We start from the raw sequence: 57,671 nt of genomic DNA, 5'->3' as shown, positions 1-57,671 counted from the left end.
TAATCATGCGGATTATTGTAGGCGATAATCGGCAGCCCCACCTCGTTGAGCGCCTCATAATGGGCGATGACCTCATGCTCCAGCGGCCGGTAGTTGATCGGCGGCAGCGCCATCACGCCGGCAGCCCCCGCTTCCTTCGCATGCTTCACCCACTCGACGGCCTGCCGCGTAGAAGGCGCGGCGGACCCAGGCACCACCGGCACCCGCCCGGCCGCGGCCGCGATCACGGTTTCCACAACCTTGGCCCGCTCTTCGCCGGTCATGGTCGCGTATTCCCCCAGTGAGCCGGCTGGAACCAGACCGTTCACCCCTTGTGAAATCAGCCAGTCGCAAAGCTCGGCCAAACGCTTGTAGTCCACCTCGCAGCTGGCGGTAAACGGCGTGACGATGGCCACGTAAACTCCTTCAAATCTAGGCATAACGCGCTTTCTCCCCTCGCTTTTCATTTATTCATGTAATGAAATATTAATCTAATTAAGGATGAAACCTTCAGGCAGCGGATCGGCCGGATCCAGCAAAAAATTCATAAAACCTAAGACATGGGCGGTTCCCGTAAACCGCGGGATAACGGCCCTGCGGCCGGAAGCCGCCGTTTCCCCGGCAATGCTCCCGACCGCTTGGGCGCCGGTGATCCCCTCGTAGACGACCTGCTGGCCCCGCGCCAGCAATCCGCGGGAATAGAGTACCGCCAAATGAGCGCAAACCCCGGCTCCGCCCGGCGACCGGTCCAGCTGTTCTCCGGCGAATACAGCCGCGCTCCGGTAGACGATCCCGGACGAATCACGGTCATCGGGCCGATCATCAGCCCTGGCTTTAAGACGGGACTCAAGACGGGTTTCAACGTGGGTTTCAACGTGGGTTTCACAGCGGCCATCGTACTCAGCTTCCCTCCGATAAAAAAACACGCCGTAAATCTTCCCATTCCAGTCCGCCAGCGGATGTTCGACTTGCAGCCGCCCTTCCGCCGCCTCGCGGATCAGCCGCGCCCATTCCCGCAGCTTGGGCAGCGGATATCCCCCGCTTACGCCGGCGAGCAAGGAAGAAGCATCGGCAACGGCGTACATCTCGCCGCTGAAGGCGATATCGACCCTTACCTCCGCGCCTTCAACATTCACCCGAAAGGGCGCGGCCCAAACGAAGCTCGGAACCGATTCGACCATAACCAAGCGGACTTCTCCGCCTTCGCAATCGGCAACCGCACGAACCGTTCCCGCCGGGCAATCGATCAGAATACCCGCGGCGGCCTTGGAAGGCTCCAACTGCCCTGTGGCGGTCCAGGCCGCAACCGCGGCGATAATCCCGTGGCCGCTGATGGCCGTAAGGCCCTCCTGATCCAGGAACAGCAGGCCGAACCGCGCTTCCTTCGTCACCGGCGCCGTAACGACCGCCCCGGTCATCGCCCCGTGCCCCCGCGGCTCAGCCAGCAGCAGCTTCCTTACGGCATCGAAGTTCCGCCGGAAAAACTCCGCCCTCTCCCGCAGCGATGCTCCTTCCAGCGGCGGCAAGCCGCCGGTGACGATCCTAAGCGGCTCGCCGCCGGAATGCGTGTCGATCGCCGCATACCAATTTTTCATTCTCATGTACACCGGCCCCCGAACCCATTAGAGAGTAGTTCAAAAAATCTGACATCCTGACTTTTTGAACTCGAACTATCAAAGCAGAAAAAATCCCCGATTCAGCTCATCCCGAGCTTGTAAAACAAACTGGTGAAAGCCGGTCACCCAAGCCGCCCCGGAGATTTGCGGTATAACCGCCGGCAGGCCGCCTACCATCGTTTCTTCCACAATCTTGGCTCGGAACAGCGAGCCCACGATGCTCTCGTGGACAAATTCCTCCCCTTTCGCCAGTTCTCCCTTGGCGTGAAGCACGGCGACCTTGGCCGAAGTTCCCGTCCCGCACGGTGAACGGTCGATCCCCCCGGGAGGCACAACCACGGTATTCCGGCAGTGGGCCGACGGCGATACCGGATCGCCGTAGAACTCGATATGGGTAAGCCCGCGAATGACCGGGATTTCCGGATGCACCACCTCAACCTGGCGATTCACGGCCTCGCGGATCTTGACGGCCAACCCTATGATTTCCGAGCCCTGGCCGGGAACCAGGGGAAGGCGAAGCGGCCGCGCGTCGACCAGTCCGTAAAAATTGCCGCCATACGCAATGTCCATGGAGATTTCGCCTAGCCCTTCGACATCTACCAACACATCCCTTTTGTACAAAAAAGAGGCGATATTCGTGAACGTTACCTGCTTCACCTTCCCGTCCTCGATCTCCAGCCTCGCTTCCACAAGACCCGCCGGGGTGTCGAGCCGGATGACGTCTTGACTGTCAGGATAAATTCCCCCCTCAATCAGCGCGGTGCAAAGGCCGATCGTATCATGTCCGCACATCGGCAAGTATCCGCCGGTTTCCATAAACACCACCCCGATGTCGGCCCGCTCGTCGCAAGGCGGGGTCAAAATACAGCCGGACATCACCTCATGTCCCCGCGGCTCAAACATCAGCGCGGTGCGGAAATCGTCGTAATGCTCGGACATGTAAACCATCTTTTCCGTCATCGTCCTTCCGATCAGCTCCGGCGCTCCGCCGGTCACGGTGCGGGTCGGATTCCCGCCCGTATGGGTATCGATCGTGCTCACCAGCTTGGAAAATCCCATACTCATAACACCACCTCCTAATGGCGGGCAACAGAGCGGCGAAAACGGTCATAACGGAGCGGCTCGACCGGGATGCACGTCTCGGCGCCGCTTAACATTTCGCTCATCACCTTCCCCGTAACCGCGGCCAGGCTGATGCCGTCCCCTTCATGTCCTGCCGCCACATAAAATCCGGGGACTTCGTCGACGGCGGAAACGATCGGCAAATGATCGGCCGTCCAGGGACGCAAGCCCGCGTACGTCCGCAGCAGCGGGATCCGCTCCAGCACGGGAAAGAAGCGGATCGCCCGTTCCGCAATCAGCCGGATCACCTCCTGGTCGACGCGGCTGTCTTCCCCCGCGAATTGGCGGCTGGAGCCGATCAGGAAGTTTTGCGAAGCGGTCGGTTCGAACACGAGCGCGATGCCGTACTGTTCGAACCTCGGGTCCACCTTGCGCGTTCCGCCGAATTTGCTGATCAAATAGCCGAATTCCATCACTTTCCGCTTCCCGATGCTCTCCCAGCGGGAGGCGACGAGAATGTGGCCCTTGCGGGGTTCGATCGGAATATCTATCCCGGCCATTAGCCCGATCCGCTTCGCCCATACCCCGGCGGCGTTAATGACAAATTTCGCGCGGATCGTCCCGTCGGAGGTTTCCACCCCGCGAATTCCGCGCTTCTCATCCAGCAGCAGCGCCGTCACGGGCGTATGGGTTCGCAGCCTTGCTCCATGGCGGCGGGCGGTGGAAGCAAGCGAATAGGTTAAGAGGACCGGGTTCACCGTAGAATCCGTGGCGCATTCCAACCCGCCCGGCAAATCGTCCGCCAGAAAGGGCCACTCCTCCCGCAGGTCCTGCCGGTCCAGCATGCGAAAAGGAAGGCCCGCTTCCCGCTGGCGCGCAACCCAGCTCTCGGCGGCCTGTATCTCTTCATCGGTCTCGCACACGAGGATGCTGCCGGGGGCCCGGTATTCGAATTCTTCATCAAGCTCCCGGGCCCACTCCGCCACTAACTGCTGCGATTTCAGGGACATTTGGCTGTCAAAGCCGGGGTCCTTGTCGATCGCCAAAATATTGCCGTCGCATTTGGACGAGGTGCCCCCGGCGATTTCGCCGCGCTCGACCACGATCACGTCCATGCCGGCTTTCGCCGCATAATAGGCGATGGACATGCCGATGATCCCGCCGCCGATGACAACGACTTCCGCAGCCACCGAATTCATGAACGCAGTCCTCCTTCTTTTACAGAGGTTGTTGAACCCGCATTATAAGACGATCAGTTCTTTGCTTGATTTCGTCAGCACTTCAATGCCGGTCTCCGTCACGAGAATGTCATCCTCAATGCGGACGCCGCCGAAATCGGGGATATAAATCCCGGGCTCCACCGTCAGGATCGCCCCCGGCTCGAGCACGTCCTCCGTTTTTTGCGAAAACCGCATCGGCTCGTGGATTTCCAAACCAAAGGCGTGACCGAGGCCATGGCCGAAATAGTCGCCGTACCCGTAGCCGGCGATACAATCCCTGGCCAGCGCATCGCCTTCCTTCCCCGTCATCCCCGGTTTGAGCCCCTCCAGGGCGGTCCGGTTGGCCTCCAGCACGATCCGGTAGATCTCCTGATGGCGCTCCGTAGGCTCGCCGATAAAGACAGTCCGCGTTAAATCGGAACAATATCCTTCGTAGTTCGCCCCGAAATCGAGGGTTACGAACTCATTGACGCCAAGCGGCTTGTCGCTGGCCAATCCGTGCGGCAGCGCGGAGCGCACGCCGGAAGCGACGATCGTGGGATACGCCGACGAAATCGCCCCGTTTTTGCGCATGAAGTATTCCAGCTCCGCAGCCGCCTCCCGTTCGGTAACGCCCGGCTTCATAAAGCCCAAAATATAGTCGAAAGCCTTTTCCGTAATCTCGATCGCCCGCCGGATATGCGCCTGCTCCCGCTCGTCTTTGATGCCGCGTTGCTGTTCGACGATATTGTCCGTCGGCACCAACTCGAATCCCTGAAAACACTTTTCATATGCCTCATATCCCGCGTAGGTCACGTGATTTTTCTCGAACCCTAATTTCGCAACGCCGGCCCCGGCCAGTTTCTCCCGGATCAGTTCAAGCGGGTCGCCCGCCGCCTGTACAACTTCGTATTCACGAGCCTGCTGGGACGCCTGGCTGGTATAACGAAAATCGGTCACCAGCAAGGCCCGGTCCTGCGTAATCACCACCGTGCCGGCGGTGCCGGTGAAGCCGGTAACATATCTGCGGTTATAGGGGCTTGCGATCAATAGTCCGTCGATCCCCTGCCGCTTGAGCGCTGCCCGTACCTTTTCAAGACGCTGTGCTTCCATGGATTGCACCCTCCCTCTCATCTTTTCAGACCGAACCTCATACGCATGCATCCTGCGTTCAGCCTTTCATCCCGGTCAACGTAATGCCTTCGATAAAATAACGCTGCCCAATAAAAAACACGATGATCACCGGCAAAATCACCACGGTCGAAGCAGCCATCAGCAAGTGCCACTGCGCGCTGTGCAGCGATTGAAACATTTGCAGTCCCAGCGCCATCGTAAATTTGCTTTCCTCATTTAAGTACACCAGCGGACCCATAAAATCGTTCCACGAATTCATGAAGGAAAACAAACCGATGACGATCAGCGGCGGCTTCGACAAAGGAATGATGATCCGGGAAAAAACCGTCCACGGACCGGCCCCGTCCATAAAAGCGGCTTCGTCCAAATCCCGCGGGATGCCGGCATAAAACTGCCTTAACAGAAAAATGTCGAAGGCCGAGCCGAACCACACCGGCAGGATGAGCGGGACGTAAGTGTTAATCAGATCGGCCAGCTTCCAGCCGATAAAGGTCGGAATCAGCGTGACCGCACTGGGCAGCATCATGCTCGACAGCAGCAGCCCGAAGAAGAACTTTTTGCCCGGCCAGCTTAACCTGGCGTAGCTGTAAGCCCCAAGCGAACTGCTGATCAGCGCTCCGGCCAAGCAGCCGATGGTGATGGTTAACGTGTTGCGGAAAAAACGGAAGAAATCGATCGTCGTCAAGGCTTCCACATAGTTCTGCAAGCGAAAGGGCGAAGGTATCCACCTTGGCGGCATTTCAAAAATTTGCAGCGAACTCATCATCGAACTGCGGACCAGCCAAAATAACGGCAATAGACAAAAGCAGGCTCCTAAAATGAGGATCGTGTAAACGGTCAGCTGCGAGATTCTGCGGCTTCTACGCATAGGCGCTACACCTCGCTTTCATAGAACACCCAGGATTTGGATGTGCGGAAGAAGATGACCGTGACCAGCAGGATGATCATAAAGAGAATCCAGGCAATCGCCGACGCCTGCCCCATTTCCCCGAATTGAAACGCCTGCCGGTAAATGTAGTAGTTATAGAACAGACTGGCATTGTTGGGCCCGCCCTGGGTCATAATCAGCGCCTCGGTAAACACCTGAAAAGCTCCGATCGAGCCCATGATCAGATTGAAGAATATAATCGGCGTCATCATCGGAATCGTGATATGCCGGAACTTCCGGAGCGGACCGGCGCCATCGACGATGGCCGCTTCGTACAAGGACCTCGGCACGCCCTGCAGGCCCGCCAGGAAAATAATGATCGTGCTCCCCATCCCCCACGGGCTCATCAGCACGATGGAAGGAACCACGGTGGTTTCGGAATACAGCCAATCGAGCGTCGGTAGGTTCAAGGCTTCCAGGAAGCTGTTGAACAGGCCCAGATCCGGGCTAAACAGCCAAATCCAAATCATCGAGGACGCCACCGCGGGCACGATGGCCGGCAAATAATAGATCGTGCGGAACACGGATTTGCCGCGGATAAACTCCATGTTCAGCAGAAACGCAACGATAAACGAAAAGACCAGTCCGAGCGGAACGCGGAGCGCGACATATTTGAAGGTGACCCATAGCGAGTTGTAAAAATATTGATCCGTGCCGTCGAACAGCCGCGTATAATTCGCCAGCCCGATGAATTTGGGCGCATTTACGATCCGGTAATCCGTAAAGCTGAGCAAAAGACTGGCGAGCATCGGCAAAATGACGAACAGCATCAGCCCGCAGATACTGGGCAGGGCGAACAGGATGCCTGCTAAAGCGATACGGCGTTTATGAAGAATAGCAATCCCCCCAATCCGGATGAATGAACAAGCCTGGATATTACTTGCCGTAATATCCTTGAATCAGCGGCTGCACCTTGGGCTCCACCCCCTTCAGCGCTTCTTCGGCCGTCATTTTGCCCGTCCAGACCAAGTCGAGAGCCGGCGTTACTAAGGCATTGATTTTGTCCAGGTTCTTCACTTCAAAGCCAGGGGTGCGGATGCCGTTTTCAATCGTCTGCTTCATATAGGCCTCGGTGTATCCTTCCGGATGCGCCTTGTTCCCGGCGGCCCATTTGTTAATCAGGTCCGGATTCGTGTACCATTCTTTTTTCAGCGGCATCCATAATCCGCCTTCGATCAGCGGCAGCACCGATTCGGGGTCGGCCATATATTTGTACAGCAGCCACGCTTCCTCCGGGTGCTTGGTCGATTTAAAAATGACCGTCGGCGCCCCGTCCAACAGGGTATTGCTGACTTTAAGCTTCGGCAGCACCCCGACTCCCAAATTAAAATCCTGTTCCGCAAACGCTTGCAAAGCCCAGTTCCCGGAGACCGTCATAGCGACTTTTTTCGTCTGCAGCGCCGTATCGGGCAGGTTTTTGGTTTGCATCGGGGTGGGCGAAACATGGTGAACATACATCAGATCCGCCAGCTTTTGAATCGCCTCGATCGCCTCCGGCCGGGCCAGCCCAAACCCTTTTCCATCCTCCGTCAAAAAGTTGCCGCCATTAGATACCACCGCCGCCATCATGTTGTAAGGATCGTACTGAAGTCCGTACTGCCTGATTTTGTCCGGGTTAAAGTTGGGATCAAGCGCATTTCTCCCCTGGTCGTCCAGCGTTAATTTTTTGGCGTATTCCACAAACGTATCCCAATCCCAGGCTTTATCCGCGTCGGTCGGGGGTAGCGGTGCGCCCGCTTCCAGCAGCAGATCCTTGTTGTACATAAGCCCGTATCCTTCGACCGCGGTGCTCATCCCGATGATGTTGCCGGGGGCGATTTCGTACCAGACCTGGTCGAGATAATCCTCCTTTTTAAAATCCGGGTCCTTGTCGATCAGCGGGGAGAGATTAAGCAGCTTCCCGTCCGCCCCCCAACTTAAAGCGGCCCCGGACGACAAGTAACCGAGATCCGGCGCGACATTCCCCGCCACCATCGTCGTCAGCTTGGTTAAATAATCGGCTGGGACGTGCATCGGCTCCACGCCAATTCCGGTCGCCTGCTCAAAACGTTCGAGCGCTTCCGTCACCGTTTTTTTCTCGATCGTATCTCCCCAGAAGGAGAATTTCAGCGTAACCTGCTCTTTACCGCCGTCCTGGCCGCCGCCCCGGCTTTCTTCGGAGGTTCCCCCGCTATTCGAACAGGCCGGCAACACGACGGCAACGGCAAGAGCCGCCGCTAACATCCTGCCCGCGAAACGCCTAGCTCTCTTCATCCTCTAACCCTCCATTCAGCAAAAATGATTTGTATATTTATTGTAAAAAAGCACGGTTCTAAAAAGAATTCGAACATTTTTGGATTGGTGGAGGATTTTCATTTGTTGGATAAAGGAAGACGGAGGTGAACGGTGGTCCCTTTCCCTTCTTGCGAAGTCAGGGTTACGCCATAGGCCTCTCCGTAAATAAGCTTGATTCTTTTGTCCACGTTTTGTATGCCGATGGAGCCGCTCTCCATTTGGGTTAATTGCTCCAATCTGTGAGCGGGAATGCCGATGCCGTTGTCTTCCACCGTGAACACGCGCTCCCCCTCCTCCACCCGCCCCCGGATCAGAATCCTTCCCCCGGTGTGCAGGCGGGAAAAGCCGTGGACAATCGCGTTTTCGACGAACGGCTGCAGAAACAGCTTGGGAACTTGATACGAATAAAGCTCGGGGGAGATGTCATAGGTGACGGTAAACTTGCCCTCAAAACGTTCGTTCGTGAGAAAGAGATAATGCCGGAGCCAATTTAAATCCTCCGCCAAATCGCCGATATCGCGGCTGTTTTCGGAGGTGTACTGCAGCATGGCGGACAAGCTGACGATCATCCGGCTCAGCTCTTTTTGCTCGTTCTCCAACGCCGTCCAATTCATGATGTTCAGAGTGTTGTACAAAAAATGCGGATTCAATCATGCTGTATTCGTCCCCCGGATTCGCGTGCAAATATTGCTCGTACAATACCTGTTCCGCGATCAGGGCGAGGCTGCTTTCCTCCACCCGGGCAAGCTCGGCGTCGATGATTTCGTTGTTTTGCTTGACGATGGAGTAAAGGTTTTGCCGGGCGAATTCGGAGACGGACTCTCTGCTGGAGAAATAATATTTAGAGCTGAGGATGCCAAGCGGAATCGTGATGATGAGGGCATAGGTTAAAAAAAGTTTGGTCCTGTAGCGGAGATCCTTGAATCGCGGCAAACCGTAACGTCCTCTCAAATGACATCCCTTCCTTATTTAGCGAATGGCGGACAGGCGGCGGTATTCTTCCGGACTTGCGCCGAATTCCTTGCGGAACAGGCGAATAAAATACTTTACATCTTTATAACCTACGTTTTCGGCAATTTGGTAAACCTTTTGCGAGGTATGCAGCAGCAGTCTTGCCGCCGCCTTCATGCGGGTTTGGGTAATGTATTGGTGGATGGTCATACGCGTATGCGTTTTGAAAAGGTTGCAAAAATACGAAGGATTGAAATAAAACTTCACGGCCAGCGTGCTTAGCGACAAATCTTCTTCATGGTAATGCGTGTCAATATAGGTTTTGCAGCTTTCGATAATCGGCTCGGCTTTACATTGCTTCGGATTATTCGGGCGGTCGTCAAACTCGAAGAGCCATTCCCGGGCCGCCTTCGAGGCGGCGGGACGCACGGCGCTTGCTTGTTGCTCCGCTTTCGCCAACAGCGGCGCGATTTTATGCTCTTCCACCGGCTTGAGCAAATAATCGCAGGCCCCAAGTTGCAGCGCGCGCTGCGCATAGGCAAACTCCGAATACGCGCTCATAATAATGACGCTTTCGTTCCCGCCGCGCCGGGCCAAATGCTCCATGAATTCGAGCCCGCCCATCACCGGCATTTGAATGTCCGTAAAGACCAGGTCAACGGGATGAACGCTGATGCTTTCAAGCGCCTCCGCACCGTCCCTGGCATGAAAAATGTTGCACTTCGGGTTCAGCCCCTGAAGCATCCGCGACAGCCCTTTCCGGTGCTTCGGTTCGTCGTCCACGACCAAAATGTTCAGCATTTTCCATCCCCTCTTTTTTGCCGTCAGGCTTTGGAATCGGAGCAAAACACCGACAAATACTTGACTTCATCCGTCAGCGGCGTATATTTATGATTTTCAAAAGAGTCGAAATACAAGCTGTCGCCGGCGTTTAGCGTATACGCTTCGTTGCCTACGTAATAAATCATGGTGCCTTCCAGCACATAAATAAATTCCTGTCCGACATGAGACAGCGTCCGGTTCCCGGCCTTTCCTTTCCTGGCCACGAAATAAAACGGCTGCATCAATTTCTCCGGCCGTTCCGCCGCAATCGCGGAAAAGGAATACCCTTTGTCGGTGCGGACCATTTTATCCATACTCGCCGCTTTCGTGGTGTGCACGGTACCATGCAGATCGCTGTCGTCGAGCAGCACGGAGACTTTGGTTCCCAGCGCTTCGGCAATCTTGATGAGCGTGCCGATCGGGGGCACCGTTTTCCCGTTTTCGATTTTGGACAACAGGCTTTTCGTAAACCCGCAGGCCTTGGCGATGTCGTCCAGACTCCGGTTTTGTGATTTACGGATCTTTCGGATTTTACTGCCCAGTTCCACGTAAGTTATCCCCTAAATAAAAATCAATTCAACTTGGTTTAATCAAATGAAACAACATTTAATTGGAATTGTCAATAAATTTTAACAAATAGACTTGGATAATTTAACATATCTGTGATAAAAATCGTTTCTGGGTATTACTTAGATTAGTTTTAGTTTCCTAAAAAGATTGTTACAGTCGTCGCTCAATAAAATCCAATGTCCGCTCTACTCCCATCTCTTTATGAATCTTAGCCGACAGCGAAAGTACATTGTTCTTAAGTTTAGAGCTGCTGGTCAGAGCGAGCATTCGATCAGCCAAACTGTCTACCGACATTGTATTCTCATGCAGCGGCTGAGTGGACACGCCTAACTCATGCATTCGTCTCGCCCAGAAGGGCTGATCCCCCGTAAAAGGACAGATCGTCATCGGCTTTCCCGCCTTCAGGGCAGCTGCTGTTGTTCCAGCTCCGCCATGATGGATAACACCGGCGGACAGCGGGAACAGCCACGAATGCGGGGCTTCTTGAATGCATAAGATGTTCTCGTCCGTATCGCAGCTGTAACTTAAGCCGCTCGAGCCGGTCATAATAATCCCCCGCTGTCCGGTTCGTTTTAAGGCCTGCTTGATCATTTCCAACACTTTATCCGGCTTTTTTAAAGGCATACTGCTAAAACTTATAACTATGGGCGGGGAACCTGCCGCGATAAAAGACTCTAATATCTTCGGAGGGTGCCAATCGTCCGCATCCTGCAGAAACCAGAAACCCTCCATGCTCACCTGGTCCTTCCATTTCCGGTCATAAGGAATGACTGACGGACTGCAGCCATACAGCACCGGGATAGCGCGTCCATCAATACGCAGATCATTCGTGAACACGCTGCGTGCAGGCAAGTTTAACGTCTCTCGTCTCCACTTGTTAATCATACTCATGAAGGAGGAAAGAAATAGTCGGTTCAACTGATAGCTTTTCTGGTTTAACCATCGATTCTTTAACGAGAAGGGCAGGCTTGGATGGGTAAAGTTTCCTGTAGGCGCAATAATGGGAATTGGATGAGCCGCAAAAACGGGGATTCCCTGTTTTTGCGCGATATCATACCCGCCGAATGCTTTGGGATGATAGATAAGCACATCCGCGTCGCGCGATACCGTCCAAAGATCTTCAAGCATTTGCTGCATCATAGGATAGATTAGCTTTTTCATTTGCTTTATGATTTCCAAGGGATTGCTGCCGAGCATGCGTTTGCCTTCCACGGATTGAGTTAATTTCATGAAGTCGGCCCGTATCGGGGCGAAGCCGACTCCAAACGTACGAACAAAGTCCTCAAATTCCCGGGATGTACACACGACAACATCATGCCCGCGCCTCTGAAGGCCGTTCCCCAAAGCAATAAAAGGCTGCACATCTCCCCGTGTTCCGATCGTCAGCAGCTTTATTCTCATTCAGTTCTCCTCCTTTCGATAGATGCCGTACCTCAACATATCTAAATAAGGACTCGTGTCCATAACTACGGCAATTTCATTTCCATTCAACTTTTCTTCGCGCAGCTTGGACAATCGCTTGGTAATCAACGCTTCCAAGGACAACAATACAAATTCGATGGCTTCCTCCGGCTTGATTCCGCTTCGAAAGCGGCTCCGATCGATCCTGCTTGCAAGTAGAGGAACGGAATCAGTTTGCATTCGCCGTTGCTTAAGCTCAAGCTCAGACTTTAGTTCTTCCGGCATAGCCATAAACGCATGGGAAATAAACCCATACATCATAGGATCGCTCTTGAATAAGTTTATCTTTATTTTGGATAGCTGTTCTAAGGCTTCAAAAAGATCGTCGGAGAGATCCGTCAGATTTGAGTTCAGGGTGCGATAGTAATGGTTCATGCACTCATCAACCAGAGTTAAATACAATGTCCTTTTATCTGAAAAATAATGAAAAAGGATTCCCTTAGAAACCCCGGCCTCCTTGGTGATCCGATTCGTAGAAGCGCCTTCATAACCCTTTTGATAAAACTCTTCTAAAGCTGCCTGCAAAATGGCTTGTTTTTTGTCTATCTTCATGATTATGTACACCATCTCCCTCAAAAAAATGACCATATGGTCAATAAATAATATATAATATATTGACCGATCGGTCAATTTCATATTAAAAAAATGAGTGGCGCTAACCTGTTCTTTTTGGTATAATTACACTCGTTGATTAAAATTTAAAATTCTTCACCTGGAGGAGCCTGTCACCAAGGGAGTAGTATGTCGTTTTCGGCATAACATTCCCTTGGTTGCAGGCTCTTTTTGTGTTTTTTTTTAATTTTTTTCACATCATATACTTCAATGGAGGATGATTGACATGCTGATTTTAGAACTGGCCATTATCCTGGTAGCATCCAAATTGGCCGGGGACCTGAGCGTAAGGCTGCGGCAGCCAGCGGTTTTGGGGAAACTGCTTATAGGCATTTTGCTTGGCCCTGCGGTGTTGGGCTTGATCCATGAAACCGATATTCTTGAAGAAATAAGTCAGATCGGCGTCATATTACTCATGTTTATTGCGGGTCTGGAAACGGATGTGGATGAATTCAAGAAATCCGGCAAAGCATCCGCTTACGTAGGTTTGGCCGGCATCGCCCTCCCTTTCGGATTAGGATATCTATCGGGTATTCTAATCGGCATGCCCGTATTTGAAGCTATTTTCCTCGGCTTGCTGCTTTCCGCGACGAGCGTTAGTATTTCCGTCCAGGCGCTGAAAGAAATGGGCAGGCTCAAATCCAGAGAGGGTGCTACGATCCTGGGGGCTGCCGTGATTGACGATGTTCTCGTCATTATCCTGCTGGCCTTTGTCATGAGCTTCGCCGGCGGCGACGTAAACTTGGGCATGATTATATTGAAGAAGTTCGCGTTTTTTGCGATCGCGATCGTTTTGAGTTGGAAAGTCGTCCCTTGGGTACTGCGCAAGTTCTCTCCGCTCCGCGTGTCGGAGTCGGTCATCTCCGCAGCATTGATCATTTGCTTCCTGTTTGCTTACATGGCTGAATATGCCGGCGTGGCCGCTATTATCGGGGCGTATATTGCGGGGGTGGCAATCAGCCTTACCATGTATAAGCGCGAGGTTACCGAAAAAATCGAAACGATAGGATACGCTGTGTTTGTCCCCGTGTTTTTTACGACGATTGGCGTAAAGGTCGATTTTTCCGCCGTCTCCTCCCAGCTCGGCCTGATTGCCGGATTAAGCGTGCTGGCCATAGCCACCAAACTATTGGGATCGGCCTTTGGGGCCAAAGCCGCCGGCTTCGGTTGGCGCAGCGCCCTAGGGATCGGCTCGGCGATGGTGTCCCGGGGCGAGGTCGCGCTGATCATTGCCGCCATCGGTCAAGAAGCCGGGCTGCTGAACGAAGGGATGTTCGCCGTCATTGTGCTTGTTGTACTGATCACGACGATCGTCACCCCTCCGATGATGAAGCTGTTTTTTAACGAAAAGGAAAAAAAGCCCGGCACGTTATAGCTTGCATGAGCTTTTGCTTGAAACTGGCGACTCAAGGAGATGATTCCAGAATCTCCTTGAGTCATTTTTCTCTGCTTAATTGCAAAGGGATTTAAGTTTCTTGATTGCGGAGTGAACGGTAAGTCTATGGAACGTAACTAATCGCCCGCGATAAGTAACCCCAAAAATACCGTACGGCGTCGGGGATAACGCCATCAATTCTTCTCTGTTTTTCATATCAATGACTTTGGCTTCAAGCCCGAGCTTTCGGGCCCCTTCTAACATATTTTCGGTAGCGACATCCACAAACGGACATTGGTTGGTGCGGAAAATGGTTAGTTCATCGGAAGTTTTCAATCTTTCCTCCCAATTGTTTGGAAAAAAAGGAAGCGGACCATCCTTGAGCGGATGTACTAACAGTTCAAATCCGTAGGGCGCTTCTTGAATCAGAGTAAACCCATTTTTCAAGAAAATGTCTTTGCTCGGAGTCCAAGAAGTGTCCGAATTGGTGATTACCGCAACACCGCATTTATTTTGCTGCCTTGCATCTTCAATGCATTTATGGATAAGTCTGGTTCCGTGGCCTTTTCCGGAAATGTTGACCCATAAGCAATGGATGATCATATAATCGTTGGCGTGGACGACTCTGGACGAATATTCCGCAGCCGTATACTCTATAAATCCTGCTTGTTTTCCATTTTCCATCAGCTTTATGTATTTTAATCCTGCTGCCAGCTCGTCCTTTAACCAGTTGTTTTTGTTCTGATATCCGGTTGATAGAGGTTTGCTTCGTAAGCAATATCCTCCTTCTTCTTCAAGGTTTTGCTGATTTAATTCAATCATCTGAATAGCTTGCATCGGATTCGGGACCTTCCTTTCACGGATGAATTACAGTATGACTTCTAAATCGCTTAATGATTCTATGACATAGTCCGGTTCAATTTCGTGATTCCAAACGCGCTTATTCCGGTTCAACCAGCATGCTTTTATGCCTTCCCGCTTTGCCCCTACGACATCGGAAACCGAATCTCCGATATGAATAACTTTGTCCGGATCCGTATCATAAATTTGAAGCAATTCTTTAAACATCGTATTGTTTTCGTCATTTTTATAAGACCGATAATGTTCGGAAGTCAGAATCCGCATCCCGTATTCCTTATAAAATTCCGGGATCATCGCCTCGTCCGCATCACTAACGATACAAACCTTATAGTTTGGCGAAATTTTATTTAAGAAACTGGACGTGTCTTCATATAATTCCGAGCGTGTGTGTTCCTCAAATAATATTTTAAGGGCTGCCGCTGCCTCGTACGTCATGTTCATTTGCCGGAATAAGCTTCCGAAACTGCGTTCATATACTTCGCTCATTAAGAAAAATAGTTTCGTTTCTTTCATCTGTTCCCAATGCTCGAAAAAATAATTTAATAATAAACGCCCGCACTCGTCTGCAGCTTCATGCGTATAGGTATTCACTAATATCGGCTTCCATATCTGCTCGATTCTGGAATCCACATTCACTAAAGTTTGGAACATATCCAGACTAACGACTTCAAACGGTTTCACATTTTATCATTCCTTAGAAAAAAAGTATCGTCTGCGACACTATCATTACGTGTAACAAACAGAAATTGCACTTGGACCGAACGAAAGGCTCCGGCGAAAAACATAAGAACAAAAAATGTCTTTATTCCGGCGGTAACCTTCCATTTGAGAGTTTTAGGGGCAATTTATGTCGCTATTTTCCCGGATCACGTGAAACTGCCCCCATTCTGGACCATTCATAGGAAAATAAGTACATAAAATGCCGCTATTATGAAGGCCACTTGGTCATACCTAGCCGACGGTCGGTCATTCCAGTAGCGTGCTGTTGAACACTGGTTTCTAGACTTCAGCCCTTTTTCAGGCCGACGATATGAGCATAATGGTGGCGGCTATGATCGGCGATATGCCAAATGCCCCAGCGAACGGTTGCTGTATTGCCGTTTTCATAAGGAACTTCTTTCAATAGTTCATCATCATCCAGTTTTAAACATACTTCTTTTAGCATTTCCTGAATCTGCTCGTAATCTTCCAGAAGAGTTTGCAAGGGAACGTTTTTGACCATAGGCAGCTTACCGTCCGCATCATACATCGGCCCAAACTTCGCAGTATATTCTGCCGGAACTTCCGCCTTTTGCAGACGATACACCCAATGAAGATCAACGACCGTCAAATGCCTGATTAATTGCGCTATGCTGTTTTGTTCCCCTTTTGGCCCCTTGTAATCGATTTTTTTCTGCGTCAACCCTTCTACCGCTTGCTTCAAGCGCAAAAAATTAAACCTCACCATCGCATGCAATAAACCGATAACAGGCGACATTCCCGTTACAGGTTGCAAATCTATCTGCTTCAAACTGCATCCCCCGCTATAAAAAGTTAATCAAAAAAACGGCTAAGCACGCCTATAACCGTTACAATTTGCCGTGTTCGCCCTCACCCCTGTATTCATTATCATAATTATGATAATATTAATAACAATAAAATGATTGAGGTGAAAAAAATGCCCACGATTCGTCCCATCTCTGATTTAAGAAATAATTTCAACTTGATTTCCGAATTAGCACATCAGGATGGAGAACCTATTTTTATTACAAAAAATGGACAAAGTGATCTTGTCGTCATGAGTCATGCTGCATTTGAGAAACAACAAGCTTTAATCGAACTATACCAAAAGCTCGCCTTGGCTGAAAAGCAAAGTAATGACGGAGCTCCCAAAAAGAGTCACGCTGAAGTGATGAAAAACCTTAGGAGTCAAATCCGTGGACAAGAAATATAAAATCGAATACTTGCCCATTGCTGAAGAAGACTTATCTGAAATCATCCAATACATCATGCTTGATAATCCTGACGCCGCATTCTTAATGGCCAATAAGCTTGACCAAACCATCTCTATTCTGGAAATATTCCCCAACAACAAATCTATTCCAAATGACCTTCGTCTTCAGGCACTGAATTACAGAATGCTGATAGTTGACCCATATATTGTATTTTGTGTAGTTAATGATGAAACTGTGGAAATCCGCAGAATCCTTCACGGAAAGCGAAAATACAATTTCTTGTTTTAATATAAATCCCTACTTCCATCAAAAAGTAGGGATTTGCTGTTCCGAAATCTATAAAGACGTAAACGCCGCCTTAAACTCCTCATAACTGCCGTAGCGCTTCTCCGCAAGCCATGATTTTTCCGCCATGGCCCGCAACGGTTCGGCGATGCCGGCGCTCACCTCGGCTTCGGTCTGCGCCGACGGTTTGTCGCTCCAAATGGCAAAAGAGCAGCCGATCAATGCGTCGGGGTATGGCCGCGCGTACTCTTGCCCTTCCGCCTCGCTCACTCTGGGGAACACACCGGGATGCCAGCTGTCGTAGATCTTTTCTCCCTTTGGATATTTGTAGCCGGCATTTTCCCCCAGCACATAGTAGAAATACGAATCGTTATAATTCAATAAGTCATGGCCTTTGTCCATAAAAGCTTCCACCCTAGCCATATTGCGATGCCATTTGGTCCAATAGGCGATTTGAATGGTAGACTTGAGCGCGGCGCGTTCCGTCTGATCGGCGCGGTATAATCCGTCGTTCCACGCCCGCACGACAAAGCCCTTCCGCTCCAGATGATCGGCGATGTCGTTAATATAGTCGATATACGCATCAACGCCTGTTCCGCCTTCGATCCCCAACGTCTCCCGGGCATACTCTTCTAACTGGGGATACGCGTCAAACTTTTCAAAATCGATAAATTCGTCGCCGCCAATATGGAAATAAGGGCTGGCCTGAAACAGCTCCGCATACTCGTCAATCAAATCCAGCACAAACGCTCTGGCGTGCGGATTCGTAATATCCAGCGCTCCCTTGGCCGGAACACCGTTCGTATCTTTCAACAGCCAGTCCGGATGATTCCGCAGCGCGTAACCCAGGTGGCCCGGCGAATCCAGGGAAGGGATTAGCGTAACGTGATAACGTTCCGCCACCCGGGCGATCTCCCGCACTTGCTCTTTCGTTAAATATTCCGGCGACATGACTTCCGGATGGCGGTCGCTCCGCAGCGTAAAACCTTCGTTTTCCGAAAAATGCAGCTGCAGCGCGTTTAGCTTCAGCCAGGACATTTCCTTAATTCTTGCCATGATCCATTCGGCCGTAAAAAACTTTCTCCCCATATCCACATGCAGCGCCCGTTCTTGCACCGCCGGGTAGTCGACGGCCTTGCCGCAAGGCAGATAGCCCTTCCGCAGCAGCTGCTGCAGCACGGTTCTGACGCCGTACATGACCGCTCGCTCGCCAGGCGCCGTGATTTTAACAAAACTGCCAATGTCGATCGTGTAGCCCTCCGGATTGCTTGTTTCCCGCGGTTCGGCAAGCTCGATGACCAAATCGCCGGGGGCGGCGTCGCCGATGGCTCCGTATTGAAGCGGCAGCTTGTTTTCGGTCGGCAGCCGTTTAGCCGCAAACTCCGACTGAAGCAGCGACACCGTGTCGTCAAGCCGCGGATTGCCGGAGGATTTTGCAGTGGAAATAATGAGAATTTTGGAGGCAGCGGCCGGCTTCCACCGTTCTTCGGACGCTGTTGTAAACTGCTGCACGCTCGGAAAAAGAGTTCCCATTCCATGCTGAGTTTCCATTAGCTCACCTCATCATTGGTTTTATTCCGAAATGGCACTTAAACCTCTCTCCATATTAACACAGCTGCTGCCCGCAGGCCTGCCGATTTTCTCAAAGAATTACAGCGACCAGCTTGTCTTCTTTAACTCTTCCGTACTGAAAAGAATGTCATAAGCCTCAACCGGTTCTTCTTCAACAAACTCCCTGACAACGCGCTGCACTTCCGCTTCCTCGGAGGCGTGAATCATCGCATATAAATTGTACGGCCAATCCGGATAGGAACGGCGCTGATAGCAATGGCTGACCTGTTTGAAGCCAGCCAATCTTTGGCCGGACTCGCAGATTTTTTCCCGCGGCAGAACCGCAACAAACAAACCATTGGCGGAAAAACCAGCCACCCTGTGCCGCAAAACGGCGGCAACCCGCTTCAGAACCCCCGTGGCCTGCAGCCTTTCCAGCCGGATCAATACGTCTTCTCTGCCGCAGCCAGCCCGGTCCGCCACCTCGGCAAAAGGGTCTGGCAACAGCGGCATATCGCCCTGCAGCTCGCGAATGATCCGCAGATCCAGTTCATCGGTCTCGCAAGCCCGCCGCGGCGAAAGGCTCACGCGCTCCTGGCTTCTGGGCAGCGGAGGGCTGCCCTTTTCGGCGTTCCCTTCCATATTCAAAAACACGTTCAGCTTGAACACCTGCTCGGACGGAAATTCGTACAGCCGCGCATAACCCGCTGCTTTACGAATCGGCCCGAGAATCGCCTCGCGCTCTTCCTCCGACCGTGCCGATAAAGTAAACCACATATTCAGCCGATGCCGCCTGCGGTAATTGTGGGTTACCCCTTTAAAGCCGTTGACGACGGCGGCGGCCTGATAAAAGCGGCTCTCCTCCACCTCCATGGCATAAAGCCTTCCCGCGTACCCCAGACCCGCCGGGTTAAAAACGCCGCCAATCCGCCGAATAACTCCCTGCTCCTTGAGCCCCTTTAGCCGTTCCAGCACTTCTCCCGGCTTCAGCCCCAGCTCTTCGCCAAGCGCTTGCCAAGGCTCGGCCGTCAGAGGAATACGGGCTTGCAGCCGGTTCAGGAGAGACCGATCCTGCGCATCCAGCTCCATTTAAACTTCCCTCCCGCCCGCCGCTCTTGCAGCCGGTCTTTTATGACACCATGGCTCCTCCGCCAAATAATTGCCGCCGCTGTAATAATACGATCTGGCCCGGCAGCCTCCGCAAATCCCGACATTCCGGCACGACCCGCAAGATCCTTCATATTTCTCGAAATTCCTTAAGTCCTGAAACGCCGGGCTGGTTTCCCAAATTTCGTGAAACGGCCGCTCGCGCACATCGCCGACCTTGACCGGCAGGTACGGGCAAATATGCACCTCGCCGTTCGGCAGGATGGAGCAATAGGCGACGCCGGCCAGGCAGCCGCGCGTGTAGCGCAGGTTAAACCCCATGCTTTTGGCCAAAGGCATAAATTGCGGGGCGCAGGTCGGCTTGATTTCAACCGAGGTCGCCTTTCGCTTCGCCAGGACGTTTTTTAATGCGGTGAAATATTGTTCGCGCTTTAACGCATTTTCTTCGATGTAAATGCCGCGGCCGGTCGGGACGAGAAAAAACGGATGCAGGGAGGAAACGTCCAACTCCTCCGCCAATGCGGCCACCCGTTCGAAATCGTCCATATTTTCGGAGGTCAGCGTCATATTGATCTGAACCTTGAGTCCGGCTTCACGCGCGTAACGTATCCCCAGCACCGCCCGCTCCCACCCGTCGGACGCCTTTCGGAAGCGGTTGTGGTAGGCGGGAGAAGCGCTGTCAATGCTGATGGCGATGCCCGCCAGACCGGCTTCTTTCAGCTCGGCGGCTTTGGCGCTGTCAAGAAGCGTGCCATTGCTGCCCAGCGCGGCGCGCAGCCCACGCCCCGCTGCGTAAGCGATCAGCTCGCAAAGATCGCCGCGGGTCAGCGGTTCGCCGCCGCTGAAAATAAGCATCCGGAATCCCGCCTCCTTGATCTGATCTATCAGCCGGCGCCCTTCCTCCGTCGTCAGTTCGCCTTCCGTCGGCGACTCCGGTCCGGAATCGCGATAGCAATGTTCACAATAAAGATTGCATCTTCTGGTCACATTCCAGGATACGAGCATGGCGTTATCTCCTTTTTATACGTTGGCTTTATACGATCCCGATTTCACGATCGCTTAAATAACAGGAAGGATCGGCCGCCCAGAAATCGCCGGTGGCCGACGCTCTTGCCCGGAAGTTGCCGTTGCACAAATCCAGCCAAGCACACGCCGTGCACCGCCCTTTCAGCAGCGGTTTCCGGTCCCGCAGTCCGGCCATGACGGGGTGGGCCGCTTCCCGCCAAACTTCGCTGAACTTCTGTGTGCGAAGGTTGCCAATCTCCAGGTGCCGGGTGAATTGGTCCGGATAAATACGCCCATGCCAATCGACGCAGCCGATGGCCACCCCGGAACGGTTGCCGCCGTTTCGCCGCAGCAGCCCGAGCAAAAGCGGAGCCCGCTCCGGGTCATGCTCCCTCATCCATTGATACAAATAAACCCCGTCCGCATGGTTGTCCACGGTGAGCAGCTCCGTCTTTTTCCCTTTCCGGTGCAAATCCAGCGTTTTGGCGATGATCTTGTCCAGCGCCCGCCGCGACTCCTCGCGGGTGACATCCTCCGTCTGCAGCGTGCTTCCTCTACCGGAATATACGAGATGATAGAAGCAGGCGCGCGGGATGTTCTCCCGGTCGATCAAATCGAGCACCCCATCCAAATCGGGATATGTATGCTTGCTGATCGTAAACCGCACGCCCACCTTTTGCCCGACGGACAGGCAGGTGCGCAAACCGGCCAACGACTGGGCAAAAGCACCCTTCCGGCCGCGGAACAAATCATGGCGCTCCTCCAGGCCATCGAGGCTGATGCCCACATATTTGACCCCGGACTCCTTCAGCAGCCTCGCTTTCTCGTGAGTAATCAGCGTGCCGTTCGTGGATACGACCGGACGCAGTCCTTTGCCGGCCGCATAAGAAATCAGCTCCAAAATATCTTTGCGGACCAAGGGTTCTCCCCCGGAAAAAAGCAGCACAGGCACCTGAAACGAAGCCAAGTCGTCGATAAACGCTTTGGCTTCGGCCGTGGAAAGCTCATCCGGTTCCTTGGACGCCCGGGCATCCGCGTAGCAATGCTTGCAGCTTAAATTGCAGGAGCGCGTCGCGTTCCAGACCACAACCGGCCCTTTGCCGGCCGAAACGCCATACGGTTTGTCTCCCGGCGTGATGTCATAGCGGAGATGATCCCCCTCGCTCTGCATGCCGGTGAGCAGTTTCGTCACATTGATCATTTCATTCCTCTCTTTCTCTGGGATAGTAAATTTATCCATCCAAAATTATTATAAACAAAGTATGTGAAAATTTACACAATATAATTCATGGGCCGGCCGCCAGGCCATAGCCTAGCGATCCCTGCCCACGATGAAATGCAGTAAGTGTCTCAAAAAAACGGTGCCCCGCGGCAGCTCCTTCAAAGCTTCCTCGGCTAGGCAGTAATGTTCCCACATTTGCTTTCTGGCGCCTTCCAAGCCGAGGATCGCCACAAACGTAGAATTTTCGTTATCTTTGTCCTGCCCGGTCGGCTTGCCCAGCTGCTTTAGGTCGCCCTCCCAATCCAGCAGGTCGTCTTTTATTTGAAACGCGATCCCCGCGTGATAGGAGTAAGTTTTCAGAACGTTTATATCCGCCTCGTCCGCACCGGCCAAAATGGCCGGTGCCGCCAGCGATACCTCAAAAGCGATCCCGGTTTTGTAAAAACAAATTTGATTCAGTTCATCCAAGGTCAGCGCCTTGCCTCTGGAACTAAGGTCCATTGCCTGCCCCATGCAAATTTCTCCGGCCTTTTGCGACATATACTTCAGCAAAGCAAGTACGGCGCCGCCGGGGAAGCCTTCGAGAGAAGATACCTCTTCGATTGCCTTCTGAATCAGGAAAATCCCCGTCAATTCCGCGATCGCGCTGTTGTGAACCCGGTGCAGGGTAGGCCTCCCTCGGCGTATGGACGAGTTGTCCTGGGACGGCAGATCGTCGAAAATTAAAGAAGCGGTGTGCATATATTCGAGCGCTCTAAGCAGCGGTGTAAGCCCCGCGTCCGGCAACCCGAACTCATTGACGCCCATCACCCAGGCGAGGATCGGCCGCAGCCGTTTGCCGCTGCCTTCCAGGCAATAGTTGGCCGTTTCGATCAGCAGCTCCTGCATCGGCGGAGCGGCGGCTCCCGGTTTGGAGAGCGGCAACCGTTTATTAATGGCCAGGCGGGCCGTATGGATGATTTCGGCAAATTGCTCCTGTTCGCTGCGATGGCGATTCATGACGGCGAGCAGTTGGTCCCGCAGCAATTTATCCAAGAAATCCACGTCTTCCGCTTTGTGCACCATGCGCTCTATGAACCGGTTCAATTCCGGACTGCCCGTGGAAAAAATCTCCATCACTTCTTCGTACTTCGCTTGACCGGCGCGTTTCCGATACCGCTTAAGCCCATTGATGGCCCGGTCGAGCAGGATTTCGCGCACTGCCGCATCCGAGCGGTAGACATGATGGATCAAATGAAAGATGACCGCCCAGTATAATTCGAAAGGATTGATCAAATCCGGGCGTTGATGGCGGTATTTATAATAATAGGTGTAAGGCGTTACCGCGCCGCGCTCCATATCTTCGGACAGGTCGGCGAAATCGTCGGCCAACTGGTTGTACAAGCCGTAATAAAACACCCGCCGGTCAAAACCCTCGTCCTGCGGGGCCCCGATCACGGAACGGACAATCAGCCGCGACGAAGAGGACTTAAGTATAATTGGCAAATATAGTTCCTCGTTGGAATAATCCGCATGCGCAAGCTCCTTCACCCTGTCCACATGCTGGGCATGAAAGAAAACATAGGATTGGTCGAAAAACGTCCGCTGGGCTTCCGCGGGTTGACGGCTTTTAATGTACTCGTAAGCTTCGCGAAGCTCCGTGTACACGTAGCGCATCAATTCGCGCTGCCCGCCGCTCCATTCCCCCGGTTCAGGAACGGTCCCGCTGATCAGCGCGGCGCGGATCATCCGGGAATAGCGCTCCTTTTCGTCCGCGTTCAGCGCTTCGGAATCCAGCAAATCGTCAATAAAAGGATAAGTCAGTCCGTAATAGTAACCCGATTTGATCGCTGCTTCCAAGATTTGCGCCCGCTTTGCGGCTGGGGCTTCCTCGCTGATTTCGTCCAAGGCGTGCAATACGACGCCGAGAATAATTTTGATCAGCTTCCGCTGGGCTTCCTCCGCATTCATTTCTTTGGGGAGGTGGGCGGACACGCCTTTGAGCTTATCGATGAGCCAGATGGCAGCGCCCTCCACGCCTTCCTTCTCGGCCCAGCGGTAAAACGACCTCAGGCTGAGCAACTCCGGCAGGTTACCGCCGGCGGATTCGGCGGGGCTCAGGAAGAGTTTTTTCAGATCCGCCAGGAAATGCTCCAACCGCTTTCGCGTACGGGGGTCGTTCAAATCTTTGCCCAAATCCCGCATATAAATATAAGATACGCTGCGCTCCAAATAAGCGTCCAGCTTGCCCGACCGGTTCAGCCACCTCAAATAGGTTTGAACGTCGGAGGGATCGGGCTTCTTTCGTGTCCTGGCAAAAAGAAACGGCAGCGGAGCGCGATGAATATGCCTCCTCTTCCACTGCCCAATATCTTCGATTAAACCGGGAACATAACTCCGTTCATGGAGCTGCGCCTTCAGCGCGGCAAAATATTCGCCCGCCCGCTCCTCGGCCCTTTGGTACGAAGCGTCCGCAACCTCAATAAGTTCAATTTTCATAACGCCTACCTCGTCTTGTCTATTCTATGATACGTTGTAATTTATGATTACGTAGCAAACTATCATTCCGTTGCAAATAAAGTCATCCCCATTTACTATAACAAATGTTACAGTATGCGGCGTCAACTATATGTAAAGGAGAAATGGGGGACCATGAATGCGTTTCGTTTCATTCCTGAGCTCGTTTTATGCCGCATGGCGGGATTATCCGGTTGCGGCGGGCACAGTGCTCGACAACCGGTATGTCGTACAAGAAATCGTCGGCCAGGGCAGCTACGGTTTAATCTATAAATGTGTAGACCGGGCCAGCGGCAGCCTGGTCGCCGTCAAGCAGGCCAGACCAAGCAAAGGCCCCTATGCCAAACGCTTGCTGGAAAGGGAAGCGATGATTCTGAAGGCGTTGCCGCATCCGCGATTTCCCGCATTCATCGAATGGTTTACCGGCAAGGGCAACGCGTATTTGGCAATGTCTTTTTTGCAGGGCGATACGTTCGAAGATCTGATCTTTGGGCTGGACTATAAGTACGGAGAGCGGGAATGCGTACGGATTACGTGGCAGCTTTTGGAGCTCATTATGTACACCCACGAAAAAGGATACGTCCATTTGGATTTGCGCATTCCCAACGTTCTGGTGAAAGATGGTGAAATCTATCTCATTGACTTTGGCTTGGCGAGAAAAATAGGCGAACCGGCGCCGGACCATTTTCCCGTGCGGAACGGGTTCTGCCGGCGTGGTACGGCTTCAAGGCAGTTTAAAGCGGCGGAGGTTTCCTCCGATTTGCTGGACATCGGCCATTTTATGCTATTTCTCCTCTACTCTGCGTACGAGCCGAAAAAAAACAGCGGTCCATCGGAGGAGCGAAGCTGGCAAGACGAGCTGGCGCTCTCCGGCGAGCTGAAAACGGTCATCGAACGTTTGCTGGAACTGCGGGAGCCCTATTCGGGTTCCGCGGAATTCATGAAAGAGCTGGAGTCGCTGAGCCGTCATACCAAATTCCAATAAAGCACGGACGATGCACCCGGATTTGAAAGTGCCGTCTCCTTTATGTTAATATCCGAATAAAATATCAATAATGATTACAAATAAGGAGAGTGATTATGATGTTAAGAAGATTCATCGATAAGATCCTGCATTCGATGTCTCATGATTCTCACCGAAGGCGGCGCTACAGCAGTTCGGATAGGCATTACGGAAAACGATACAGCAGCAGCTCGGGGAGGCATTACGGAAAACGATACAGCAGCAGTTACGGGCACCCTCGCCCTTTTGGCTCCTCTTCGGATTACAAGCGCCGGCACGGCCGCATGGGACACGACTACTACAAGTCCAGAAGATACAGCTCAAGCTAACGGTGGTATACGTCTACGTCAAAATGCGGCGAGATAGCGGTAATTTTAGGCGTTATTTTTGATTTTCGATCCCTCGTCCGTGAATAGCGGAACTTTTGGTCTCTATTTTATTCCAGACTTGAAAAAAAGGGGAGTTTCGCCCTCATCTGCCGAAAATAGCGACAAAATTTTCCTCTATTTGCGATTAACCCCCTGTTTTGACGTAAATAACGCCCTTTTTTACCGCTAATTTCGCGGTGGCCCGCGTAACGGTTAGATTAAAAAAAGCGGCGGCCAACCGCGACCCGCAAAATACCAGGTCCAAGGTTAGCCGCCGCTTTCTACCCGCGGAAATCAGCGGGTAAAGGCCAAACCGATTTCCGACACAATAGCGCTGCCCAGATACGTTCCCGTGAAGACGAAAATGGCGACGATGGCGACGCGCCAGGACGTTTTGCGCAGATCCACCAGCCGGTTGGCCACCGAAATGCCCGCGAACGTCAGGATCGGCGTCGTGATCGAGAGGAAATTCACCGCTTGAATCGCGTTTACGAACACATCGGAAGAAAGACAGAAGATCAGCGAAGTGATTGACACCCAGCCAAGCACCGGAAATTCCTGCAGAAATTTGACCGGAACCTTCTTCATGACCGCCGAGATGAGGATGCCGATAAAGGAAAACAGCCACAGCACGGCAAGCCCGCCGATCGTATCCCAGGAGATGGAGGCAGATTCCGGATTTTTCAGATGCTTGATCTGTTCCGTGAACAGGATCAGCGCCACGCTAAGCAGCAGCACTAAAGCGTATTTGACGTATTTGTTCAATCCGCTCGTCATTTCGCTTTCCCCCTAACCAACAGTTTGTACATAAAACGCTGCAGCGGCACCGCCAAAAACACCATCGTGTACGTGCCGAGGAAACTGGTCAACAGCTGACTTGCGGACGCATACGCGGTGATCGTGTCGGTTCGCTCGGGCGCACCCGCGATCAGCGCGGACGATGCCCCGGTCATCATGCTCGCGGAGCCGACCCCGGAAGACATGGCCAATGCTTCAACGGAGAAGCCGGCCGCGCTCATCAACGGCGCAATAATGCTGAAGAACAGCGTGCCGAATAAGGTTCCGATGATATAAAGGGACAACACGCCCCGGCCTTCGTCGGAATCCAGCGTATACTTCTCGGAGATGTACGCCAGTTCGCCTTCCCGCCCGATGCCGAGCGTGGCTCCGATGGCTTCGCGCCGCAGGCCGATCCAAATGGCCACCGGCAAGCCCAGCAGTACAGTCCCCAGGTTGCCGATTTCCTGCAGAATAAATACCCAGCCAACCTGCATGATCTCATGGATTTTCGGAGCGATATCGGCTCCGTACCGGGCCATGAGCGGCAGCATGATAAAGATCAGATATTTGCCGGCAAAATCCACGTTTTCTTTGCTGTAGATTTTTTCATGAATCCTTTGCGGAATATAGCCAAGCCCAAAACCATCGTAATCAGGATGGCGAAAACGAGCGGCAGCAAACTAATGCGCACCGAGCCGACCGGAATCGACTGGATGCCGATCCACTCGGCAACGGTGATGACCAAAAGTACAAAAACAAGCAAATAAATAAAGTTTAACTTCGGCTTCATGGGTCTCTCCTCGGTAAGTTTTCGTCATCGTTCCGCCCGCGCCTCAAGAGGGCGTCACGATGGAAGCCAGCAGCTTCTCGTAATCGGCGAAAGAACGGCGGTACAGCTTGCTGGGGTCGATACGCCCGTTCATGCGTTCAAACACCCGAGTCAAAAATTCGGGGAATACGGCGTAAATGAATTCCGGGTCGATGTCCTTAAAGTCGTCCCCATGGATTGTTCCCGTAAAACCGCTGTACCCGATCTGGATGCAGGGGATCATAAAGGATAAATCGCCGATGTCGCCGGCCGCGCTGATCGCGTTATTGTTCAGACAATCGCTGATTTCTCCGGTTTCGCGGAACGCTTCCAGCACGAATTCCGATAAATACCGGTCCTGCACGAACGGCAAATACCCCATCTGTGTCTCGATGGCGACCTCGCCCTGCAGCGCCAGCGCGCTGCCCTTGGCGGCGTCGTCCATTTTCGCGGCCACCTCGGTCATATAATCGACGGTTTGAGTCCGCAGATCCGTGCCGACCGTAATCTGGTTCGGTATGACGTTGGTGGACATATCGGAGGACATCACGATGGGGTTCATGCGCACCTTCTCCGCATCCTTGAGCTGCTGGCGGCATAGGCCCAGCGCCACGTTGAACAAAGTCGACATGCTGTACGCGTTGTTTCCCGAAAACGGATCAAATCCGGCGTGGCTTGCCTTGCCCTTAAAGCTGTACTTCTTGTACAAAAATCCGGCCAAATCGCAATTGATCTCAATCGTCCGCCGCGGGTATTCCCCGCCCATGGCGTGAACGCAGATCCCGATATCGATGCCGTCAAAGACGCCCAGCTTCATCGCTTCCGGTTTTCCGCCGTAATAGGAGATTTTCCCCTGCTTCAGCAGTTCTTCCCGGTAAGCCAGATCAAGATATTCCTCGGCAGGCACAAAAACGAACGAAAGTGTATAATTATACCCCTCATACGCTTTCGTCGTAAAGAAATAGTTGTACATGGCGAGCGCGATGGCCACTTGCGTATAATGGCCGCAGTTATGGGCCGCCCCGGTCTCTTCGTCCGCCCGCCAGTGAGTCGGCGCGTAAACGGCGTCCAACTCGGCGATAAATGCGATATGTAACGGCTTGCCCGGTCCGAGCGTCGTTTTGATACCGGTGGTGCTGAACGTTTCCAGGGAGGCGTCGGGGTTCACTTTCCGCAAATAATCCGACACCAATGCGCTTGTTGAGAACTCCTTGTAACCCAGCTCGGGATGGTCGAAAATCGTTTTTCCGATTTTGGCGATCTCTTCATACTGTTGTTTGAAAAACAATTTGTTTCACCTCCACAAATCCAATTTTGTATAAATATAAGTTAAATCTTATTTGAATGCAGCGAATCATGTCAATATTTGTTGAAAAAAAATTTCCGCCGAATCAGCGCCACCGCATAGAGCAGAAGCGGCATCAGTAACAGGGCAACGAAAGAAAACCCCGTCCCTCCGGTCGGAAAAAATTTCAGCATCTGCTGAAAATTTTTGGCCGTCCAGATGCTGAAAACCCCGATGAGCAGGCCGACCGGAAACACGAGGAAGCGGTAATTGTCCAGCTTGAGCCATTGTGCCGTACTCAACGTCAAGGAATAGTACCACATGGATATTTGCACAAAACCGCCCAGCATCCAAAGCGCCATCACAATCGCCTCCACATGGGAAAAGAAGTCCGAAATGCTGATATACCGCGATGCCGAAAGCGTCGGAAAAGTAAGGTTGGCCGTAGCTTCCCCGTACAGGAACAAGCAGGTAAAATTGGTGATCACCATCGTGAACATCATCAGCGCGACCGCGAATATCCCTCCTTTTAAGGTCTGATCCCCTTGGCGGACCGCCGGGTAAAAAGAGTAGATAAACAAAAACTCCATAAACCAAACCGAGGGCTCCAACGCCCCTTTTAACGCGGGACGAATCCCCAGGCCGAATACGGGAAGCATGTTCGTAAATTTGTAATCGGGCAATAGCAATAAAAAGATGGCCAGCACAAACAAAAAGAACAGCGGACCGTAGATCAATCCGAACCTCCCGATAACTTCCACGCCCGCCCTGACCGCAAATGAACACGTCAGCACAATGCTGGCGATAATAATGACGAGCGGCGTTTGCGACAGGAACGCTTGAACGGTAAATTCCGCATATTCCCTGACGATTAAGCCGATCGCGTCGATCTGGAAAAACAGGATCACGGCGATGAACGCGTTTCCCAGCGCTTTTCCGAGTACGCGCTGCACATACTGGATCAACGTCTCTCCCGGAAACATCCGGTGCAAGCTCCACGTCAGCCATACGATGAGAAGCCCGAACACCGAACCAAGAACGGGGGATATCCACATATCCTGCTTGGCTTGCGCCGCGGTGAACGACGGCACGATGAGAATCGAGGTGCCTCCGACCATCAAATACATCATAAAGGCGAGTTGTATATTCGAAATCTTTTCCTTTTCCATACGGTTGAGTACGCACCTCTATCCCTCGGGAGTCAATAACATCCAGATGGGGCGGAACACGTAGTTGATCAGTTCGGTGGGACCGGGCAAACCGGGAACGAACAACAACACAAGGCCCAGCCCCCACCCTCCTAAGGTCAGGACGGCAAATGCGATTTTTTCTTTCTTTTTTCCCGCCCGCAGCAGGGGGAGCTCATACAGAAACAAGGCGGCGGCCAGCAGGCTGATGCCGATCACTTTTAAACCGATCATGCTTTTCCCTCATTTATGCAGGCTTTTCCCGGAAAAACCCGGCGACAAGATGCGAATCTTGGCTGCGGCAAGTATGTCGACGTTCGGAAAAATATCGTTCCATCGGCTTTCCTCCCTGGCCCATTGCCGGGGATATTTCCGCCAAAACGCGTCCGCCGCCCCAAAAACGTCCGCCCGGCTTTCCGCTTGAATCTGACTGAAGGCCTGTTCCACTTTTTGCGCCAGCTTCCGGTTTAACAATTTCTCCAAGCGCGGCAGCTCCTCCGGCTTCGTCACATCGACCGCCGATTCGTTCTGCTGCACGACCGCTTCGCCTTCCACCAGCACCGTCAACCTCCACCGATCACCGCGGATCTCCGGGACCAGCTTGGCGCGCGACTTGATAATGCGGACGGATATAAGCCCCTCTTCCTGTTCTTTCTTTCCTTCTACGGGGAACGTAACGTTCAATACGTTCAGTTCACCCCGGATCAACTGCGTTTCCCGGCGGACGTCTTCATTAAATTCGCCCGCCAGCTTCCCGTCTTTCAGAACCGCGACGCAGGAAATGACCGGAAAGGAATAATCGCTGCCCTGCTCCCGCTTAATTTCGATCAGCGGCAAAATGGCAGCCTTCGACCGGCCGGTCAGCATTTGGTTTAAATCTTTCATCGTAATCCCCATCCCCATCGACAGATTGGACAATTCCCGAAGCGCTTCGGAGCTGTCCCGTTCGATACGGGTGCTCATGCTTAGAATATCTTTGGCTTTACCCTTGCTGACGAAAACATGAGCCCGCTCGCGCGGCTGGGGATGGCGGAACAGAAAATCGATCTGATCCAGAACTCCTTTCCGGGCAAGCTGTTCGCCCAGCACGTATACCTCGCTGTGACCCCAGAATACTTGGCGGGGAAGCTGTTCCTGCAATTTGGCCGCAGCGTCCGCGAAATCGGCTCCGCGTATGCTCTGCACGATAACCTGGCTGCCGCCGTTGCCGTCCGCGCCGCCGGTTTCGAGTCCGCCGCCCCCGCCGGACGCTTGGCTGGGAGTGTACACCTGTACGGAAAGTTCGATGCCTCCGTTCTTGCCTTCATCGAGTCCGGCCGCCATGATTAAAGCCAAATCGTTAACCTCCGTCCGATCCCAACAGCCCGACAACAGCGGAAACATTCCGAGCAGCCCCCATACGGCGAGCCGGTATTTGCCGCGCTTCATCGGCGTTGGCCCTCCCGCCCCGGACGCTGACCCGCACCCTGGCGGTAGCGATTCAGGACACCGATACGCGGCCTGCGGTTCATTTTCCAGAAAGGGGCGCGGACCATCGTATCCTTCAAAGCGTTGACGCTTGTGTACGTAACCGGCGATACGTACGGCACCCCGAAGGAACGCAAAGCGAACAAATGGGTTAGAATGATCGTAAGCCCCATCATTAATCCGAAGAAACCGAGGAATCCGGCCAGAAACATCATCGGAAACCTTAGCAGCCGGATGGAAATGCCCAAGGTGAAGTGGGGAATCAGAAAGGAGGCGATGCCGGTGATCGCGACCACCATGACCATCGGGGAAGAGACGAGGCCCGCCGAGATCGCCGCCTGTCCGATGACCAGCGCCCCCACGATGCTGACCGCCGCCCCGATCTGCTTCGGCAGCCTCACTCCGGCCTCCCTTAGCGCCTCGAAGGTAAACTCCATCAACAGCGCTTCCACCAGGGCGGGAAACGGGATTTGTTCCCGGGAAATCGCCATGTTGAGCAGCAGCGTAGTCGGAATCATTTCCTGATGAAACGTGACGATCGCCACATAAAACGAGGGACCGATCAAAGCGATAAACGCAAACAGGTAACGCAGCCAGCGAATAGCCGAAGCAATATAATAACGCTGATAGTAATCCTCGGGGGATTGCAGAAACGCAAAAACCGTTGTCGGCGCGATCAGCGCGATCGGCGTCCCTTCGACCAGTATGGCCGCCCTGCCCTCCAACAGTCCGGCCGCGACTACGTCCGGACGCTCCGTCGACTGCAGCTGCGGAAACGGCGAGTATGGATTGTCCTCGATCAGCTCTTCAATGTAGCCGCTCTCGAGCACACCGTCCACATCGATGCGTTTCAGCCGCTTTTGGATTTCCGCGACGAGCGCGGAATCCGCAACACCGTGCAAATAAGCGATCACGACCTTGGTTTGGGAATACTGGCCGATTTCCATGGCCCGCATCTTCAATTCGGGCGACTTCAACTTGCGGCGGATCATCGATACATTGACCGTCAGCGTTTCCACAAAGCCTTCCCGGGGGCCGCGCACGACCGATTCCGCTTCTGGTTCCGAAATCGACCGCTTGTCCCATTTGGCCAGGCTAAACGAGATTCCCTCCACTTCACCGTCCATCAACAGCACCGGATTGCCGTTGCCGATTTCCGCAACGATTTTTTCAAACGAGAGGGTTCGGGAAAACGCGGATACGGGCAAACATGCGCACAGGCCATCCAGTCCCTCCCCTTCCGGCAGCTTCAACGCGGGTTCAAGAATCTGTTCGTCGATCTTCTCCGTATCGGACAAACCGTCCAAATATACGAGCACCGCCCGCTTTCCGCCGCAGTTGAAATCATGAAACACGGCGTCAAAGCTATCCGCGTAGACCTCGTACAGCCGCGCGGCATTTTCATCCAAACGCGGCGCTATTGTTGTCTCGCCAATGTTCTGCATCGCCGCTCCTCCCAAGCCAGGGCTCGTTTTCTGTGGCTGTCGTCGGACATCCTTACCTTATTATGGTCAATGCGTTCTGAAAAATTCAGCAAACCAGCCAGTGATCTCCATTCTTTCAAGCAAAGAGCACCCGCCGCGCATATGCGGCGGATGCCCGAGACCATGTTCCCCTCTGCATCATTCCGAAATATATCCGGCGCAGACTCTATCCCGCTCCCGGTAAAAATCCCCAAGCTGATCCTGCTCATAGGCGTAGCCCGCCCGGATCAGCAGATCCTCCCGGCCGCGGGCGGCAACCAGTTGCAGGCCGACGGGAAGACCCTCGGAGGTTAGGCCGCACGGAATCGACAAGGCCGGCACCTCCGCCATATTGAAAATGCCGGTGTAGCGGGTCATCGCGTCAAAAACGCTCTCCGTATAGGGGCCGAACCGCACCTCGTCGACGCCGATTTTCCGCGCCGGAATCGGAATGGTGGGCGTGGCCAGCACATCGATGTTTTCCCGGAACAGGCGGGCGAATTTTTCCGCATACCGTTCCTTCGCCTTCAGCGCCTCGATATAGCGCAAAGCGGTGATCTCCAGCGACGATTCCAGCAAAGCTCTCGCATCCTCTCCGTATTGGGACAGGCAGCACTCCATCCTGCTCCGGTGGACATAGCCGGCCTCCGAGGCGGCGATGGTCAGCGACGTTTCGGCGTTTCCGGCCACAAACGACACGTCCGTGTCGATCAGGATCGCGCCGAGCGCCTCCAGCGCTTCCAGGGCGCGCAGGTACAGACCGTAAGTTTCCGGATCGATGCGCTCGTTAAAATAACTGGTGGGTACGCCGATCCGCAGCCCCCGAACATCTGTCTTCAGGTCGGGCAGATAAGACTGCCCCAGCATGGCCCCGGCCAACACCGCCAAATCGCTCATCGTGGACGTGATCGGACCGACATGATCCAGCGTCCATGATACATAAAACACCCCTTTTGTCGGCACCTTACCGTAGGTCGGCTTCAGGCCGATGACGCCGCAGGAAGCTGCCGGGATGCGTACCGAGCCGCCCGTATCCGTACCGATCGAAGCCGCGGTCAAGTCGGCGGCCACCGCCGCCGCCGATCCGCCGCTGGAGCCGCCCGGCGTATATTCCCGATTCCATGGATTGTGGACGGGACCGTAGTGCGGATTGTTGGAAGTTACGCCGAGGGCGTACTCGTGCAGATTATTTTTGCCAAGCAGAATGGAATCCTTGAGCAGCAGCTGCTGAACGACCGCCGCATTTTTATAAGGCACGTTATAAGCGTCGATGGAAGAGCCGTTGGTCGTGCGGATTCCTTTGGTGTCGATGTTGTCCTTGTAAGCGAGGGGGATGCCGTACAGCGCACCGGTCTGTTCGCCGGCCCTGGCTTTGGCCTCAAGCCGTTTCGCTTCCAGAATCGCCCGCTCCTTGGCGATCGTAATAAACGAGTTCAACGCCGGATCTTTGAGCAAGATTCGTCCCAAATACCTTTTTGTGATTTCCAGCGGGGTAAACAAGCGGCCGGCGTAACCGGTTTGCAGCTCCCTGATCGTGATTCTCCCCATTTGAAGCCTCTCCTTTCTACCAAAACCCGATGAAAGTGAGAGAATGCGATTGCGTGCATCCTCTCTTGCAATCTATTCGGAAAATGATAGAAAGGTATGGGCCAACCCTTTTTCATAGGTTCGTAGGAACGGGAATGCTGTACGGAACGAGAATCTTAGGGAAAACCATTTAGTTAACTCAATTAATCATTTATTCAGTTATCGAGACTTGGTGTTCCTTCTTCAGTCCATTGGCGGATCAAAACCTCGGCGTCCGCGTTCAGGACGGCCCTTGCGTGTTCATCCCCTTCCCGGGCCAAAGCCGGATTGTTCAGGTGCTTCAGGAAATCGCGCATATGCTTAGCCGCTTTATCGGGGCGGCCTTTATCCAACTCGCGCCGCGCCTGTTTGAGGTTGTTGGCGAGCGGCTTGACGAGAGGGCGGCTGAGCTCCGGCGCAAACCGCTCCAACAATTTGGTCATGGAGGCGATGCTGGTCGTGACATGAAATTCGAAGGTGCCCTTGAGCTCGTTCCCCGCCGCATCCGCCACGCTGATTTCGGCAACATGGCGGCCGACTTTCCCTGCCAAATCGATTTCGACGCTGGTTCCTTGCGTCAAATCCACCGTGTATACGGCTCCCGTCACAGTAATCTGCGCCGATATAAGATCCGACATGTTATCGGACACTTCGAACGTCAACGGCGCGTAGTCATCAAAGGAATCCCCTTCCGCCAGTTCGGCTCCGCCCGCGAGCAGCTTAAATCCCGGCGGCGTTTGATCCTGCCGCAGCGGCAGCGCCGCGGATAAGGGCGATTCGCCTGACAGATCCGTGTGGCTGATCTTATAGTAATAGTTCGCCGCCGGATTCAGGCCGCTGTCCGTAAACTCCGTTTCCTTGCCATGGTAGACCGGTTCGTACGTTCCGTCTGCGCGGGTGGACCGGTACAATGTGTAAGCTAGCGCGCCGAGCGTCCTGTTCCAGCTAAGCGAGGCCGAACCCGCGTTCTCCTCGTGGGCGCGAAGCCCTTGCAGCGGGTCCTCCGGCAGCGAATCGTTCACAATCATGATCCAGTTGATCAGCGGATCCTGGGCCGCCGTGTTTCGCACCGTGATCTCGATCGTCCCGTCCGTCACATCCGCGGCATGACCGTACACCCGGTTTGCAATGAAGGTGATCGCCGTCTTCTTTTCCCCGTTGATGTATAAGTCGGCTTTGCGCGTACTGTTTCGCCAGATGTCGTTAAAGCCGGTATAAACCGTGTAGGTTCCGTTATCAACCTTGAATTTATAGGTTAGATCGGTCCCGGCGGGAGAGTTGACGACGTTGCCTCCGTTCAAATACCTTAGAGTCGTAAAAATATCCCCGCTCTCCGCACCGGCCGGTTTGGAAGCTGTCCCAAGATACCCCCAAGCCGCGGGATCGCCCGGATCGTACGCTTGTTCCGGCGTGCCCTTGTTGAGCAGCGCCGCTTCAAGGTAAGAGGTCATCAGCCGGTAATCGCTCGTCTCCTGACCGCCGCTGTTCACGAAATAAATCGTGTTTGTCGGAACGGCGTACAGGCTGAACTGCAGTGTTTTGCCGCCGAATTCCGGCAGCGTTGCCTGCAGCGAATAAACGCCCGGCAGCGCAAACGTACCGGCACCCAAAGGCTGGCCGCCAACGGTCCAAACGACCGGTGTCGTTATGGAAGCCGAAGCGCCGTGCGGCGTCACCTCGATTTCGCTCGGCAAATTCAGAAGCGTGCCGGTTTCAATCACTTCCGGCAGTTCCACTTTGGCTTCCACACCGCCCATATGGTCCAAGATATCCGGCGTCCAGCTGCTATACCATTTGATCGAGATGTCCGTCCCCTGGCCGAATTCGATCGGCAGCCAAATGTATTTCGCGCCGCCGTTCGCCGAAAAATTGCCGCCGTTCCAGTTGTCGCCCATATAAATGAACTTGCCGCGTTCCGGATCGACCGGAATCACGTTTGTCGTCTGCGAACCGAAAGCCTTGGCCGGATCGGGATCGCTTGGCGACGTGCGCACAAACGGATTTTTCAGCGGCGACCACGGTCCGAAAATATCACCGGCCACGCTGAACATATTTTCGTTAGGGGACCATCCGGTCGCGCCCGAGGTCAGCAAATAATACTTGCCGTTATATTTGAACACGGCCGGCGCTTCGCGCACCCCTCCGGGGAATACGCGCACATAATCCTCGCCGTAAACGCCTTTGTAAACCGCATCGCGAACGGGATTGCCGTTTTCGTCCACGTTCCCGTCTTTATGCCAGCCGACTACGTCCGAATAATCGTCGAGCAGCTTGGAAATGTAAATCGTCCGGTTTTCTTCGCTGGAGTAAATCAGATAAGCCGTGCCGTCGTCGTCCTTGAACAGGTTCATATCCCGCGCCATACCCGGGTTGCCGGGCTGATAGTCGACCTGATCCGGCGGGCATTGATCCATGCGGTAGCTGCGCTGGTAAACGAACGGCCCTGTCGGCGAATCGCTGATCGCGTATCCGGCCTGGGCCTTTCCGTAGTTTTGCGCGTTGTTTTCGGGATTTTTGTCCCCGTCGATATGGGCCCACATCACGTATTTCTGCGTTCTTTCATTATAGATGACCTTGGGTCTTTCAATGATCCGGCCAACGCGAATGTCCGCCCAGATGTTGTAAGTATCCGTCCGCCCGGCGTACAGCTCGGAAATAAGCGGATCGTCGGTAAAATCGGCCATCGATTTCACCATCGTCAACGCCATGCCTTCATCCTTCCAGTTCAGCAAATCCGCCGAAGAATAGACGCGCACCCCGGCCGCCGGCCAAGCGTCTTGATGGTATTCACCGTACCAGTAATATTTTTGCGTCTTGTCATCGAACATCACTCCGGCGCCATGGGCGTCGATCGGATCGCCGTTTGTATCCGCCCAGATTTGGTCCGGCGTAAACGCCGTTCTCACCGTGCTCGCCCCCAGCGGTTCGGACTGGGCCGAAACGTTAGGAACCGGGCCAAAATGAACTAAAACCAACGCAGCGACAAGGAAAAGCAATAAAGGTTTGGCGAGGCGTTTGAGCATCAAAATATAAATTCCCTCCTTGAAATGAAATGGTTGCTCTACCCGGGATAACGGAGAGCTGACGCCCATCGGCATCCGCCCTCCGTCTCGCGTTTTGCGTGAACTCCCGGCCAGCTATCCGCTGCATGACGGCGAGCGGTCTACCGGATCAGCAGCGCCGATCGCCGAGGTCACTCGCCCAGCTGCGCTTTATACGCGTCCAGTTGCTTTTGCAGCTCGGCCAGCACTTTGTCGTACCCGGCCTGCTTCAGTTTGCTGCGGAACTCCTCCACCGCCGCTGCCGGATCGCCCGCCTTGCCCATTACGATCGCCGGACCAAGTTCCCCGGTTACTTGCGAAATCGCCGTCAGCTCCGCTTCCACGGGCGTCTTGTCGAACACGAATTGCCCGTAAACGTAAGGCTTTTTGATCTTGTCGTATTCGGCGTACAGCGTCTCTTCGATCTGATCCCAAGTCGTTTCGCTCGAAATTTCAAACTTGTCGACCCGGCCGCCCCAGAAATCGGAGTAGAAGTTGTCTCTGACGTCGTCATACCCTTCGGGACGGGCGCGTTTGCCGTCCTTGATCACGTATTGCACCCCTTCGATGCCGTAGTTGAGCAAGTGGTAAACCTGCTCGTTGTTGCGGATCAGGTCGTAGGCCATCAAAGCTCGCTCCGGGTTTTTGCTGTGCGCGCCAACCGAGGTGCCGCCGTGCGTGATCGACAGCTCCATCAGGTTCGTGCCGCGCGTCCGGGAGAACGGGAACATTTGCAGCTCCGATCCTGGCTGCAGCCGGTCCATCTCCACCCGCAAGCCGGAGAACGTCTGGGTGTGATGCTGGTCAAGGCCGGACAGGCCCGCCTTCAACGCGTCCCGGTTATTGTTTTTGTTGTTCAGCGCATCCTCGCGCCAGAAGCCTTTGTCGGCCCAGCTTTTCATCATCGTCGCGTAGTCCAAGAACACGTCCTCAAAAACGGGGCTGACGACGGTAAATTTCTCTTCATAAGATTTGGCCGTGTAGACCGGCAGGAAACCGGTCGAGATCGGCAGCTCCAGCTCGTCGGTGGAGGACTGCACGAATCCGCCCCATGTCTGCGTGCCCGATGCGGCGTCCCAGGGAATGACGTCCGGTTTGTTGTCCTTGATATACTGCAGGTACTTCCCGATGCCTTCCCAATCCTTGATCGGTTCGGTGATCCCGGCTTCCTTCGCCCAGTCGCCGCGGTAGAAAAAGCCGTGGTTTACCCACTGCGTGTAATCGTTTTCCGGAATCAGCACGATTTTGCCGTTGTACATGCTTTCCTTCCAATCTTCCTCGGGAACCGACTTCCACGTTTCCGGCGCGTATTTGGGCAGCAGCTCATCAAGGTTCATAAACGCGCCGCGCTGCGCGTTGCCCCACGTGTCCAGCCAGTCCGTGCCGATCGTGATCAGATCGTACGGCTCGCCGGAAGCCAGCGCGAGATTGTATTTCGTCTGCCAGTCGGCCCATTCGATCCATTTCCATTCCAGTTCGGCGTTGATCTTTTCCTTCATGATTTTGTTCACTTCGGCCAGCACCTTTTCGAACTGCCCGTTTTTCGGCTTGTCGCCGAGCACCAGATAGCTGATCTTGACGAACTTCGACGTGTCGATATCTCCGCTGCCCTCCGCGCCGGGATTCGCCGAGTTCCCCCCGGAATTGCCGGCGCTCCCTTTCGCGTCTCCGCCTCCGCCGCCATTGCCGCCGCACGATGCCAGCACGAACACGAGCATCGCCGTCAGCAGCAGGCTTAACCCTTTTTTCCACTTGCTCATGGAATTAAACCTCCCTTTTGAATATGTGTTGAGGTTGTTCAAAAAGTCATCTTTTGATCACGAAGCGGATTCGGCATCGAATCTTGAATTCACCCGGTCCTTCCGTTGCTCACGCAGGCCCCCCTACGCTCCGCTGCTCATTCCCTGGCTTTATCCAACCTTCTCGGTGCGGAGAACCTGACTTCTTGAACTCTCACTTAAACGCATGACCTCCTCAGCCTTTGACCGCGCCGACCGTAATCCCTTTGATAAAATAGCGCTGCACGAACGGATAGAACAAAATAACCGGCCCCGTCGCCACGATCGCCGTCGCCATCTTCATCGATTCGAGCGGCACGTCGCGCAGTTCCACGTTGGAAGCCGCCGCCGAGTTGCGGATAAAGTCGGCGCTGGTGATCACGTTATACAGGAACAATTGCAGCGGCCGGTACTTCACATCCGGCGACAGGAACAGCATCGAGTTGTACCATTCGTTCCAATAGCCGAGGGCGATGAACAGGCCGATCGTGGCCAACGCCGGCGTCGTCATCGGCAGGATCAGCCGCACGAAAATCGTAAAATCGCCGGCCCCGTCGATTTTGGCGGATTCGGTGATCGCATGCGGAATCGAACGGACGAAGCTTTTCATCATGATGATCAGAAACGGGCTGAGCAGCCCCGGCAGCAGCACCGCCAGATAGTTGTCTTTTAAACTCAGGTACTGCGTCACAAGCAGATAAAACGGCACCAACCCGCCGGAAAACAGTGTCGTAAAATATATGAAAAAAGAAATTTTATTGCGGTACTGGAAATCGGGCCGCTGCAGCGCGTACCCGGTCATGGCCACCAGGAACAGCCCCACCGCCGTTCCCACCACGGTGATGCCGATCGTCACGAGGTAGGAGCCGACGATGAGCCCCGGGTTCTCAAACACGATTTTGTAGGAAAACGTGCTGAACTCCCTGGGCCAAAAATTGAAGCCGTATTTTTTGATCGCCGCCTCCGCCGTAAAAGAAGTGCCGAGTACGAGCAGAAACGGCAGCAGACAGAACAGCGAGAACAGTCCGATGAACACGTAGCCGACCAGTTTGACGACGATCCCGCTCAAATCCGTGCGGATGCTGCGGGTTTCGTGGGTATCATCCATGCGCGCCGCCTCCTAGAAATGGTTGTTCAAAGAGTCATCTTTCCATGACGAAGCCTTTCTTGAAGTGAACTCGACGTCAAATCTTGAATTCAGCCAGGCTTTCCGTTGCTTACGCAGGTTCGCCCTACGCTCTGCTACTTTCGTCTCTAGCTTCATTCAACCTTATCGATCCTGAAAACCTGGATTTTCTGAACTCTCACTAAAAAAGAGAGTTGTCGGGGGAGATTTTTTTGACCAGCCAGTTGGCCGTGATCACCACGAAAAAGCCGAACACCGACTGGTACAGGCTGACCGCGCTGCCGATGGAGAAGTTGAAGTTGGTCATGAGCGCGCGGAATACATAGGTTTCGATAATGTCCGTCGTGGCGTACAGCGCTGTGTTGTTGGCCCCGACGAGGTTGAAGAACAGGCCGAAATTGCCGCGGAGAATGCCGCCCAGCGAGAACAGCAGCAAAATGATGAACGTCGGCTTCAGCCAGGGGAGCACGATGTAGCGGATGCGCTGGAAGGCGTTCGCCCCGTCGATCTCCGAAGCTTCGATGATTTCGTTGTCGAGCCCCATAATCGCCGCGAAATAGACGATCGAGCCGTAACCCGTCGACTGCCATAAGTAGGTCAGCACGATAATGTAAGGCCAGATGCTGGCATTGGAATATGTTTTGACCGGGTCCATGCCAAGCGAGGTTAAAATGCTGTTCAGCAGCCCGTAATCGTAGCTGAGCACGTTGTACGCGATCAGGCCGATCAGCACCGCCGAAATGAAATGCGGCAGGAACATGAGCGTCTGGGTCACTTTTTTGAACCATTTCTGGCGGATTTCGTTAAGGAAAACGGCGACGACGATTTGCAGCACGTTCCCCAGCAAGATAAAAGCCAGATTGTACACGACCGTATTAAAAGTCAGCCGCCACAGGTCCCCGGTCATCACGAGAAATTTGAAATTGTCGAAGCCGAGGAACGGACTGCGGAAAATGCCGTCCGTGTAGTTGTATTTAATGAACGCAAGATACAGGCCCGGCATTGGCAAATAAGCGAACACGATGAAAAACAGGATGGCCGGCAGACACATCAGCAGCAGCGTTCGATTGTTGCGGAAACGTCTCCAGCGGCCGCTGCCATGAAGCGGCTGGCGGCGATGCCGCCCGGTGTGCGCCTGCGTTTGCGAAGCGGTTGCCATTTACGGCGCCTCCTTTCATACCGGTATAAAATCGAGCGACTCCAGCTTTCCGTGAGCCTGCGGATCAACGGCCTCAAGAAAGATGGATAGCGGTTCGCCTTCCGCGCCGAGCCATGGACCCGGCAAATAAAACGAGTCCGCGCTGCCTCCGGCGATCACCGGCCTTGCCGCACCTCCCGGGAGCCACAGCCGGCCGACGATCCGCTCGCCCATGAACACCGTGAGCTTCAGGCCGGAGCCGGCTGCTCGGACTCGCCAGCCCTTGCCCGCCGCAGAGCTTTTCACGCGGCCAAACAGCCAGCCGGCGGCGCCGGAAGCGAGCGTCAGCGGCAGCTCCTGCGCAGCGGCGGACGCTTGGGCCGCTTCGGCGCTGGCCGTTAGCTGCGGCTCCTCCGCGGCGAAAACGGTGAACCCATTGGCCGCATAACCTTCATAAATGATGACGCGTCCGGCGGATTGCCCAAGGGTTCGCTTCAAGTACACCGTCAACCGGACGGTTTCGCCAGGGGTAACGTAAGGGGTGATATCGATGAACGGATCGAACCGCCGAACCGGGCCCGCATCATTCCCGTTGACTTCGAGCCGCGCCTCGGCCTCCAGGCCCTTAAAATGCAGCACCCACGCCGCGGCGCCTGACGACGGCTCGAACTCCCTGCGGAAAATTTCATGCGACCGCTGGTCGGCCGTCAGCCAACCGCCAAAGCCGACCAGCGGCCACAGCGATTCATCGGCAGGGTCAATCCTGGCGATCTTATCCGTCTTGTCGATCATCTTTGCCTTATCGATCATCTCTGCCTTGGCGGTCTTGCCGGTCCTGGCGGTCCCGCGGACTTCCGCAACGCCTGCCCCGATCGCCTCAGCCGCCCGCTGGAATACGCGCCAGTTGGAGCTGATGTCGCGGACGCGGGTAACCGCCGTGAGTCCGCCGATGCCCTTCAGCGCCGGCAGTCTGAGTCCCGGAAGCCGGGCATCGTCGAAATTGGTGTGCCCCCAAATTTCCGCCCGGACTTGCAGCCCGAGCGTCCCCCCTGGGAAATCCTCCATTTCGGCCGAAATAAAGGCGCTCCTTCCTCCAGGGGTCGCCGTTCCGATGTACCGGCCGCCCGCGTACAGCGAAATGACGTCGCTGCCTTGGCGGACAAGAAAACCTCTGATTTTTGCGCCCACCGGCACTAAGGCGGATGCTTCGTACCAAGCAAACCCCCGGTAAACGCCCAATTGCTCCAGAAACGGTGCCTGCGAGCTTGCTTCGCCGACCTTGTCAGCATACCCACCCAGCTTACCTCCATCCGCCAAGCTTAAGCGCCAGTTCCCAGCAACGTTATCTGCGGGCTGCTCCGTTTCGGCTGACGGCAGGGTGACTGTAATCTTGCCGTTTATCGAGATACTCTCGGTATAAAGCGCTTTCAAATAATCGGTGACGATCAAGGTCAACAACCTTCCATCCTCCAAGCGGATTCGGCACAAAGCCGTCCCGGTCCCGGCAAACCTGACGCGCAGCTGGCGATCCGTTTGTTCAAGCGTCGCCTGTTCCGCCGCTGCCGACGCCACCGGCGCATCGATCGCCAGCGCTATTTCCCCGCTTCCCGCCGCATGGAAAGCCAACACCGTTCCCCCTTCCTGCCGCTCCGCCATATAAAGCTCGGCCGTCGAATAAACAATACGTCCTGGCAGGCCCCAAACGGACAAGGGCACATCGACCGGCAAAGCCAGGGATCTTAAGCCGCAAAGCTTCAGTGTTCCGGAGGACGGGAGAAGCAGGCCTTCATCCGCCGCTCGCAGCGCGATCCGCTTGTCGCGCTCATCCCCATTGGTGATGAAAACAAGCTGACCGCCGCCTGCCAGCCCCAGCGCAAAGGGGCCAAAAACATGTTCCGTGTCCCCCTCGGCCTTCCACGCCGGCTTCGCGGCAGGCTCCGCTTCCGCCAGCGCCGCTCCGTACGCGCGGATCAGCCTGCCGAGCAGCCTGCCTTCATAAGCTTCCGGACGGATATGCCCCTCCGGGGAGATCATGCCGCCGAAATCGTAATCCGAGGCGAGGAACGCCAGCGGTTTACCCCAATTGTTTGTTGCGTTCGTAAATCCGAAATTCGTCCCGGATACTTGCAGGTACGGCCCGAGCAGCTTGGCCCCGGCCGACAGCAGCCGGCGCAGCAGGTAATGGGTGCGGTTCGTCTCCGTCACCAGCAGCGGAACATGCAAATCGGCAAGCTTCTCCCGGTAATGAAGCGCCTTGCTCTCGAATTCGGGATCGCGGTCATGCGGGTAAAAATTGCAAGTCGGCACCACGCCTTCCGCCAGCCCCGAGGCTTGAAGAAGCCCGCCCTGTCCGGCGCACGCGGTGAGCGGAACCCGGATTCCATACGTCAAAGCAAGATCGCGAAGCGCGGAAATATACCCCTTGGGGTCGTCGCAATCGTAAAAATCGAGCTCATTGTCCAGTTGCACGCAAATCACGCTTCCCCCTGCACCGGCTTGCTGCTTTTGCAGGATCGGCATGATTTTGTCATACCACCTGCCGACATGCTCCAGGAAAACCGGATCGTTATCCCTTAACTTCATCGGCGGCTGTTTGGCGTAAAGGTAAGCCGGCAGCCCGCCTCCGTCCCATTCGGAGCAGATGTACGGCCCGGGCCGCGCGATCACCCACAGTCCGGCTTCGGCGGCCAGGCGCAAAAACGTTTCCGCATCCCGCATCCCCTCGAAATCCCAAACGTTTTCCCGCCGTTCATGAAAGTTCCAAGGAAAATAAACATCGATACTGTTGTAGCCCAGCGCTTTAACCTGCTCCATCCTCTCCCGCCAATGTTCGCGGGGGATTCGGAAGTAGAACAGCGAAGCCGACAAAAGGAGCACGCTCTCCCCGCCGATTCGGACGGCATTGCCGCCAAAGCTTACGGCCGCTTCGGAGCGGACACGGATACGGATACTCAAGCTTGAATCACTCCTCGCCAATTTTTGCTGAATTTTAGTGAAACCCATTTCATGAAACCCGTTTCATTATATGCAAAAAATAATTTTTGGGCACCATGGCCACAGCGAATGAAACGGGTTTCATTTCTGGAATGGCCACACAGAGGTCTGAAATTCGGAAAAATGCTTTGAAAGTCTCAGGGGTAAAAATAAGCGCAAAAACGGTCGTTATTCCGGCGATATCAGGCAATTCGCGAGAAATAAAGGGAAATTATACCGCTTTTTCCCCAGTCGCAAGAAAATCCCCTCGTACTGGGCCATTCTTAGGAAAATAAGTACATAAAATGCCTCTAATGGGGGTGAACATGCTACGGCTTCCAATATAAGCACTTAAAGTGCCGCTATTTTGAAGGCGGGAACGGTTGAGCGTACCGGTAGCCGGCTGTCAAACGCCGCTTCTAAATAAAGCCAGAAAAAACACGCTGAAAAACATAGGAGAAATGCAACTTGAAACTCTAATGGATTGCGATTCGTGGTAAGATTACAAGGTCGATTGTAAGTTAGTTGCGGAGAAAGTTGCTGCGATCAATGCATATTACATAAATTTTGGAACGGTTGAATCGTTGGACCGGGGTTGGCCCATAGAATGTAAGGGTTTTCATCCGCTATTTTAGCCTGACGTCACAACGTTGTCAACACTTTTATTCAGGCATTCCTCCTCCCTGCTCCCCCTGCTGTGTCAATCGTTATTCGGCAGGGGCGGCGGTGGATTCGCGCACGACCAGCTCGGGCTTGAGCAAGGTTGTCTTGGCTACCTTGTCCTTGGTTATCATTTTGTGCAGAATTTCGGCCGCCGTGCGTCCGAGTTCGTTTGCGCGCAGCGATACGGTGGTCAGCTCCGGAATGCTGTTGGACGCGAACGGAATGTCGTCATAGCCGACGATCGAAATGTCCCCGGGCACTTTCAGCCCGGCTTTGGCGGCCGCTTTGAGCGCGCCGATCGCCACGAGGTCGTTCAGGCAAAAGATCGCCGTCGGCCGCTGCGGCAAACTTAACAGCCGATCCATAAACGCCGTGCCGCTCGCCACGGAAAAACCTTCGTGAAGCATCCATTCCCTCCGTACCGGGATGCCGTGCCGCTCCATCGTTTTCGTGAACCCCGCGATACGCTGCAGCGTATTCGACATATGCCGATATCCGCCGACAACGGCGATGTCGCGGTGCCCCAGCCCGATGAGATGCCGGGTCGCCAGTTCCGCGCCAAGCCGCTCGTCCGCGGCCACCCGGCTAAGCGATGATCCGGGCAGCCGTCCGTTGATGAGCAGCAAAGGCAGTTTTTTGCCGACCTCGACGACTTCCTCCGTAAGCTCTTTTCCGGGTTTGGCCAGATCGATCCGCCCGCCCAGCATAACGATGCCGTCCACCTGCTTCTCCGTCAGCACGTTCAAATACTGCGATTCGCGGACATACTGGTCGGCGCTGTCCCCGTTGGCGGACACGGTGTCGCAAAGGAAATAAGTATAACCTTGCTTTCTCGCCTCCCGGTCGAACCCGGACAATACCTCCGGAAAAAAAGGATTCGTAATGTCCGGCAGGATGATGCCGATCATCCCCGTCTCTTTTTTGGTCAAACTGCGGGCCAGCGCGTTCGGTTGAAACTGGTATTTGTTAATCAGTTCGTTGATGCGCTCCCGGGTCTCTTTTTTGACCGGCGCGGTATTGTTCAGCACCCGGGAAACCGTGGCCACGGAAACATTCGCCTCTTTCGCGATATCGTAAACTGTAACCGGTTTCACAAAAGTCACCTACTTGGCATTTATTGGGGACGAAACCAAGTATACCAGAATCCTCGTTAAATGAAAACCGGGCGTCCTGCCGCGGCCTTCGCTGGTTTTTGATGAAAATCCTCAAAAGGACCCCTTCCCCGCCGGGCGGCGGGCAAGAGTTCCTTGGTGCAGCATGATTACAGTCGATAATGGCGGATCAAATAGGCCGGCGTGCAGCTCCAGGCATGGCAATAGCTGTTGATCAAATAACTGCCGTATGGGGAAAAGCTTTTGTTCTCCGGATCGTAGAGCTCCCAGAAGGTATCGGCGCCGTCGGCGATCATTCCTCCCCAATACGCCTTCATCCGGCTCACGGCTTCTTCTTTTAGCCCCGTCAGAAGCAGCGCCTCAATGAGATGGTGATACATATAGGGGGTCGTTGGCCCCACCTGCGGCCGTTCGGCCAATAGACGCAGCATCAGCAAGCGGCTGTCCTCCTTAGGCAATACTTCGGCCAAAACGAACCAGATTTGACTAGCCCAGGATACTTGGCGCTCCGGGCCGCTTACGAAAAAACCGCGCTCCGCGTCCCACAGATCTGCCATGGCCGCCGCTTCCAACGCTTTAAGCCGCTCCGCAAAACGGGGAGCGCTCTCGCAGCCGAGCAGCTCGGCGAGAGGGACGGCCCGCTTCAAGGCGTAGATCAATACGGCGTGAGCCGACGCCTGCTTGTTCAACTTCGGATGCCAGTCGATGAACGCGCCCCATCCTTCCCGATCCATGACGATATTCCGCTCATCCAAGCACTCCAAAGCCAGCTCCGCCTGCCGGCGTGCGGTCGGCCACAGCTCTTGCAGCGTCGCCTTGTCTTCGCTGGCCCTGAAATAGTCGTGAAGGGCCGTCGTAAAGAACAGGGAGTAGTCCAAAAAATACGTATCGTCCGCAATGATGCCGGGTTCAATAAACAAATTGGAAGTCACCCGCCCCCGCTCATCGGGAACGCTGGCGAACAGGTAAAGACAACGCTTGACCAGATCGTAATTGCGGAACGTCTCGTAATTGGCCAGCGCCTGAAGGCGAAGGTCGCCGAGCCATAGCCGGCGGTCCCGCTTCGGTCCGTCCTCGAACACGTCCTGCATGCAATCCTCCAGCGTACGCACGCTGACCCGGTCGATCTCCGTTAACAGCGGATCCGCGTGTACCAACGGGACGACTTGCGCCGGATCGGCCGAGGTAACGGTTCGGCATAGCACGCGGTCGAACGCGACGCGGTACTTTCTGGACGTATCGAGAACTTCGAGCTTCAGATAGCGGAAGCTGTAGCGCCGCGGCATTTCGATGCGGCAAGGAAGCACGTCAACCGTGATCGTCTCTTCCTGCAGCCAGGAGCTGCTGATCCAGCCGTTGTAGTTTGCAAGAGGCTCCGCCACCTCAACAGGCATTTCTCCAAACGTAAGCTTAAGTCTGAGCGGTGCGTCCGGCGGGCTCCCGACCGGCTTTACGTCCAAGGAAACATAACCGACCCGGTGGTCGCCAAAGTCCAAAATGACCGCATCGCCCTTTCCGAAACTTTGCGGGGCAAGCGTGTCCGCGCTCGACGCGGCGATGGCCCGCCAGCCATGGATCGCGCGCTCGTCCGGCACGACCTCAACGTTTTGCCGGGCCTCCTCATCCCGTTGAAGAAGAACGGGCTTTAAGCGTTCCGCTTGCTCAATGAACGAGCGCTTAGGAACAACGGCGGGTGAAGATTCATAAGTTTCTCTATCGTTTGCCATTAGAGAAGATACCTCCTATCAGCATTCTTTTTACATTTTTTTAATAGCTTGGAGCTCCGCCAAAATCTTCGGGTACTCTTTATCCAGCTTATAGAACCATAAAATCACGAATAATACGGCGCATAGGATGGCCGGAAAATAGATAAAAAGGAATTGAATCGCGTGAGAGGCCGACGCAGAAACGGCTTCCTGGCCTCCGACATAGCCGCTGAAAGCCAGCATCCAGCCGACCATGGCCCCGCCCAGGCCGCTGCCCGTTTTGCCGCCGAAGCTGGAAGCGCTGAAGATGAGCCCTTCCGTGCGCATGCCTGTCTTCCACTCCCCGTAGTCGACCGTGTCGGCCGCAAAAGCAAAAATCGTTCCGATCAGCGGCGCGGTGCCGAGGGCTTTGACTACGGTCGAGACGATCACGACCGTTACGTTCGCTGGATCTATGGCCGGGATCAAGCAGCCGACGGCCATGACCGCCATTCCCGCCAAAGCGACGTTCCGTTTGCCGAATTTCTTAATGACGGGAGCCAGCGCAAGCAAACCGAGCATCATCGGAACAAGCTGCGCGATGGTCAGCAGCCCCACCAGGTCCTTATTGCCGAGCAAATATTGGGCATAGTACACGTTGACCGCCGATGTTACCGCTTGCATTCCGTAAAATACGGTATTCAGCAAAAGCACAAGCACCCAATACTTGTTGCGGAACAGTGCGGGAAGGCCTCTTTTCAAAGGGATATCCTTATTAACCACCGCCTGACGGACGCGTTCTCTGGCCGTCAGGAACGTAATCAAAAACAGGATGACCGCAACCGCGCTGAACGCCGCAAATGTCAATGTCCAGGCCGGTTTCCCGCCCCCGAGCCCCGCCACCAGCGGAAGGGTTCCGTTGGATACGATCAGCATGCCTACCAGCGCCATCACCATCCGGAAAATGTTCAGCAAAGAACGCTGATACGGATCCTGCGTCATTAAGGAGCTGAGCACGCCGTAAGGAATGTTGATCGCCGAATAGATGATGTTGATCAGCAGATAGGTGGCATAAGCGTAAAACAGCGATCCCGCCGGGCCGAGATCGGGCATGGAAAACAGCAGCACGCCGGAGATGCCGAACGGAATCGCCCACCACAGCAGCCAGGGCCGGGCTTTTCCGAATTTCGTTTTCGTTTTGTCCACCATTGCCCCTACTCCGACATCGACAAAGGCGTCCAACACGCGGGCAACGAGGAACATAGTACCGATAGCGGCAGCGGCCAAGCCGGCGACATCCGTATAGTAATAAGTGACAAACATGGACAACGCTGTCCAGATCAGGTTGCTCGCGATATCCCCCGCGCCGTATCCCAGCTTTTCGCCCAGCCCGATTTTCGCCATCGCCGCATCTTGCGGCGTTTCTTTATTTCCGGTCGCTAATACCGTGCTCATGTTATTTACACCCCATATCAATTGTTTTTACCGAAGATAAATTCGCAATAAAAAGCAGTTACGCTTCGAAGTATTCTCCTTTCTAAAGATTTAGAGGCGCCTCGGTAAATTTTGATCTATTCATATTAAAACGCTTTCGGTAAGCCTATACAATTTCTTAATTACGGTTATCTTTTCTCCTTTTTACAGGTATACTAAACTTAATGCTTTTTCTTGGAAGGATTGTTGTCTTATGAACCATCAAGAGCTTGACCAATATTTGCGCACGGTCAATGAGATTGAAACCAAGCAGTTGCAAACGCGGGAAAACGTAAATGACATTTGGCCCGAGGAATGGCCCGAGGAATGGATCGGCGAGGACGGGACTTATTTCCGCATGCCGGACAGTCTGTTTTTCGAACAAGGCCCGATCCACGTCCGCAAGCATAACCGTTTTGCGCCGATGCCGCTGCATCTCCACAATTTTATCGAAATGAATTACATCTATTCGGGATCCTGCGTTCAGTGGATTAACGAGAAAAAAGTCATTCTGCGGGAAGGACAAGTTTGCCTGCTGGATACGGATGTTTTGCACCGCATTGAAGCGATGGGGGAAAACGATCTGCTGGTGAATATCATTATGAAAAAGGAGATTTTCACTTCGGCTTTAGGGAGATTCAAAACGAAAGGGATCGTTTCGAATTTTTTGGTGAACGCTATTTCCGAAAGCACCGACCACAACCGCTATATTGTGTTCGAATCCGAGCACCATGAAAACCTGCACTTATTCATCAAAAATATGATGTGCGAGGCGTTCGACAGCCGGGTCTACTCGCAAGAAATGATTTACAATTACATGATGATCGTGTTTACGGAATTAATGCGGGTGTTTTCGTATCACACAAATGAGACGAATTCCGATCCCGAAACGAAAGCGAATTTGGTCCATATCCTGGGTTATATAGAAGCTAATTATCAAACCTGCACGCTTGCGGACCTGGCGACGGCGTTTAATTATAATCCCAACTACCTGGGGAATTTACTCAAGAAAAGAACGGGCAAAACGTTCATGGAACTGGTCAAAACGCAGCGCATGATCCATGCCGCTTCCCTCCTGGCCAATACGGAGCAAAGCATTGAGGAAATCGCTTACGGGATCGGTTACCAAAGCCTCGGCTTTTTTTACCGGGCGTTTGCCGGCCACTTCGAGACGACCCCTGCGAAATATCGCAAAGCGAACCGGTCATAATAGCCTTTATCCAAAAATATCGCGAGTGCAGGGTGTTCCCCTTGCAACTCGCGATCTCGGTATAGCGAAACTCAAACCGGCTACTCATCGGAACCCTTTCCCGAAAAACAGCCTGTTTTAGCTTATATAACCGTTCAAAACTTGCGCCAGCCCTTGCTTGGAGTCGATATTTTTCTCCATCGCATCCGCCTGCTTCTCCCAGTCCGCAAATTTGCCGTAAGCCGTATAAATCGTCGAGCCGGTCGGCAGCTCGGGATGTTCGTTTTCCCCGTTCGTGCCCCAGTTCACCCAGCCGGAATCACTGCGCTGCACGATTTGGTAACGCGATACGACCTCGCTCGTGTACCACACCATGGCATAGCCGGTTTCATCGTTGATCTCGGCGGTTTTGTTGGCGCTCAGCGGGAAAATGGTCTGCTCGGGCGCACTGTTGACGTCCACCTGCTTTTGGAACAGCACTTGTTCGTTCCGCTCGCTTTGGTGCACCTGTTTATGGGATTCGGGGATGATCTCGGCAATATGCGCCTTGATTTCCTCCGCCGTCAAAATCCCGTCCTGGATGCAAAAGAGTCGCCAGAAATAGTCCCAGGACACCTCGTTGATATTCTCCCCGATGCTCGCCTTGTACTGCTTCAGCTTGTCGTTCCCCAGCTTGTCCGCGTCAGCAAGCAGACGGTGCACGCCGTCCGACAAAATGTTGGCGTACAGGTCGCCTTCCCGGTAATACGTGCCCCCGTAAGAAGCGAAGGAGGTAAAGACGCGGTTGCCTTGGCCGCTCTCGAATTCGTCCCCGACGGTAATTTTGTTGACGACCGGGATACCGTCCACCGTGGTGGAGAAATCGTCGACATCGTATTTTCTGCGGAACCAGGGCGAATTGTAGAAAAACTCCCAGGTCACCGAAAACTTTTTCCCTTTCAGATTTTCGTCCAATCCGTCGGGTACCTGGCCGTTCATTCGGTACCGGCAGTAGATCGGGCCTTCGGCCTCGACGACGAATTCCACCTTCGTGTGCTCTGGCGGATTGATCAGCCCGTTTTTCGGGGTGAAGAAAGGACCGTAAAATCCCCCGATCGCATTGGAGTAATCCTTGATTAAATTTTTCCGTTCTTCCTTGGCTTCGAAATACCGGATGCCCCATTTGCCGTAGGAGGTGCCGTCGGCGGTGCCGGAGCACAGCTCCAGAATATAGTAGCCGGTATCCAGTCTGCGGAAGCCGTCCACCTGCACGGGCTCAAGCTTTTGAATGCCCTTAAACTCAGGGGCCTCAGCAAGCGGTTTGCCGCCGGCATACAGTGAGTACGAGGCGACCCGTTTGTCCATGCTGACCACGTAAACGATCGACGCTTCCTGGATAAATTCCCCGTCAAGCACCACGTCTATAAGTTGAAACGGGACCTTGCGGTTTTGGTCGTCATACAGTTCAAGGCTGCCCGGGTGAACCCGGTAATCGGAGAAATTCAGCTTGGTGATCACCGGCTCGTTTTGCCTCGGCAGATGGTCCGGATTGTTCAGCATGATTTGAAATTTATATTTGAATGCTTGCGCTGTTGTGTCCATAGTCAAAACCTCTTTTCTTGGTTGGTCTGATGCTGCGGTTTATTTGGCGAATTTGAAGGAAAACGGAAGCTTTTTGCCCTTTTGGGCGTCGATTAGGACGGCGATCAAGATGATCAAACCTTTAACCAGCAGCTGCCAAAACGAGCTGACTCCCATCAGGTTCAAACCGTTGCTTACGACCCCGATGATCATGACGCCGAAGATCGTTCCGCTGATGCGGCCCCGCCCGCCGGCCATGGACACTCCGCCCAGCACGCAGGCTGCGATCGCGTCCATTTCATAGCCCTGGCCAACCGAAGGCTGGCCCGAATACATTCTCGCCGAAAGCACGATGCCCGCCAGTGCCGAAAGCAGCCCGGCCAGCGTATACACCGCAATCTCCACCTTCTTGATGCGCACGCCCGACAGACGGGCCGCTTCCCGGTTGCCGCCGATCGCAAAGATGTTGGTTCCGAACTTCGTTTTGTTCAGCAGCACGATGAAGATAACCGTCAAGATGGCCATATATAGTACGGGCAGAGGCAAAAAACCGAACAGCTTCCCCGTCCCCAGTTGGGTATAGGCGTCGTTGGTAATGCGGGCCGACCGTCCGCCGCTGTAAATATAAGCAATCCCCTGGGCGATGTTCATCGTCGCCAGCGTCACGATAAATGCAGGCAGCTTAAATTGGGTGATGATCACCCCGTTGAAAAATCCGAGCAGCGTGCCGATTAAAATCCCCAGCAAAATCGCCACGGGCATGGGGATGCCGTTATTGACCATAAAGCCGACGGTCAGCGTCCCGGAGACGGCCACAATCGCGCCGACCGAGAGGTCGATGCCGCCCAAAATCATCACCAGGGTCATGCCGAGAGCGAGGAAAACGTTGTTGGAAACCTGCCGCAGCACCGTGATCAAGTTTTCCGTCGTCAGGAACACCGGCGATACGATCGATAAAATCACGCATAAAACCAGCAACACGAATATAATGCCGATATTGCCTCTGACCATTGATGTAAGAGCGCTATTTTTTGTGCTCATCGCTTTCTCATCCTCCTGTCGCATAGCGCATAATATTTTCCTGGGACAGTTCCTCCCGGTTTAATTGCGCCACCAGCTTGCCGCTCCGCATCACGCACACCGAATCGCACATATTGATGATCTCCGGAAGATCGGAGGAGACCATAATAATCGCCAACCCTTCATTGGCCAACCGGTTGATGATCGCGTAGATTTCCGACTTGGCCCCGACGTCGACTCCGCGGGTAGGCTCGTCCAGGATCAGAAGCTGCGGGTTCGTGGCCAGCCATTTGGCAATAACGACCTTCTGCTGGTTGCCTCCCGACAAGCTGGACACCTCGATGTCCGCCGAGGCGGTCTTAATATTCAGGCCGCTCACGTATTTGCCGATCTGTTCGCTTCTTTTTTTCTCGCTGATCAAAAACCGGCTGCCCATCAATTGATCGAGATTCGTTAACGTGAGATTGAAGCCGACCGAGTTCTCGAGGACCAGCCCTTGGTCCTTGCGGTCTTCCGGAACCATGGCGATCCCTTTGGCGATAGCCTGGCTGCAATTTTTAAAGCTGACTTCCCCGCCGTTCAAGTAAATCCGCCCGCGGTTATGCCGGTAGGCGCCGAAAATGGTTTGCATCAGTTCGCTTCTCCCCGCGCCTACCAGGCCGGAGAAACCGAGGATTTCGCCTTTGCGCACCCGGAAGGAGACGTCTTCGAATACGCCCTCTCTGTACAGCCCTTCAACGCGCAGCACCTCCTGGTCACGGACGGAATAGGTACGGGTATAGAAGCTTTCCAGCTCCCGGCCGACCATCATCGCCACCAGATCTTCCGTATTGGTGTCCGAGGTCCGCTTCGTGCCGACATAACCGCCGTCCCTTATGACCGTGATGCGGTCCGCCATCTTAAACAATTCTTCCAGCCGGTGCGAGATATAAATAATGCCGACGTTTTGCCGCCGCAGCTTCTCCATCGTCACGAACAGTCGGCCCACTTCCTCGTCGGACAAGGAGGAGGTCGGTTCGTCCATCACCAGGATTTTCACGTTAAATGAAATCGCCTTAACAATTTCGATCAGCTGCTGCTGAGCCACCGTCAATTCTCCCACCAATGTCGTGACATCGATGTTCAGCCCAAGCTGCTCGATCATGCGGTTGGCTTCGGCTTTCATCCGCTTTTCGTCCTTGAACCCCCATTTGTTGACCGGTTCGCGGCCCAAAAAGATGTTCTCGGCAACGCTGAGATATGGAACGAGCACGATTTCCTGGTGGATAATGCCGATTCCGTAAGCCCGGGCGCTTTGCACACTGTCGATATCCGCGGGCTCACCGCCGATAAAGATTTGTCCACGGTCGGGCTTATGGATGCCGCCCAAAATTTTGATCAGCGTCGATTTGCCTGCGCCGTTTTCGCCCAGCAAGGCATGGATCTCGCCGGCTTTCAGTTCAAAATCGATGCCCTTGAGCGCATGGGTCCCCCCGAAGCTTTTGGCGATCCCACGCATCTCCAGCAAATTATCTCCCATGGTTGTTCACCTCCGAAGCGGTATCATCTTGAAAAAATTTAGAATGCAAGGGACGCTTGCATTCTAAATTTAAGGGGCTTATTGCCACTTGCCGGCGGTTTCTTTGGCCATTTCCTTCGTGACGATATGAGAAGGCAGCAGCACTTCCGGTTTAATCTCCTTACCCTGCAAATAATCGACCGCCATATTGAAGGAAGTTTCGGCGATCTGAATCGGCACCTGGGCCGAAACCGCCGTAAACGAACCGTCGAGCAATGCGGCTTTGCCGTCCGGAGACGCGTCGATGGAGTACACGCCGATATCCGTTCTGCCGCTCGCCTTAATCGCCGCCGCTACGCCCAAAGCCGACGGATCGTTGATCGCAAAGAAGGCGTCGATGTCGGCATTCGCCTGGATGATGTCTTCGGCGATCGGCATCGAGGCGTCCAGCGCCGCCTTGCCGTCCTGCTGGGCTACGATTTTAAATTTGGAGGCATTGTCGCCGAGGCCGTCCATAAAGCCCGCTACCCGCTGCACGCAGCTTTCGTTGGAAGGAAAGTCCAGGATGGCGATTTTGGCGCCATCCGGATAGTCTTTTACCATCTGCTCGCCCATCAGCTTGCCGGCCATGTACGCGTCGGTGGCGATAATGCTTTTCACGAGGTCTCGATCCTCTTTAATGACGGCTGTGTCGACGTTAAACACCGGAATGTTGCGGTCATGCATCGCTTCCAGCCCCTGGCGGATCCCCGCGGAATCGACCGGGATCACGAACACGGCGTCAAAGCCCTGGTTGGCCGCGTCCGACATCTGATTGATCTGTTTGTTCAGATCATAATCCGGGTCCAGCATCGTATATTTGTAACCTTTCTCCTTGGCCAATCTTTCGTAGGTTTCATTCATCGCCGTTTGGAACGTATTGTTCTGCGTGTTCGTCAAGAAAGCAAAGCTGTACGTCCCGTCCTTGCCGCCGCCATCGCCGCTCCCCGCTTGATTCCCCGCATTGGTCCCTTGCCCGTTGCCGCAAGCCGACAGAGCCAAAACGGTAAGCGCTATCAATGAAAACTTAAAAAATTGCTTTTTCACAATAAACCAGCCCCCTATGATCAGTTTGTGAATAAAGAACGTCTGCGGTCGATCCGGTGCGCACTGTTTTTACGAATAAACCGCTTTCAACTTCTTTACGTAAAATGTATCATAGAGAGCTGCGAAATGTCAAATATTTTGTCGAAATTTTAAACAAAAAAATAATTGCAAATTAATTTACGTAAATTTCTTGAGAATTAATTCTTCAATTTCTGCTGGAGCTGGTTCCAATACAATATTTTTCCAAGCCTTTAACAGATTTTTCGGTTCGACGATATATGGCGGAACGCCGATATACTTATGCTCATCATGGCCCAGCAAGGCCTTGGCGGTCGCCAAACCTACCGCGATCCCCTGATCGTATGGCCGCTGCGTGGACAATCCCTTGACCATTTCTTCTTTGGCCAAATACGTGGCGATTTCCGTATCGAGATCGAACGTGAAGACGGCCACGTCCTCCCGCTTCAGCTCCTGCAAAGCCTTGATCGCCTCGAGCGCCGGTCTGTCCCAGGAAATATACAGGCCTTGAATTTCCGGATGCCGCTTGATCATTTCTTTGCATACGTCGTACGTTTTCTCGATTTGGTAAAAATACTGCTCATCAACGATCTCGATATTGCGGAAATTGCTGCGGATCGTGTCGTTCGCCACGGCGTCCCTTAAATGCGTGCCGTAAAACGGGGCGCCATGCCCGATGAAGCCTATCTTGACGTTCTGCTCGTTTTTGAAATAGTTGCCCAGCAGGAGCGCCGCGTTTTGCCCGTTTTCCCGTTCGTTCACCGAAACGCAGCAGGAATACTCGTCTTTCGTCATACCCTCCGGCACATGGCTCATAAAAATCAGCTTCGTTTCCTCCGAGATGTTCTTGAATTTCTTGGCGGTCAGCTCATCGTCAACCGGGATGGCGATAATCGCATCCGGTTTTTGCATGCGCAAGCCTTCCAGTTGCGTGACCTGCAGATTCGGGTCAAAACCGGCATTGGTAATGGAAATAATGGAGATGCCGTATTGGTCCAACACATGGCGGATTCCGTTTTCGTATAGTCTCGTCCACGCCGTACCGCCATAATGAAAAGAGATCCCGACTTTATAGCTGCCTGTCGTCAATTTTTCAACTTCTTCCTTGGACAACGTCAATTCATTGGGGGAAACCGGCTTTTCGCCAAACGGTCCTTTGCCGATCACCTGGGTCGAATTCTGGATCGAAAACGTCATCGGGACTTTGATTTCCCGGGCCTCGCCCGGACCGTGATCCATGATATCAAGCAGCATCGAAACCGCTTCCAAAGCCATTTGCTTCGTGTCCTGCTTCAGCATCGTCAGCGGCGGATTGATGATTTCCGACCATTCCTCATCGCCGAACCCGATCACCGAAACGTCGGCCGGCCACTCCAGCCCCAGCTTGTTCATCACCCGCAGCAAATTGAGCGTAATCCGGTTGCCGCTGGCCACAAAGGTCGGACTTTTATGCTGGCCCCAGACCTCTTTGATCCCTTTTTCGAAATCATCCAGCCGGTTTTGCTCCACTTCGATCACCAGCTCTTTGCGAAACGGGATTTTGTAGGAGCCAAGCGCTTCGCGGTAACCTTCCAACCGGTCTTCGACGCTGGAAAAATCCGCTTTTTCAATGATCAAGGCGATTTCCTCGTGTCCGGATTTCAGCAGATGAACGCAGCCTCTGTAAATCCCTTCTTTACTGTCCGCCAGCACGGAGCCGACGCCTTCCAGGCGAACCTTGCGGTCCAGGAACAAAAACGGAAACTGCTGCTGCTTAAGCTTCTGGAACTGCTTCGCTTCCGTGCTGGCCGGTACGATGATCAGCCCTGCGATCCGCTTGTTGTTCAGGATGTTGGTAATGATGTTTTTCTCCAGCGTCACATCGTCATGATGGAAATAAACCGTCAAACTATAGCCCCGTTCGGTTATACAGGCTGAAATCGCGGAAGCCAGCTGAGAAT

At 53.9% G+C, this 57,671-nt stretch carries 47 protein-coding genes and 1 pseudogene (2 of these 48 only partly in view); 6 read left to right on the top strand and 42 right to left on the bottom strand.

The genetic code is table 11. The features are described 5' to 3' along the window. From DYE26_RS05530 to DYE26_RS05490, 9 genes are all read right to left on the bottom strand, one after another. Window positions 1-419, bottom strand: the 5' portion of a protein-coding gene (locus DYE26_RS05530) for a dihydrodipicolinate synthase family protein (RefSeq protein ID WP_036622858.1). 469 nt of this gene lie to the left of the window's left edge; only the first 419 of its 888 coding nucleotides appear in the window; the start codon lies at window positions 417-419; the stop codon falls past the left edge of the window. A gap of 51 nt (window positions 420-470) precedes the next feature. After that, window positions 471-1,580 carry a proline racemase family protein gene (locus tag DYE26_RS05525; RefSeq protein WP_036622857.1) on the bottom strand — a complete coding sequence of 370 codons (1,110 nt, stop codon included), beginning with the start codon at window positions 1,578-1,580 and terminating at the stop codon, window positions 471-473. Between the two features lie 72 nt (window positions 1,581-1,652). Beyond that, entirely contained in the window at window positions 1,653-2,654 is a 1,002-nt protein-coding gene (locus DYE26_RS05520; protein ID WP_036628125.1) for a proline racemase family protein, read from the bottom strand. Window positions 2,655-2,671: 17 nt separating this feature from the next. Beyond that, window positions 2,672-3,856: an NAD(P)/FAD-dependent oxidoreductase gene (locus DYE26_RS05515; protein WP_036622856.1), complete on the bottom strand. Its 1,185-nt coding sequence runs from the start codon at window positions 3,854-3,856 to the stop codon at window positions 2,672-2,674. 42 nt (window positions 3,857-3,898) lie between these two features. Next, complete coding sequence (locus DYE26_RS05510; RefSeq protein WP_036622855.1) at window positions 3,899-4,969, bottom strand: M24 family metallopeptidase; 1,071 nt, start codon at window positions 4,967-4,969, stop codon at window positions 3,899-3,901. Between the two features lie 58 nt (window positions 4,970-5,027). Continuing rightward, the gene (locus DYE26_RS05505) at window positions 5,028-5,858 is read right to left on the bottom strand and encodes a carbohydrate ABC transporter permease (RefSeq protein WP_036622854.1); all 831 of its coding nucleotides are present in this window, start codon (window positions 5,856-5,858) and stop codon (window positions 5,028-5,030) included. A gap of 5 nt (window positions 5,859-5,863) precedes the next feature. Next, window positions 5,864-6,688: a carbohydrate ABC transporter permease gene (locus DYE26_RS05500; protein WP_240534128.1), complete on the bottom strand. Its 825-nt coding sequence runs from the start codon at window positions 6,686-6,688 to the stop codon at window positions 5,864-5,866. Between the two features lie 106 nt (window positions 6,689-6,794). After that, entirely contained in the window at window positions 6,795-8,171 is a 1,377-nt protein-coding gene (locus tag DYE26_RS05495) for an ABC transporter substrate-binding protein (protein WP_051985432.1), read from the bottom strand. Between the two features lie 98 nt (window positions 8,172-8,269). Further along, entirely contained in the window at window positions 8,270-8,806 is a 537-nt protein-coding gene (locus DYE26_RS05490; RefSeq protein WP_240534231.1) for a sensor histidine kinase, read from the bottom strand. Between DYE26_RS05490 and DYE26_RS33305 the strand changes: the two genes are divergently transcribed. Then, window positions 8,739-9,083: a hypothetical protein gene (locus DYE26_RS33305; RefSeq protein WP_164815241.1), complete on the top strand. Its 345-nt coding sequence runs from the start codon at window positions 8,739-8,741 to the stop codon at window positions 9,081-9,083. The two genes, DYE26_RS05490 and DYE26_RS33305, sit on opposite strands and share 68 nt — an antisense overlap. A gap of 78 nt (window positions 9,084-9,161) precedes the next feature. Here the strand turns inward: DYE26_RS33305 and DYE26_RS05480 are convergent, their stop codons facing one another. From DYE26_RS05480 to DYE26_RS05465, 4 genes are all read right to left on the bottom strand, one after another. Continuing rightward, entirely contained in the window at window positions 9,162-9,944 is a 783-nt protein-coding gene (locus DYE26_RS05480; protein WP_036622850.1) for a response regulator transcription factor, read from the bottom strand. A 23-nt stretch (window positions 9,945-9,967) separates the two neighbouring features. Further along, complete coding sequence (locus tag DYE26_RS05475; protein ID WP_036622849.1) at window positions 9,968-10,513, bottom strand: helix-turn-helix domain-containing protein; 546 nt, start codon at window positions 10,511-10,513, stop codon at window positions 9,968-9,970. A gap of 172 nt (window positions 10,514-10,685) precedes the next feature. Continuing rightward, the gene (locus tag DYE26_RS05470) at window positions 10,686-11,936 is read right to left on the bottom strand and encodes a glycosyltransferase (protein ID WP_036622848.1); all 1,251 of its coding nucleotides are present in this window, start codon (window positions 11,934-11,936) and stop codon (window positions 10,686-10,688) included. Next, entirely contained in the window at window positions 11,937-12,548 is a 612-nt protein-coding gene (locus tag DYE26_RS05465) for a TetR/AcrR family transcriptional regulator (RefSeq protein WP_164815242.1), read from the bottom strand. Between the two features lie 286 nt (window positions 12,549-12,834). Between DYE26_RS05465 and DYE26_RS05460 the strand changes: the two genes are divergently transcribed. Further along, the gene (locus DYE26_RS05460) at window positions 12,835-13,983 is read left to right on the top strand and encodes a cation:proton antiporter (protein ID WP_036622846.1); all 1,149 of its coding nucleotides are present in this window, start codon (window positions 12,835-12,837) and stop codon (window positions 13,981-13,983) included. A gap of 75 nt (window positions 13,984-14,058) precedes the next feature. Here DYE26_RS05460 and DYE26_RS05455 read toward each other — a convergent pair whose 3' ends face one another. The 3 genes from DYE26_RS05455 to DYE26_RS05445 all read right to left on the bottom strand — a co-directional run bounded on the left by DYE26_RS05455 (window position 14,059) and on the right by DYE26_RS05445 (window position 16,354). Continuing rightward, a complete protein-coding gene (locus tag DYE26_RS05455; RefSeq protein WP_036622845.1) occupies window positions 14,059-14,820 on the bottom strand; it encodes a GNAT family N-acetyltransferase in 762 nt (253 codons plus the stop codon). A 30-nt stretch (window positions 14,821-14,850) separates the two neighbouring features. Then, window positions 14,851-15,525, bottom strand: coding sequence for an HAD family hydrolase (locus DYE26_RS05450; RefSeq protein WP_051985430.1), 675 nt, complete (start codon window positions 15,523-15,525; stop codon window positions 14,851-14,853). 325 nt (window positions 15,526-15,850) lie between these two features. Further along, window positions 15,851-16,354, bottom strand: a complete 504-nt coding sequence (locus tag DYE26_RS05445; protein ID WP_227872748.1) for a DinB family protein — start codon at window positions 16,352-16,354, stop codon at window positions 15,851-15,853. Between the two features lie 147 nt (window positions 16,355-16,501). Between DYE26_RS05445 and DYE26_RS05440 the strand changes: the two genes are divergently transcribed. Together DYE26_RS05440 and DYE26_RS05435 are read left to right on the top strand one after the other, a co-directional pair. Continuing rightward, window positions 16,502-16,777, top strand: coding sequence for a type II toxin-antitoxin system Phd/YefM family antitoxin (locus DYE26_RS05440; RefSeq protein WP_036622844.1), 276 nt, complete (start codon window positions 16,502-16,504; stop codon window positions 16,775-16,777). Next, entirely contained in the window at window positions 16,761-17,066 is a 306-nt protein-coding gene (locus DYE26_RS05435; protein ID WP_036622843.1) for a type II toxin-antitoxin system RelE/ParE family toxin, read from the top strand. Before DYE26_RS05440 ends, DYE26_RS05435 begins: the two co-directional genes overlap by 17 nt. Window positions 17,067-17,114: 48 nt before the next feature. Here the strand turns inward: DYE26_RS05435 and DYE26_RS05430 are convergent, their stop codons facing one another. From DYE26_RS05430 to DYE26_RS05410, 5 genes are all read right to left on the bottom strand, one after another. Next, window positions 17,115-18,614 (bottom strand): beta-N-acetylhexosaminidase, encoded by a 1,500-nt coding sequence (locus DYE26_RS05430; protein WP_036622842.1) that lies wholly within the window; start codon window positions 18,612-18,614, stop codon window positions 17,115-17,117. 99 nt (window positions 18,615-18,713) lie between these two features. Continuing rightward, window positions 18,714-19,703: a siroheme decarboxylase subunit beta gene (gene ahbB, locus DYE26_RS05425; RefSeq protein ID WP_036622841.1), complete on the bottom strand. Its 990-nt coding sequence runs from the start codon at window positions 19,701-19,703 to the stop codon at window positions 18,714-18,716. Next, complete coding sequence (locus tag DYE26_RS05420) at window positions 19,704-20,726, bottom strand: radical SAM/SPASM domain-containing protein (protein ID WP_051985429.1); 1,023 nt, start codon at window positions 20,724-20,726, stop codon at window positions 19,704-19,706. It lies immediately after the preceding gene. Window positions 20,727-20,754: 28 nt separating this feature from the next. After that, complete coding sequence (locus tag DYE26_RS05415) at window positions 20,755-21,927, bottom strand: radical SAM/SPASM domain-containing protein (RefSeq protein WP_036622840.1); 1,173 nt, start codon at window positions 21,925-21,927, stop codon at window positions 20,755-20,757. Window positions 21,928-22,038: 111 nt separating this feature from the next. After that, entirely contained in the window at window positions 22,039-24,426 is a 2,388-nt protein-coding gene (locus tag DYE26_RS05410) for a polyprenyl synthetase family protein (RefSeq protein ID WP_036622839.1), read from the bottom strand. A 157-nt stretch (window positions 24,427-24,583) separates the two neighbouring features. Here DYE26_RS05410 and DYE26_RS05405 point away from each other — a divergent pair, with 157 nt between their 5' ends. After that, window positions 24,584-25,429, top strand: a complete 846-nt coding sequence (locus tag DYE26_RS05405; protein WP_036622838.1) for a serine/threonine protein kinase — start codon at window positions 24,584-24,586, stop codon at window positions 25,427-25,429. A gap of 680 nt (window positions 25,430-26,109) precedes the next feature. Here the strand turns inward: DYE26_RS05405 and DYE26_RS05395 are convergent. The 16 genes and pseudogenes from DYE26_RS05395 to DYE26_RS05320 form a co-directional block, all read right to left on the bottom strand. Beyond that, complete coding sequence (locus tag DYE26_RS05395; protein ID WP_036622837.1) at window positions 26,110-26,592, bottom strand: hypothetical protein; 483 nt, start codon at window positions 26,590-26,592, stop codon at window positions 26,110-26,112. Then, a pseudogene (locus tag DYE26_RS05390) lies at window positions 26,589-27,385 on the bottom strand (DUF3100 domain-containing protein). The gene DYE26_RS05395 and the pseudogene DYE26_RS05390 overlap by 4 nt, the downstream one beginning before the upstream one ends. A gap of 43 nt (window positions 27,386-27,428) precedes the next feature. Continuing rightward, window positions 27,429-28,691: a M20/M25/M40 family metallo-hydrolase gene (locus tag DYE26_RS05385; protein ID WP_036622836.1), complete on the bottom strand. Its 1,263-nt coding sequence runs from the start codon at window positions 28,689-28,691 to the stop codon at window positions 27,429-27,431. 71 nt (window positions 28,692-28,762) lie between these two features. Beyond that, window positions 28,763-29,857 (bottom strand): GerAB/ArcD/ProY family transporter, encoded by a 1,095-nt coding sequence (locus tag DYE26_RS05380; RefSeq protein ID WP_036622835.1) that lies wholly within the window; start codon window positions 29,855-29,857, stop codon window positions 28,763-28,765. Between the two features lie 18 nt (window positions 29,858-29,875). Further along, a complete protein-coding gene (locus DYE26_RS05375; RefSeq protein ID WP_036622834.1) occupies window positions 29,876-30,109 on the bottom strand; it encodes a hypothetical protein in 234 nt (77 codons plus the stop codon). Between the two features lie 9 nt (window positions 30,110-30,118). Further along, entirely contained in the window at window positions 30,119-31,303 is a 1,185-nt protein-coding gene (locus tag DYE26_RS05370) for a Ger(x)C family spore germination protein (protein ID WP_036622833.1), read from the bottom strand. After that, window positions 31,300-32,787, bottom strand: coding sequence for a spore germination protein (locus DYE26_RS05365; RefSeq protein WP_036622832.1), 1,488 nt, complete (start codon window positions 32,785-32,787; stop codon window positions 31,300-31,302). Before DYE26_RS05365 ends, DYE26_RS05370 begins: the two co-directional genes overlap by 4 nt. Before the next feature lie 177 nt (window positions 32,788-32,964). Further along, window positions 32,965-34,353 carry an amidase gene (locus tag DYE26_RS05360; RefSeq protein ID WP_036622831.1) on the bottom strand — a complete coding sequence of 463 codons (1,389 nt, stop codon included), beginning with the start codon at window positions 34,351-34,353 and terminating at the stop codon, window positions 32,965-32,967. A gap of 194 nt (window positions 34,354-34,547) precedes the next feature. Then, window positions 34,548-37,394: an FIMAH domain-containing protein gene (locus DYE26_RS05355; protein WP_240534230.1), complete on the bottom strand. Its 2,847-nt coding sequence runs from the start codon at window positions 37,392-37,394 to the stop codon at window positions 34,548-34,550. Between the two features lie 170 nt (window positions 37,395-37,564). Continuing rightward, window positions 37,565-39,172, bottom strand: coding sequence for a DUF3502 domain-containing protein (locus DYE26_RS05350; protein WP_036622830.1), 1,608 nt, complete (start codon window positions 39,170-39,172; stop codon window positions 37,565-37,567). Between the two features lie 214 nt (window positions 39,173-39,386). Then, the gene (locus DYE26_RS05345; RefSeq protein ID WP_036622828.1) at window positions 39,387-40,298 is read right to left on the bottom strand and encodes a carbohydrate ABC transporter permease; all 912 of its coding nucleotides are present in this window, start codon (window positions 40,296-40,298) and stop codon (window positions 39,387-39,389) included. A gap of 199 nt (window positions 40,299-40,497) precedes the next feature. After that, entirely contained in the window at window positions 40,498-41,367 is an 870-nt protein-coding gene (locus tag DYE26_RS05340) for an ABC transporter permease (protein WP_051985866.1), read from the bottom strand. Between the two features lie 123 nt (window positions 41,368-41,490). After that, window positions 41,491-44,409 (bottom strand): beta-galactosidase, encoded by a 2,919-nt coding sequence (locus DYE26_RS05335; protein WP_051985427.1) that lies wholly within the window; start codon window positions 44,407-44,409, stop codon window positions 41,491-41,493. Between the two features lie 725 nt (window positions 44,410-45,134). Beyond that, the gene (locus DYE26_RS05330) at window positions 45,135-46,184 is read right to left on the bottom strand and encodes a LacI family DNA-binding transcriptional regulator (protein ID WP_036622824.1); all 1,050 of its coding nucleotides are present in this window, start codon (window positions 46,182-46,184) and stop codon (window positions 45,135-45,137) included. A gap of 167 nt (window positions 46,185-46,351) precedes the next feature. Beyond that, on the bottom strand, window positions 46,352-47,929 hold the full coding sequence (locus tag DYE26_RS05325) for an alpha-L-rhamnosidase-related protein (protein ID WP_051985426.1): 1,578 nt from the start codon (window positions 47,927-47,929) through the stop codon (window positions 46,352-46,354). Window positions 47,930-47,959: 30 nt separating this feature from the next. Next, complete coding sequence (locus DYE26_RS05320) at window positions 47,960-49,342, bottom strand: MFS transporter (protein ID WP_036622822.1); 1,383 nt, start codon at window positions 49,340-49,342, stop codon at window positions 47,960-47,962. A 232-nt stretch (window positions 49,343-49,574) separates the two neighbouring features. Here DYE26_RS05320 and DYE26_RS05315 point away from each other — a divergent pair, with 232 nt between their 5' ends. Next, entirely contained in the window at window positions 49,575-50,570 is a 996-nt protein-coding gene (locus DYE26_RS05315) for an AraC family transcriptional regulator (protein WP_036622820.1), read from the top strand. Window positions 50,571-50,687: 117 nt separating this feature from the next. Here the strand turns inward: DYE26_RS05315 and DYE26_RS05310 are convergent, their stop codons facing one another. From DYE26_RS05310 to DYE26_RS05290, 5 genes are all read right to left on the bottom strand, one after another. Further along, entirely contained in the window at window positions 50,688-52,130 is a 1,443-nt protein-coding gene (locus DYE26_RS05310) for a hypothetical protein (protein ID WP_036622818.1), read from the bottom strand. A gap of 39 nt (window positions 52,131-52,169) precedes the next feature. Next, a complete protein-coding gene (locus DYE26_RS05305; RefSeq protein ID WP_082207766.1) occupies window positions 52,170-53,150 on the bottom strand; it encodes an ABC transporter permease in 981 nt (326 codons plus the stop codon). Window positions 53,151-53,157: 7 nt separating this feature from the next. Beyond that, window positions 53,158-54,648, bottom strand: coding sequence for a sugar ABC transporter ATP-binding protein (locus DYE26_RS05300; protein WP_036622814.1), 1,491 nt, complete (start codon window positions 54,646-54,648; stop codon window positions 53,158-53,160). A 78-nt stretch (window positions 54,649-54,726) separates the two neighbouring features. After that, on the bottom strand, window positions 54,727-55,713 hold the full coding sequence (locus DYE26_RS05295) for a sugar ABC transporter substrate-binding protein (RefSeq protein WP_036622812.1): 987 nt from the start codon (window positions 55,711-55,713) through the stop codon (window positions 54,727-54,729). A 177-nt stretch (window positions 55,714-55,890) separates the two neighbouring features. Continuing rightward, window positions 55,891-57,671, bottom strand: the 3' portion of a protein-coding gene (locus DYE26_RS05290) for a LacI family DNA-binding transcriptional regulator (RefSeq protein WP_227872745.1). It continues 235 nt past the right edge of the window; the window shows 1,781 of its 2,016 coding nt (coding positions 236-2,016); the start codon falls outside the window, past its right edge; its stop codon occupies window positions 55,891-55,893.

The sequence above is a fragment of the Paenibacillus macerans genome, from assembly GCF_900454495.1.
Classification (GTDB): Bacteria; Bacillota; Bacilli; order Paenibacillales; family Paenibacillaceae; genus Fontibacillus; species Fontibacillus macerans.
The sequence above is the reverse complement of the archived record's forward strand: the minus strand, read 5'-3'. Positions and strand labels throughout refer to the sequence as shown.

Coding starts and splice junctions, on each gene's coding strand:
- DYE26_RS05525 (WP_036622857.1), bottom strand. CDS start 1,580: ATGAGAATGAAAAATTGGTATGCGGCGATCGACACGCATTCCGGCGGC.
- DYE26_RS05305 (WP_082207766.1), bottom strand. CDS start 53,150: ATGAGCACAAAAAATAGCGCTCTTACATCAATGGTCAGAGGCAATATC.
- DYE26_RS05420 (WP_051985429.1), bottom strand. CDS start 20,726: ATGCTCGTATCCTGGAATGTGACCAGAAGATGCAATCTTTATTGTGAA.
- DYE26_RS05410 (WP_036622839.1), bottom strand. CDS start 24,426: ATGAAAATTGAACTTATTGAGGTTGCGGACGCTTCGTACCAAAGGGCC.
- DYE26_RS05370 (WP_036622833.1), bottom strand. CDS start 31,303: ATGAAGCGCGGCAAATACCGGCTCGCCGTATGGGGGCTGCTCGGAATG.
- DYE26_RS05465 (WP_164815242.1), bottom strand. CDS start 12,548: ATGAAGATAGACAAAAAACAAGCCATTTTGCAGGCAGCTTTAGAAGAG.
- DYE26_RS05365 (WP_036622832.1), bottom strand. CDS start 32,787: ATGCAGAACATTGGCGAGACAACAATAGCGCCGCGTTTGGATGAAAAT.
- DYE26_RS05460 (WP_036622846.1), top strand. CDS start 12,835: ATGCTGATTTTAGAACTGGCCATTATCCTGGTAGCATCCAAATTGGCC.
- DYE26_RS05495 (WP_051985432.1), bottom strand. CDS start 8,171: ATGAAGAGAGCTAGGCGTTTCGCGGGCAGGATGTTAGCGGCGGCTCTT.
- DYE26_RS33305 (WP_164815241.1), top strand. CDS start 8,739: ATGGCGGACAAGCTGACGATCATCCGGCTCAGCTCTTTTTGCTCGTTC.
- DYE26_RS05355 (WP_240534230.1), bottom strand. CDS start 37,394: ATGCTCAAACGCCTCGCCAAACCTTTATTGCTTTTCCTTGTCGCTGCG.
- DYE26_RS05480 (WP_036622850.1), bottom strand. CDS start 9,944: ATGCTGAACATTTTGGTCGTGGACGACGAACCGAAGCACCGGAAAGGG.
- DYE26_RS05360 (WP_036622831.1), bottom strand. CDS start 34,353: ATGGGGAGAATCACGATCAGGGAGCTGCAAACCGGTTACGCCGGCCGC.
- ahbB (WP_036622841.1), bottom strand. CDS start 19,703: ATGGAGCTGGATGCGCAGGATCGGTCTCTCCTGAACCGGCTGCAAGCC.
- DYE26_RS05350 (WP_036622830.1), bottom strand. CDS start 39,172: ATGAGCAAGTGGAAAAAAGGGTTAAGCCTGCTGCTGACGGCGATGCTC.
- DYE26_RS05455 (WP_036622845.1), bottom strand. CDS start 14,820: ATGCAAGCTATTCAGATGATTGAATTAAATCAGCAAAACCTTGAAGAA.
- DYE26_RS05510 (WP_036622855.1), bottom strand. CDS start 4,969: ATGGAAGCACAGCGTCTTGAAAAGGTACGGGCAGCGCTCAAGCGGCAG.
- DYE26_RS05490 (WP_240534231.1), bottom strand. CDS start 8,806: ATGAATTGGACGGCGTTGGAGAACGAGCAAAAAGAGCTGAGCCGGATG.
- DYE26_RS05440 (WP_036622844.1), top strand. CDS start 16,502: ATGCCCACGATTCGTCCCATCTCTGATTTAAGAAATAATTTCAACTTG.
- DYE26_RS05520 (WP_036628125.1), bottom strand. CDS start 2,654: ATGGGATTTTCCAAGCTGGTGAGCACGATCGATACCCATACGGGCGGG.
- DYE26_RS05320 (WP_036622822.1), bottom strand. CDS start 49,342: ATGAGCACGGTATTAGCGACCGGAAATAAAGAAACGCCGCAAGATGCG.
- DYE26_RS05340 (WP_051985866.1), bottom strand. CDS start 41,367: ATGTGTCTGCCGGCCATCCTGTTTTTCATCGTGTTCGCTTATTTGCCA.
- DYE26_RS05310 (WP_036622818.1), bottom strand. CDS start 52,130: ATGGACACAACAGCGCAAGCATTCAAATATAAATTTCAAATCATGCTG.
- DYE26_RS05470 (WP_036622848.1), bottom strand. CDS start 11,936: ATGAGAATAAAGCTGCTGACGATCGGAACACGGGGAGATGTGCAGCCT.
- DYE26_RS05380 (WP_036622835.1), bottom strand. CDS start 29,857: ATGGAAAAGGAAAAGATTTCGAATATACAACTCGCCTTTATGATGTAT.
- DYE26_RS05375 (WP_036622834.1), bottom strand. CDS start 30,109: ATGATCGGTTTAAAAGTGATCGGCATCAGCCTGCTGGCCGCCGCCTTG.
- DYE26_RS05345 (WP_036622828.1), bottom strand. CDS start 40,298: ATGGATGATACCCACGAAACCCGCAGCATCCGCACGGATTTGAGCGGG.
- DYE26_RS05325 (WP_051985426.1), bottom strand. CDS start 47,929: ATGGCAAACGATAGAGAAACTTATGAATCTTCACCCGCCGTTGTTCCT.
- DYE26_RS05395 (WP_036622837.1), bottom strand. CDS start 26,592: ATGACGAGCGGATTGAACAAATACGTCAAATACGCTTTAGTGCTGCTG.
- DYE26_RS05405 (WP_036622838.1), top strand. CDS start 24,584: ATGCGTTTCGTTTCATTCCTGAGCTCGTTTTATGCCGCATGGCGGGAT.
- DYE26_RS05505 (WP_036622854.1), bottom strand. CDS start 5,858: ATGCGTAGAAGCCGCAGAATCTCGCAGCTGACCGTTTACACGATCCTC.
- DYE26_RS05415 (WP_036622840.1), bottom strand. CDS start 21,927: ATGATCAATGTGACGAAACTGCTCACCGGCATGCAGAGCGAGGGGGAT.
- DYE26_RS05315 (WP_036622820.1), top strand. CDS start 49,575: ATGAACCATCAAGAGCTTGACCAATATTTGCGCACGGTCAATGAGATT.
- DYE26_RS05430 (WP_036622842.1), bottom strand. CDS start 18,614: ATGGAAACTCAGCATGGAATGGGAACTCTTTTTCCGAGCGTGCAGCAG.
- DYE26_RS05300 (WP_036622814.1), bottom strand. CDS start 54,648: ATGGGAGATAATTTGCTGGAGATGCGTGGGATCGCCAAAAGCTTCGGG.
- DYE26_RS05500 (WP_240534128.1), bottom strand. CDS start 6,688: ATGCTGTTCGTCATTTTGCCGATGCTCGCCAGTCTTTTGCTCAGCTTT.
- DYE26_RS05515 (WP_036622856.1), bottom strand. CDS start 3,856: ATGAATTCGGTGGCTGCGGAAGTCGTTGTCATCGGCGGCGGGATCATC.